53 protein-coding genes, 1 other RNA gene and 1 pseudogene (1 of these 55 running past the window's edge) are annotated in these 53968 nt (G+C 68.4%); 27 read left to right on the top strand and 28 right to left on the bottom strand.

Going from position 1 to position 53968, the window contains the following annotated elements; all coding sequences use genetic code 11:
• Window positions 1-646, bottom strand: the 5' portion of a protein-coding gene (gene gap / locus FZ033_RS04405; protein WP_149574929.1) for a type I glyceraldehyde-3-phosphate dehydrogenase. Its footprint begins 365 nt before the window's first position; 646 of the gene's 1011 nt are visible here — the first part of the coding sequence; it begins with the start codon at window positions 644-646; the stop codon falls past the left edge of the window.
• Between the two features lie 109 nt (window positions 647-755).
• Window positions 756-2747, bottom strand: a complete 1992-nt coding sequence (gene tkt / locus FZ033_RS04410) for a transketolase (protein ID WP_149574930.1) — start codon at window positions 2745-2747, stop codon at window positions 756-758.
• Between the two features lie 329 nt (window positions 2748-3076).
• Here tkt and FZ033_RS04415 point away from each other — a divergent pair, with 329 nt between their 5' ends.
• Together FZ033_RS04415 and FZ033_RS04420 are read left to right on the top strand one after the other, a co-directional pair.
• Window positions 3077-3382 (top strand): DUF4164 domain-containing protein, encoded by a 306-nt coding sequence (locus FZ033_RS04415; protein WP_149574931.1) that lies wholly within the window; start codon window positions 3077-3079, stop codon window positions 3380-3382.
• A 5-nt stretch (window positions 3383-3387) separates the two neighbouring features.
• Window positions 3388-3771 carry a cell division protein ZapA gene (locus tag FZ033_RS04420; RefSeq protein WP_149574932.1) on the top strand — a complete coding sequence of 128 codons (384 nt, stop codon included), beginning with the start codon at window positions 3388-3390 and terminating at the stop codon, window positions 3769-3771.
• A 34-nt stretch (window positions 3772-3805) separates the two neighbouring features.
• Here FZ033_RS04420 and ybgC read toward each other — a convergent pair whose 3' ends face one another.
• From ybgC to ruvB, 4 genes are all read right to left on the bottom strand, one after another.
• The gene (ybgC, locus tag FZ033_RS04425) at window positions 3806-4315 is read right to left on the bottom strand and encodes a tol-pal system-associated acyl-CoA thioesterase (RefSeq protein WP_149574933.1); all 510 of its coding nucleotides are present in this window, start codon (window positions 4313-4315) and stop codon (window positions 3806-3808) included.
• A gap of 99 nt (window positions 4316-4414) precedes the next feature.
• Window positions 4415-4828, bottom strand: coding sequence for a DUF2852 domain-containing protein (locus tag FZ033_RS04430; protein ID WP_149574934.1), 414 nt, complete (start codon window positions 4826-4828; stop codon window positions 4415-4417).
• 91 nt (window positions 4829-4919) lie between these two features.
• Window positions 4920-5555 (bottom strand): TetR/AcrR family transcriptional regulator, encoded by a 636-nt coding sequence (locus tag FZ033_RS04435; RefSeq protein ID WP_149574935.1) that lies wholly within the window; start codon window positions 5553-5555, stop codon window positions 4920-4922.
• Between the two features lie 52 nt (window positions 5556-5607).
• Window positions 5608-6639, bottom strand: a complete 1032-nt coding sequence (ruvB, locus tag FZ033_RS04440; RefSeq protein WP_149574936.1) for a Holliday junction branch migration DNA helicase RuvB — start codon at window positions 6637-6639, stop codon at window positions 5608-5610.
• 266 nt (window positions 6640-6905) lie between these two features.
• Between ruvB and FZ033_RS04445 the strand changes: the two genes are divergently transcribed.
• The gene (locus FZ033_RS04445) at window positions 6906-7436 is read left to right on the top strand and encodes a flavin reductase family protein (protein ID WP_149574937.1); all 531 of its coding nucleotides are present in this window, start codon (window positions 6906-6908) and stop codon (window positions 7434-7436) included.
• Between the two features lie 21 nt (window positions 7437-7457).
• Here the strand turns inward: FZ033_RS04445 and ruvA are convergent, their stop codons facing one another.
• From ruvA to FZ033_RS04465, 4 genes are all read right to left on the bottom strand, one after another.
• Window positions 7458-8075, bottom strand: a complete 618-nt coding sequence (ruvA, locus tag FZ033_RS04450) for a Holliday junction branch migration protein RuvA (RefSeq protein ID WP_149574938.1) — start codon at window positions 8073-8075, stop codon at window positions 7458-7460.
• Between the two features lie 27 nt (window positions 8076-8102).
• Window positions 8103-8528 (bottom strand): DUF1772 domain-containing protein, encoded by a 426-nt coding sequence (locus tag FZ033_RS04455; protein WP_149574939.1) that lies wholly within the window; start codon window positions 8526-8528, stop codon window positions 8103-8105.
• Between the two features lie 94 nt (window positions 8529-8622).
• Entirely contained in the window at window positions 8623-9132 is a 510-nt protein-coding gene (gene ruvC / locus FZ033_RS04460; protein ID WP_149574940.1) for a crossover junction endodeoxyribonuclease RuvC, read from the bottom strand.
• 82 nt (window positions 9133-9214) lie between these two features.
• Window positions 9215-11548 carry a tetratricopeptide repeat protein gene (locus tag FZ033_RS04465; RefSeq protein WP_149574941.1) on the bottom strand — a complete coding sequence of 778 codons (2334 nt, stop codon included), beginning with the start codon at window positions 11546-11548 and terminating at the stop codon, window positions 9215-9217.
• Window positions 11549-12029: 481 nt separating this feature from the next.
• Between FZ033_RS04465 and FZ033_RS04470 the strand changes: the two genes are divergently transcribed.
• A complete protein-coding gene (locus tag FZ033_RS04470; RefSeq protein WP_149574942.1) occupies window positions 12030-12458 on the top strand; it encodes a MerR family transcriptional regulator in 429 nt (142 codons plus the stop codon).
• 134 nt (window positions 12459-12592) lie between these two features.
• On the opposite strand, the gene FZ033_RS04475 is transcribed toward FZ033_RS04470, so the two are convergent.
• The 4 genes from FZ033_RS04475 to ssrS form a co-directional block, all read right to left on the bottom strand.
• Window positions 12593-13342, bottom strand: a complete 750-nt coding sequence (locus FZ033_RS04475; RefSeq protein ID WP_149574943.1) for a YebC/PmpR family DNA-binding transcriptional regulator — start codon at window positions 13340-13342, stop codon at window positions 12593-12595.
• Between the two features lie 166 nt (window positions 13343-13508).
• Window positions 13509-14330 carry a TIGR00282 family metallophosphoesterase gene (locus FZ033_RS04480; protein ID WP_149574944.1) on the bottom strand — a complete coding sequence of 274 codons (822 nt, stop codon included), beginning with the start codon at window positions 14328-14330 and terminating at the stop codon, window positions 13509-13511.
• A 50-nt stretch (window positions 14331-14380) separates the two neighbouring features.
• The gene (locus FZ033_RS04485; protein ID WP_149574945.1) at window positions 14381-14968 is read right to left on the bottom strand and encodes a 5-formyltetrahydrofolate cyclo-ligase; all 588 of its coding nucleotides are present in this window, start codon (window positions 14966-14968) and stop codon (window positions 14381-14383) included.
• 28 nt (window positions 14969-14996) lie between these two features.
• A non-coding RNA gene (gene ssrS / locus FZ033_RS04490) (6S RNA) lies at window positions 14997-15150 on the bottom strand.
• Between the two features lie 394 nt (window positions 15151-15544).
• Here ssrS and tolQ point away from each other — a divergent pair.
• The 5 genes from tolQ (at window position 15545) to FZ033_RS04515 (ending at window position 20414) form a co-directional block, all read left to right on the top strand.
• Window positions 15545-16360, top strand: coding sequence for a protein TolQ (tolQ, locus tag FZ033_RS04495; protein WP_232847325.1), 816 nt, complete (start codon window positions 15545-15547; stop codon window positions 16358-16360).
• Between the two features lie 3 nt (window positions 16361-16363).
• A complete protein-coding gene (gene tolR, locus FZ033_RS04500) occupies window positions 16364-16822 on the top strand; it encodes a protein TolR (protein WP_138399736.1) in 459 nt (152 codons plus the stop codon).
• Between the two features lie 7 nt (window positions 16823-16829).
• Window positions 16830-17783, top strand: coding sequence for a cell envelope biogenesis protein TolA (locus FZ033_RS04505; protein ID WP_149574946.1), 954 nt, complete (start codon window positions 16830-16832; stop codon window positions 17781-17783).
• A gap of 80 nt (window positions 17784-17863) precedes the next feature.
• A complete protein-coding gene (gene tolB / locus FZ033_RS04510) occupies window positions 17864-19216 on the top strand; it encodes a Tol-Pal system beta propeller repeat protein TolB (protein ID WP_149574947.1) in 1353 nt (450 codons plus the stop codon).
• A gap of 409 nt (window positions 19217-19625) precedes the next feature.
• Window positions 19626-20414, top strand: coding sequence for an inositol monophosphatase family protein (locus FZ033_RS04515; protein ID WP_149574948.1), 789 nt, complete (start codon window positions 19626-19628; stop codon window positions 20412-20414).
• Window positions 20415-20482: 68 nt separating this feature from the next.
• On the opposite strand, the gene mutL is transcribed toward FZ033_RS04515, so the two are convergent.
• A complete protein-coding gene (gene mutL, locus FZ033_RS04520) occupies window positions 20483-22342 on the bottom strand; it encodes a DNA mismatch repair endonuclease MutL (protein WP_149574949.1) in 1860 nt (619 codons plus the stop codon).
• 201 nt (window positions 22343-22543) lie between these two features.
• On the opposite strand from mutL, the gene map reads away from it, so the two are divergent.
• From map to FZ033_RS04540, 4 genes are all read left to right on the top strand, one after another.
• Window positions 22544-23371 carry a type I methionyl aminopeptidase gene (gene map / locus FZ033_RS04525; protein WP_149574950.1) on the top strand — a complete coding sequence of 276 codons (828 nt, stop codon included), beginning with the start codon at window positions 22544-22546 and terminating at the stop codon, window positions 23369-23371.
• A 19-nt stretch (window positions 23372-23390) separates the two neighbouring features.
• A complete protein-coding gene (gene radC / locus FZ033_RS04530) occupies window positions 23391-24095 on the top strand; it encodes a RadC family protein (protein ID WP_149574951.1) in 705 nt (234 codons plus the stop codon).
• 358 nt (window positions 24096-24453) lie between these two features.
• Complete coding sequence (locus tag FZ033_RS04535; RefSeq protein WP_149574952.1) at window positions 24454-25041, top strand: TetR/AcrR family transcriptional regulator; 588 nt, start codon at window positions 24454-24456, stop codon at window positions 25039-25041.
• Between the two features lie 42 nt (window positions 25042-25083).
• Complete coding sequence (locus tag FZ033_RS04540) at window positions 25084-26400, top strand: glycosyltransferase (RefSeq protein WP_149574953.1); 1317 nt, start codon at window positions 25084-25086, stop codon at window positions 26398-26400.
• A 289-nt stretch (window positions 26401-26689) separates the two neighbouring features.
• Here FZ033_RS04540 and FZ033_RS04545 read toward each other — a convergent pair whose 3' ends face one another.
• Window positions 26690-27436 (bottom strand): TetR/AcrR family transcriptional regulator, encoded by a 747-nt coding sequence (locus FZ033_RS04545; RefSeq protein ID WP_188079301.1) that lies wholly within the window; start codon window positions 27434-27436, stop codon window positions 26690-26692.
• A gap of 177 nt (window positions 27437-27613) precedes the next feature.
• Here FZ033_RS04545 and FZ033_RS04550 point away from each other — a divergent pair, with 177 nt between their 5' ends.
• The 4 genes from FZ033_RS04550 to FZ033_RS04565 are packed head-to-tail and all read left to right on the top strand — an operon-like array spanning window position 27614 to window position 31652.
• Window positions 27614-28387, top strand: a complete 774-nt coding sequence (locus FZ033_RS04550; RefSeq protein WP_232847326.1) for a cyclase family protein — start codon at window positions 27614-27616, stop codon at window positions 28385-28387.
• A 22-nt stretch (window positions 28388-28409) separates the two neighbouring features.
• Window positions 28410-29336 (top strand): BKACE family enzyme, encoded by a 927-nt coding sequence (locus FZ033_RS04555; protein WP_269149850.1) that lies wholly within the window; start codon window positions 28410-28412, stop codon window positions 29334-29336.
• A 26-nt stretch (window positions 29337-29362) separates the two neighbouring features.
• A complete protein-coding gene (locus FZ033_RS04560; RefSeq protein WP_149574957.1) occupies window positions 29363-30379 on the top strand; it encodes an SMP-30/gluconolactonase/LRE family protein in 1017 nt (338 codons plus the stop codon).
• Between the two features lie 37 nt (window positions 30380-30416).
• Window positions 30417-31652: an ABC transporter substrate-binding protein gene (locus FZ033_RS04565; RefSeq protein ID WP_149574958.1), complete on the top strand. Its 1236-nt coding sequence runs from the start codon at window positions 30417-30419 to the stop codon at window positions 31650-31652.
• A 418-nt stretch (window positions 31653-32070) separates the two neighbouring features.
• On the opposite strand, the gene FZ033_RS04570 is transcribed toward FZ033_RS04565, so the two are convergent.
• Window positions 32071-32634, bottom strand: a complete 564-nt coding sequence (locus FZ033_RS04570; RefSeq protein WP_149575067.1) for a TetR/AcrR family transcriptional regulator — start codon at window positions 32632-32634, stop codon at window positions 32071-32073.
• A 108-nt stretch (window positions 32635-32742) separates the two neighbouring features.
• Between FZ033_RS04570 and FZ033_RS04575 the strand changes: the two genes are divergently transcribed.
• On the top strand, window positions 32743-33531 hold the full coding sequence (locus FZ033_RS04575) for an SDR family NAD(P)-dependent oxidoreductase (RefSeq protein ID WP_149575066.1): 789 nt from the start codon (window positions 32743-32745) through the stop codon (window positions 33529-33531).
• 64 nt (window positions 33532-33595) lie between these two features.
• Window positions 33596-34597, top strand: a complete 1002-nt coding sequence (locus tag FZ033_RS04580) for an NADP-dependent oxidoreductase (protein WP_149574959.1) — start codon at window positions 33596-33598, stop codon at window positions 34595-34597.
• A 215-nt stretch (window positions 34598-34812) separates the two neighbouring features.
• On the opposite strand, the gene FZ033_RS04585 is transcribed toward FZ033_RS04580, so the two are convergent.
• From FZ033_RS04585 to petA, 4 genes are all read right to left on the bottom strand, one after another.
• Window positions 34813-35349 carry an adenine phosphoribosyltransferase gene (locus FZ033_RS04585; RefSeq protein ID WP_149574960.1) on the bottom strand — a complete coding sequence of 179 codons (537 nt, stop codon included), beginning with the start codon at window positions 35347-35349 and terminating at the stop codon, window positions 34813-34815.
• 241 nt (window positions 35350-35590) lie between these two features.
• A complete protein-coding gene (locus FZ033_RS04590; RefSeq protein WP_149574961.1) occupies window positions 35591-36442 on the bottom strand; it encodes a cytochrome c1 in 852 nt (283 codons plus the stop codon).
• Between the two features lie 21 nt (window positions 36443-36463).
• Window positions 36464-37738: a cytochrome b gene (locus tag FZ033_RS04595; RefSeq protein WP_149574962.1), complete on the bottom strand. Its 1275-nt coding sequence runs from the start codon at window positions 37736-37738 to the stop codon at window positions 36464-36466.
• A gap of 37 nt (window positions 37739-37775) precedes the next feature.
• Complete coding sequence (gene petA / locus FZ033_RS04600) at window positions 37776-38303, bottom strand: ubiquinol-cytochrome c reductase iron-sulfur subunit (protein ID WP_149574963.1); 528 nt, start codon at window positions 38301-38303, stop codon at window positions 37776-37778.
• 270 nt (window positions 38304-38573) lie between these two features.
• Between petA and FZ033_RS04605 the strand changes: the two genes are divergently transcribed.
• The 3 genes from FZ033_RS04605 (at window position 38574) to FZ033_RS04615 (ending at window position 40376) form a co-directional block, all read left to right on the top strand.
• Window positions 38574-39032 carry a tRNA (cytidine(34)-2'-O)-methyltransferase gene (locus FZ033_RS04605; protein WP_149574964.1) on the top strand — a complete coding sequence of 153 codons (459 nt, stop codon included), beginning with the start codon at window positions 38574-38576 and terminating at the stop codon, window positions 39030-39032.
• A gap of 101 nt (window positions 39033-39133) precedes the next feature.
• Window positions 39134-40081: an oxygen-dependent coproporphyrinogen oxidase gene (hemF, locus tag FZ033_RS04610; protein ID WP_232847327.1), complete on the top strand. Its 948-nt coding sequence runs from the start codon at window positions 39134-39136 to the stop codon at window positions 40079-40081.
• 73 nt (window positions 40082-40154) lie between these two features.
• The gene (locus FZ033_RS04615; RefSeq protein WP_149574965.1) at window positions 40155-40376 is read left to right on the top strand and encodes a DUF2158 domain-containing protein; all 222 of its coding nucleotides are present in this window, start codon (window positions 40155-40157) and stop codon (window positions 40374-40376) included.
• Window positions 40377-40380: 4 nt separating this feature from the next.
• Here the strand turns inward: FZ033_RS04615 and FZ033_RS04620 are convergent, their stop codons facing one another.
• Genes FZ033_RS04620 through FZ033_RS04635 form a run of 4 tightly spaced genes read right to left on the bottom strand, consistent with a single transcriptional unit; the run spans window position 40381 to window position 43185 of the window.
• On the bottom strand, window positions 40381-41601 hold the full coding sequence (locus FZ033_RS04620) for a CCA tRNA nucleotidyltransferase (RefSeq protein ID WP_149574966.1): 1221 nt from the start codon (window positions 41599-41601) through the stop codon (window positions 40381-40383).
• Entirely contained in the window at window positions 41598-41858 is a 261-nt protein-coding gene (locus FZ033_RS04625) for a DUF6111 family protein (RefSeq protein WP_149574967.1), read from the bottom strand. Before FZ033_RS04625 ends, FZ033_RS04620 begins: the two co-directional genes overlap by 4 nt.
• Entirely contained in the window at window positions 41858-42538 is a 681-nt protein-coding gene (locus tag FZ033_RS04630; protein ID WP_149574968.1) for a CoA pyrophosphatase, read from the bottom strand. The genes FZ033_RS04625 and FZ033_RS04630 overlap by 1 nt, the downstream gene beginning before the upstream one ends.
• Window positions 42535-43185 carry a DUF1285 domain-containing protein gene (locus FZ033_RS04635; protein WP_149574969.1) on the bottom strand — a complete coding sequence of 217 codons (651 nt, stop codon included), beginning with the start codon at window positions 43183-43185 and terminating at the stop codon, window positions 42535-42537. Before FZ033_RS04635 ends, FZ033_RS04630 begins: the two co-directional genes overlap by 4 nt.
• A 237-nt stretch (window positions 43186-43422) precedes the next feature.
• On the opposite strand from FZ033_RS04635, the gene FZ033_RS04640 reads away from it, so the two are divergent.
• The 5 genes from FZ033_RS04640 to FZ033_RS04660 are packed head-to-tail and all read left to right on the top strand — an operon-like array spanning window position 43423 to window position 50764.
• On the top strand, window positions 43423-44424 hold the full coding sequence (locus FZ033_RS04640; protein WP_149574970.1) for an AAA family ATPase: 1002 nt from the start codon (window positions 43423-43425) through the stop codon (window positions 44422-44424).
• Window positions 44421-45383, top strand: a complete 963-nt coding sequence (locus FZ033_RS04645; protein WP_149574971.1) for a DUF58 domain-containing protein — start codon at window positions 44421-44423, stop codon at window positions 45381-45383. Before FZ033_RS04640 ends, FZ033_RS04645 begins: the two co-directional genes overlap by 4 nt.
• Window positions 45383-48214 (top strand): DUF4159 domain-containing protein, encoded by a 2832-nt coding sequence (locus tag FZ033_RS04650; RefSeq protein WP_149574972.1) that lies wholly within the window; start codon window positions 45383-45385, stop codon window positions 48212-48214. Before FZ033_RS04645 ends, FZ033_RS04650 begins: the two co-directional genes overlap by 1 nt.
• Before the next feature lie 31 nt (window positions 48215-48245).
• Window positions 48246-50312: a hypothetical protein gene (locus FZ033_RS04655; protein WP_149574973.1), complete on the top strand. Its 2067-nt coding sequence runs from the start codon at window positions 48246-48248 to the stop codon at window positions 50310-50312.
• Complete coding sequence (locus FZ033_RS04660) at window positions 50312-50764, top strand: META domain-containing protein (RefSeq protein WP_232847328.1); 453 nt, start codon at window positions 50312-50314, stop codon at window positions 50762-50764. The genes FZ033_RS04655 and FZ033_RS04660 overlap by 1 nt, the downstream gene beginning before the upstream one ends.
• 88 nt (window positions 50765-50852) lie before the next feature.
• Here the strand turns inward: FZ033_RS04660 and FZ033_RS04665 are convergent.
• The 3 genes and pseudogenes from FZ033_RS04665 to FZ033_RS04675 all read right to left on the bottom strand — a co-directional run bounded on the left by FZ033_RS04665 (window position 50853) and on the right by FZ033_RS04675 (window position 53833).
• Window positions 50853-51670: pseudogene (locus FZ033_RS04665) on the bottom strand (ABC transporter permease).
• A complete protein-coding gene (locus tag FZ033_RS04670) occupies window positions 51667-52584 on the bottom strand; it encodes an ABC transporter permease subunit (protein ID WP_149574974.1) in 918 nt (305 codons plus the stop codon). The pseudogene FZ033_RS04665 and the gene FZ033_RS04670 overlap by 4 nt, the downstream one beginning before the upstream one ends.
• Window positions 52585-52666: 82 nt before the next feature.
• Window positions 52667-53833 (bottom strand): ABC transporter ATP-binding protein, encoded by a 1167-nt coding sequence (locus tag FZ033_RS04675; protein ID WP_149574975.1) that lies wholly within the window; start codon window positions 53831-53833, stop codon window positions 52667-52669.
• Between the last annotated feature and the right edge of the window lie 135 nt (window positions 53834-53968).

Raw genomic sequence — 53968 nt, forward strand, 5'->3', positions numbered from 1 at the left:
CCTTGGCGGCACCGGTGGACGTGGGGATCATGGACATGGCCGCCGCGCGGGCGCGGTAGAGGTCCTTGTGCATGGTATCCAGCGTCGGCTGGTCGCCCGTGTAGGAGTGGATCGTGGTCATGAAGCCCTTCTCGATGCCGACGGCATCATTCAGGACCTTCGCGACGGGGGCGAGACAGTTGGTGGTGCAGGAAGCGTTGGAGACCACGAGATGCTCGGAGGTGAGCTTGTCGTGGTTCACGCCGTAGACCACAGTCAGGTCGGCGCCCTCGGCCGGGGCGGAGACCAGCACGCGCCGGGCGCCGGCCGCGAGGTGAGCGGCCGCCTTGTCGCGGGCGGTGAAGATGCCGGTGCACTCGAGCGCGATATCGACTCCCAGCGCCGCGTGGGGCAGCTGGGCGGGATCGCGCACCGCAGTGACCTTGATGGGGCCGCGGCCCACGTCGATGGTATCGCCGGCAACCTTGACCTCGCCGGAGAAGCGGCCGTGCACGCTGTCGAAGCGGAAGAGGTGGGCGTTCGTCTCCACCGGGCCGAGGTCGTTGATCGCCACCACCTCGATGTCGGTCCGACCCGATTCGATGATGGCGCGCAGAACGTTACGCCCGATGCGACCGAAACCGTTGATGGCCACCTTGACGCTCATAATGGGTCCTCCTTGAGCCGGCTTGAAGCCCGGCCTCTGCGAAACTGCGTTGCGCTCCCGCGGAAGAGCCCGCGGTGCGGCCTGGTCGCGCCCGCCGTGCGCCGATGATCTAAGCCTGCCGGAGCTGGTCGAGGGCCTTGGCCGCGACCTTGTCCCGGGTCAGTCCGAAATGGGCGAAAAGGTCCTTTCCAGGCGCCGAGGCGCCGAACGAGGTCATTCCCACAAAGGCGGCATCCGAACCGACGATGGCGTCCCACCCCATGCGGATGGCGGCTTCCACCGCCACCTTGGCCGGAGCGTCCCCGATCACCTTGGCCCGCTCTGCGGCAGGCCTTTCGAGGAAGAGTTCGAACGAAGGGATGGAGACGACGCGGGTGGGTACACCCTGCGCCTCCAGAAGCTTGGCGGCTTCCACCGCAAGCGAAACCTCGGAGCCGGTTGCGAACAGGCTGGCCTGCGCCTTGGCCGAGGCCGCGACGATCTCGTAGGCGCCGCCGGCCGAGCGGTTCTCAGGCGTAGCGTCGGTGCGCAGGATCGGCAGGTTCTGGCGCGACAGGATGAGGGCGGAGGGCCGCCCTTCCGCCTCAAGCGCGATCTGCCAGCACTCGGCCGTCTCCACCGTGTCGGCGGGGCGCATCACCAGAAGGTTCGGTATGGCGCGCAGGGCCGCGAGGTGTTCCACCGGCTGGTGGGTAGGGCCGTCCTCGCCGAGGCCGATGGAATCGTGGGTGAGCACATGGATCACCCGCTCGCCCATAAGCGCGGCGAGGCGAATGGAGGGGCGGCAATAGTCCGAGAACACCAGGAAGCCGCCGGAGAAGGGAATGAGGCCCTTGTGCAGGGTGATCCCGTTCATGGCTGCCGCCATGCCGTGCTCGCGCACGCCCCAGTGCACGAAGGAGCCGGCGAAATCGTCCGGCGTGATGGCCTTCGCGCCCTTGGCCTTGGTGTTGTTGGAGCCGGTGAGGTCGGCCGAGCCGCCCAGCATCTCCGGCACCACGGGGGTAATGAAATCCAGTACCAGCTCGGACGACTTGCGGGTGGCCACCGCGCCGCCGTCCGCCACCGCCTTCTGCTTGACGGCGACGATGGCGCCTTCCAGCGCCTGCGGCAGCGTGCCGGCGATGCGGCGCTCGAACTCGGCCCGGTCGGCGGCGGGGGCAGCGGCGAGGCGCGCGTCCCAGGCCGCGCGGGCGGCGGATCCGGCGGCGCCGGCGGCGCGCCATCCGGCGAGCACGTCGGCGGGGATCTCGAAGGGCGCGGCCTCCCAGCCGAGGGCCGCGCGGGTGGCGGCGATCTCGTCGGCGCCGAGCGGGGAGCCGTGCACCTTTTCGGAGCCCGCCTTCTTGGGACTGCCGAAGCCGATGACGGTGCGGCAGGCGATCAGGGTCGGCCGGTCGGAGGCCTTGGCGGCCGTGAGCGCTGCGAGGATGGCCTCGGGATCGTGGCCGTCGATGCGGGTCGTCGCCCAACCGGAGGCAGCGAAGCGCGCCAGCTGGTCGGTGGAGCCGGAGATGGAGGTGGCGCCGTCGATGGAGATGCCGTTGTCATCCCACATGACGATGAGCTTGGAGAGCTTCAGGTGGCCGGCGAGGTCCGCCGCCTCCTGGCTGATGCCCTCCATCAGGTCGCCGTCGGAGCAGAGCACGAAGGTGTGGTGGTCCACCACATCCTTGCCGAAGCGGGCGGCGAGCGCGCGCTCCGCCATGGCCATGCCCACGGCGGTGGCGATGCCCTGCCCGAGCGGGCCGGTGGTGGTCTCGATGCCTTCGGTAACGAAGTTCTCGGGATGGCCGGGGGTGAGCGAGCCGAGCTTGCGGAAGCGCTTGATCTCCTCGATCGTCACCTTCTCGTAGCCGGCCAGATGCAGCACCGAATAGAGCAGCATGGAGCCGTGGCCGGCGGACAGCACGAAGCGGTCGCGATCGGGCCAGAAAGGACGCGTGGGATCGTACTTCAGGACCTTGGTGAACAGGACGGTGGCGATGTCCGCAGCACCCATGGGCAGGCCGGGATGACCGCTATTGGCAGCTTCCACCGCGTCCATGGCAAGGAAGCGGATGGCGTTGGCCATGCGGTCGTGACTCGTGCGGCTCAGCATGAATTCCGTTTCTCCCGCGCCGGGGTCCGGACGCGCCGCCCTGCCAGAGACAACCTCGAGCTGTGGCAGACCCATCAGGGTCATCCGGCCAGTGTTGGCCGCCTTGTACCAAGGCTCGCATGGCTGTCAAACCTGCCCGGTCCTCGAACGTCAAGCTGGGCGGTTCGCAGAGCCCCGCGCTGCATCGTCGCGCCTGCAGCAAAGCTTCCGCATTGCAGCATTCGCAAATGCGGAAAGTTGGAGGGGCCGGAGGCTCTCCTTTGACCCATTCATGTTGACAGGTGGGGAAAGTCTGGCGCCATGCGGTCCGACTCGGCTACACTTTGCCAATGTATGCGCTGAAGCATCGCCCGCCGCTCCAGGACGCCCCCATCGAGGCCGCGACCCGGCGCCTCCATGCGGCCCTCGACGCCCTGAACGACGCGCTGGATCGCCGCCGCGAGACCGACCGCCATCAGGAGGCGCTGGCGGCCCAGCTTCACGCCATGGGCAACGACCGGGCGCGCCTTGCCGCTGAGCTCGATTTGGCCAAGGCTGATGCCGGCCAGGTGGAGGAAGTGGGCCGGGAGATCATCCGCCGCCTGGACGTGGCCATGGGCACGATCCGCGACGTGCTCGCGACCCACGGCGGCTGACGGGCATGCCTCATGTCTCGGTCACCATCGCCGGTCGCCAGTACAGGATGGCCTGCGACGAGGGGCAGGAAGAGCACCTCATCCGGCTCGCCCACGACATTGACGGCCGCATCTCCCAGTTGCGCACCGCCTTCGGCGAGATCGGCGACCAGCGCCTCGTGGTCATGGCCGCCATCACCATCGCCGACGAACTGGCGGAAACGCGCCGGCGCGTGGCCGCGCTGGAAAGCGACATCGAGAGCCAGCGAGACGCCCGGGCCTCCGCCATTGCCCGCATCGAGGCGAGCGAGGAGGAGGTGGCGCGCACCATCGATCAGGTGGCCGAGCGCATCGAGCAGCTTGTCTCCCAGCTCGCCCCCAAGGAGCGCGGCTCGGTGGGCATGGGCTGAGGATCGGAATGAGCTGAAGGCGCGTTAAGGCACCTCAGCGCTGGGTTTCGCCGATGGCCTCGGCCGCGCGTGCATCCTGAAGCGTCGCTTGCCGCAGCGCATCGGGAATGCGCTTGGCCCGCCCTTCCGAGACGAAGGCTACCCGCACGGTGGCAGACACCAGCACCTCGCCATCCCGCTTCACCTGCTGCAACAGGGTGATGGACGCGCCGGCCACTTCCTTGGAGAGGGTCACAACCTCCAGCACGTCGTCGATACGGGCCGGCTTGCGGAAGTCGATCTGCATGGAGCGGACGACGAAGTGGAAGCCCGGCGCCTCGGCCGCCGCCTGCTCGAACAGCTCACCCTGGAACACGCCCAAGAGCCGCATGTAGTCGGAGCGGCCGCGCTCCATGAATCTCAGATAGTTGGCGTGGTAGACGATGCCGGAGAAATCCGTGTCCTCATAATACACGCGCACATGCAGCGCGTGGCCGCCGGGGATGAGCCGGCCGGCAAGGGTGAGGTGCGGATCGGACGGGGAGAAGTTGGGGCGCTCGACCATGTCGCCCTCATAAACGAGACCGCGCCCCTTGTGAACAAAGGGCGCGGCTCAAGATGGTCTGGAACCGTCCCACGGCGGCAACGCGCCGCAGGATTTGGATCAGTTGCCGGACGGAGCGTCCGGACCCGGCTCAGCGGGGCGGCTGCGACGGTCGGCCATGAACTGGTCGAACTCCGACTTGTCCTTGGCCTGGCGCAGGCGCTCGAGGAAGTCGCGGAAGTCCTTCTGCTCGTCCTCGAGGCGCCGCAGCGTCTCCTGGCGATACTCGTCGAAGGCGCGGTTGCCGCTGGACGGCATGGTCCGGCTCCAGCGCCCGAAGGCGCCGCGCAGGGCATCCCCACCCTCTTCCTGCCAGCGGCCAAAGCCGCGCTTGGCACCACATCCCATCCGTCCGCTCCCGATGGTGAAGGCCAGGATCGCGAGGCCCAGCGGCCACCAGGCCATGAAGCCCAGCACCGTCAGCGCGATCCACGCCGGTTTGCCGTAACTGTCGAGCTTGTAAGCGAGCTCCATAGCCGCGTTCCCGGTTAATGTTAATAACATTTACATAGATAGGCAAAGGCCCCCGTTTTGTCAATGGCCCGGCCCTTGACGGGCGCGGGACTCAGCTGCCGGAGGGGGCGCCGAGACCTTTCAGATAAATGAGGAATGCGGCCTCAAGTAGCTCATCCGGGCCCATGGGCAGTTTGCGCCGGGCGCTGTCGGCCCGACCGAACAGGGACGCCACCCCATGGGCCAGCGACCAGGTATGGAGCGCCACCATCAGGGCCGGCGGGCGCGCCGGGCCGGGAATGTGAGAGACCAAAACTTCCGCCGCCTCGCGCAGCACGCCGAACGCGCGATTGTTGGCCTGCTGCAAGCCCTCGTGGCCGTCCGCCGGCAAGCCGGATTCGAACATGGCCACATATTCCGCCGGCGCCCGCCGGGCGAAATCGAGATAGGCCCGCCCTACCCGCTCATAGGCGACGGCGGCGGAGGGCCGGCCGTTCTGCCACGCGGTGGTGAGGGCATCGGCCAGCCGCTCGAAACCGACGGCGGCCACCGCCGCCAGCAATTCGTCCCGGTCGCGGAAATGGCGGTAGGGCGCGGCGGCGCTCACACCGGCGCGGCGGGCCGCCTCGGCGAAGGTGACGCCCGCAACGCCCTTCTCCCCGATCAGGTCGAGGGTCGCCTGCATCAAGGCCTCCCGCAGGTTGCCGTGATGGTAGGACCGCGTTTCTCCGTTCCGGGACCAGCTCATGTGAATGTGATGTACATTGACGGCGGGGCCGCGTCGATGGGCATGGAGCCGCCTACTCGCCCTCGTCGAACAGGGGCATGGGCTTGACCACCACCGGCTCCGGCAGACCGAGGTGGCGGAAGGCGGTGGCGGTCAGCATCCGCCCGCGCGGCGTGCGCTGGATGAAGCCCTGCTGCACCAGGAAGGGCTCCACGATCTCCTCGATGGCATCGCGCGGCTCGGAGAGCGCAGCGGCGAGCGTATCCACACCCACCGGGCCACCGCCGTAATAATCGGCGATGACGGTGAGATAGCGCCGGTCCATTGCATCGAGCCCGGCGGCGTCCACCTCCAGCGCCAGCAGCGCCCGGTCGGCCACCTTGCGGTCGATGCGCTCGGCATCGGCCACCAGGGCGAAGTCACGCACCCGCCGCAACAGCCGGCCGGCGATGCGGGGCGTGCCGCGCGCACGCCGGGCGATCTCGGTGGCGCCGTCCGGGGCGATGGCGATGCCGAGCACCCGCGCCCCACGCACCACGATCTTCTCCAGTTCCTCCACCGTGTAGAACTGGAGCCGCACCGGAATGCCGAAGCGGTCGCGCAGCGGCGTGGTGAGCAGGCCCGAGCGCGTGGTGGCGCCCACCAGCGTGAATTTCGGCAGGGCGATCTTCACCGAGCGCGCCGCCGGACCCTCGCCGATGACGAGGTCCAGCTCGTAATCCTCCATGGCGGGATAGAGGATTTCCTCCACCGCCGGCGCGAGGCGGTGGATCTCGTCGATGAAGAGCACGTCGCGCTCTTCGAGATTGGTGAGGATGGCGGCGAGGTCCCCCGCCTTGGCGATCACCGGGCCGGAGGTGGAGCGGAAGCCCACCCCCATCTCCCGCGACATGATCTGGGCCAGCGTGGTTTTGCCGAGGCCGGGCGGACCCACGAACAGCACATGGTCCAGCGCCTCGCCGCGGGCGCGGGCCGCCTTGATGAACACTTCCAGATTGGCGCGCGCCTGCGCCTGCCCCACGAACTCCTTGAGGAGCTGGGGCCGCAGCGTCGAATCGGCGGCGTCTTCGCCGTGCTTCTCGCCCGAGAGGAGGCGGGTGTTCATGGAAGAGGTCTTGCTCCCCTGGGGGCCAGCGACTCGTGCGACTGTAGTGTGCGCCGGCCGGGTACGGAAGGGGAACGCAGGTTCGGCAGGTGGCTCCAACTCTGGCAGCGCGTTGACACACGTGACATGCCGCAACGCCGGCGCGCCGCGACAGGCCTATAATGCGACGTGCTGGCGCTCCGTGCGGGGAAGGCTCCCAACCCAGCCATAGAAAGCCCATGACCCCTAGGGCAAGCGGACCGGGCTTCGTTCCAGGAGGAGCGGCCATGAAGGACCTTCCCCTCGCCGACGTCTACCAGCTCATCGAGCCCGGCCCGGTGGTGCTGCTCACCACCAGCCATCGCGGGCACGCCAACGTCATGACCATGTCGTGGCACATGATGGTGGAATTCACCCCGCCCCTCATCGCCTGCATCGTCTCCCAGGGCGACTTCAGCTTCACCGCCCTGCGTACCACCAAGGAGTGCGTCATCGCCATTCCCGCCGTGGAGATTGCCGACAAGGTGGTGAAGGTGGGCAATTGCTCCGGCCGCGACGTGGACAAGTTCGCCACCATCGGGCTTACGCCCAAGCCCGCCGCCCTGGTGGCGGCGCCGCTCATCAAGGAGTGCTTCGCCAATCTGGAATGCCGGGTGGTGGAGACCCGCCTCGTCAACCGCTTCAACCTGTTCGTGCTGGAAGTGGTGAAGGCGTGGCGCGACCCGGCCCAGACGGCGCCGCGCACCATCCATCACCAGGGCTACGGCACCTTCGCGGTGGACGGGGACACCCTGAAGCTGCCCTCCCGGATGCCGTGAGGAGCCCGAAGGCATTCTCCCCTACTTCGCCAGTTCCTTCAGCCCCAGCCGGATCAGAACTTCGGTCTTGGCCCCCTCCCCCGCCCCACGCAGGGCGGCGGCGATGGCGGCGTTGGCCTGCGGCACGCCATAGCCGAGGTTGACGAGGGCGGAGACCGCATCGGCCGCCGCGCCCCCCTGCACCGGGGCGACACCGCCGCCGCCGAGCTGGGCCACCAGTGGTTCGGAGGCGGAAAAGCCCGGCATCTTGTCCTTCAGCTCGGTGATGATGCGCGTCGCCACCCGCGGCCCCACCCCCGGCGCCCGCGCCACCGTGGCCTTGTCGCCCAGCGCGATGGCTTGCGTCAGCTCCGATGCGCTCAGGGTAGAGAGCACAGCCAGAGCCGTCTTGGTGCCGATGCCCTGGATGCCCTGCAGCAGGCGGAACCAGTCGCGCTCCGCCGCCGAGGAGAAGCCGAACAGGCGGATCTGGTCCTCGCGCACATGGGTCTCGATGAACAGCGCCGTCGCCTCCCCCGCCCGCGGCAGGGCTGAGAGCGTGCGGCCGGAACAGTGCACGAGATAGCCCACGCCATGGACATCGAGGATCACATGGTCCTCCTCCAGCGTGTCCACGACGCCCTTCAGCTTTCCGATCATCACAAGCCTTTCAGGGCTGGAACGGCATCAGGTCACCGCCGCCCACAGGAAGACGAAAGTGGCCAGCGCCCCGAGCCCGGTGCGCACCATGTGCAGCTGGCCCCAATTGGTGATGAGGCGCCGCGTCTCGACGTCGGCCTCGGCCGTCGCCAGCAGGCGCCGGTTCGTGGGCATGATGCCGATGAGGGTATAGGGCCAGTTGGCCAGCATCAGCACCCCGCCGGCGAGCCAGTGCCAGTCCCCGTCGCGGCTGAAGGCGACCGCACCCAGCACCGCGCCGATCAGGGCGAGGGTCGCCTGCATGGCGAAGCCCCGCTTGTAGGAAGGCTTCCATTGCCTGAGCGCCGCCCCGTCGTCGAGCGCCAGCCGCGCCGGCTGCTCCACGGCATTGATATAGAAGGCGGCGCCGGTAAACAGCGCGGCCACGACCAGCGCCAAGTGTCCGATGATCATGCCCGCCCCCCGCGGTGAGAGACACCAGCATTTTCGAGCGAAGGAGATTCCGGTTCGCGTGAAGAAAATGCGGTGAACACAATGACCCGGGACTCTACAGCGCCGCGCGGGCGCGCGCAGCCGCGCCGCGATGATGGGCGTGGGTGACCGCCACCGCCAGCGCGTCGGAGGCGTCCTCGGTCTCGGGCGTGGCCTTGGGCAAAAGGATGCCGATCATCATGCGCACCTGCGCTTTTTCGGCACGGCCGGCGCCCACCACGCTCTTTTTCACCAGAAGCGCGGCGTATTCTGACACCGGCAGCCCCATCTGGGCCGGCGCCAGCAGCACTACGCCGCGGGCCTGCCCCAGCTTCAGGGTGGATGACGGGTTCATGTTGACGAACGTCTCCTCCACCGCCGCCTCCTGGGGGGAAAAGCGCTCGATCACGCCCAGCAGTTCGCGGTGCAGATGGGCGAGCCGCTCGCCCATGGGCGCCTGCTCCGGCGGCAGGATGGTGCCGCAGGCGACAAAGGCGAGGCGGGAGCCGGTGACGTCGATCACCCCCCAGCCGGTACGCCTCAGGCCCGGATCGAGGCCGAGGATGCGAATCGCGTTCAGGTCCATGGCCGCACCGTGGGGGAGGCGCGCCGGCAAGGAAAGGGCAACTCGAAATCCGACACGAGGGGCAACGCGGACGGGCGGCGGCTCACTTCACCGCCGCCGCGGTGCTGGCAAGGCGGGTCGCGCTCTTGGAACGGCCCGGAAGCGAGGCGACCGGCGTGCCTGCGCTCTCCTCCTGCCATTCCGGACGGATCTCGACGATGTTGGCGGCCACGTTCTGCGGCCCGGGAGCGAAGGCAGCCACCGCCTGCTGCGCCTTGGTGAGGGTGGCGCCATCGGCCTCGCGGGCGAGGATGTCGCGCTTGCGGCCGCTGTCGTCATCGCCCTGGACGGCGGCAAGGCTCAGCCACTTGAAGGCTTCGCCTGCATCGGCCGCGACCCCAAGCCCGCGGGCATAGACCACGCCCAGATTGTACTGGCTGTCGCGGAAGCCCAGCTCGGCGGCGGCGCGGAACCAGCGTACCGCGCCTTCCCAGTCCGGCGTCTGCCCGTTGCCGGAGCACAGCAGCATGGCGAGGGCGTGCATGGCCCGCACATTGCCCTGCCCGGCCGCCCATTCATAAAACCGCCGGGCCTCGCCCAGGTCGCGGCCGGCGGATTCGTAAAGTGCGCCGAGGCGGTGCGCGGCCGGGGCGGAGCCGCGCTGCATGGCGAACGCCAGCCATTTCACCGCGGCGTCGGGATCCGCTTCCACGCCCCGGCCCTCCGCATAGCGGCCGGCGACCAGGAAGGCGGCGGCCGGATCGCCGGCACGCGCGGCGGCCTGGAGCGCGGTCGGGCCGATGGCGGCGGGAAGGTCGCCCGCCGTTACGCCGGCCACGGCCGGAGCGGACAGCCGCCGCAGGGCCTGGGTCACGCCCGAGAGCAGGTCCGGCCCGTTGCGCCAGGCCAGGCCCACGGCGGTGCCGGCGAAGACGGTGGTGGCACCGGCGAGGAGCGCGACCATGGCCACCTGCCGCTTGCGGGCGAACAGCCCGGCGACGAACCCCTTTGGCGCGCGCTTGTCGCGCGTCCGGTCCCGGCGGGCACGGCGATCGACGCGAGGGCGCGAATCGACTCCTTCGGACGGGGCCGGGCCGGCCCGGTCGGCGCGGCGGGGGCTCCGGGGCCAGGGCGCGCCGGCAGCGGCATCCGCCGCGTCGGCAGAAAATGACGCTGCGTCGAAAAAGGGCTCGTCCACCTCGGCCTCTGACGAGGCGGCCGGGCGTTCGGCCGTCCGGGGCGCCGGGCGGGGCGCGAAGGTGCCCTCCCCGTCGCGGTCCAGGGCGACGGAGATATCGCGCAATTCATATTCCAGTTCGGCGGCCAGCATCTCGCCGGCGCGGCGCTCGATTTCGTCCTGCCGCGCCTCAAGCGCGGCAAGGCCGCGCTTCAGCCCCACCACGGCGGCGCCGTCGGGATCCTCGGAGACCTTGGCCGCCACTGCGGCCACCGCCTCGGCGGTCGCCACATGGGTGGTCTCCCGCACCTGACGCATCTCGGCGACCATGTGCTGGAGCTGGATCTCGATGTCGTCCAGCCGGTCGAGGCGCGCGTGAGTGTCCCTGAACTGGGCGCTCAGATCGGCAAGGGTGCGCTCCACCGCGTCGGCGAGGGGGGCGATGGCGGCCTTTCCGGCCTCCTCGGCCGCGGCGATGCGCTCGGACAGGTCCGACAGACGCTGCGTCATCTCGGCGCCGATGGTGGGCGACAGGCTGGTGACCTGGCCGGAAATGGTGCTCGACATGGCATCCAGGCGGCGGTGAACGCCTTCGAGCGCGCCCAAAAGCGAGCCTTGCAGGTCCTGCGCGGCCGCCGAATCACCGGCACGGGCGCGGGCTTCCACCTCGATCACGCGGCTGAGCAGGGCCTCGGCTTTGCGCTCGAAGGCGCCGGTGGCCTCGGCGACGCGCCGGACCGTCTCCTCGCCGGCGCCCGCGACAGCCTCGGCGCAGGCCTGAAGACGCTGGGTCAGGGCGTGAAGGGCAGTGGTGTCGTCATGACGCTCGGCGGCGCAAAGCACCAGATGGTGGATCTCCTCCATCTGCCCGGTCAGCCGGGCCACCTCCACCGGGTCCACCGCGCGGGCGGCCATGAGGTCGATCCGGCGCGCCAGGGCGTCGAGGCCGTCCTGAAGGGCGCGCACATGGGCCGGCTCGCGCAGAGCGGCGACCCCGACCCTGATGGCGGCGAGTTCCTCGGCGAAGGCGTGGTCTGCATCCTCGCGCACCGCCCCGGCGGCGCGGATGTCATCCACGCGCCGGCACAGAAGGGTGATGGCCTTGTCCATCTCCTGCACGGCGCGCTTGGGCGCGGCGTTGGACAGGCGATCGCGCAGGGCACTCACCTCGCCGCGCAGGGATTCGATGGTCGAGGCCTGGATGTCGAACACGTCCCAGGCCGGGACATCAGGCATCTCGCTGCGCGTGTCCGCCCACATGGGGGCAGATCCTGCCGCAGCACGCATCCGGGCCGTGCGTTCCGTCCGCTCCATTCGGGCCTCCCCGGGGCACGGGTTGAGAGGTTTCTTATTACCGTGCCCATTCGCGGTGATTCACTGAACAGAGGGTTTCAATTCTTGGTAAATCCGCGGTTAACGTCGCGTCGATTTGCCCCTCTCCGCCGCGCCATGTGGAGCCGGCCGCGCGCCAACGGGCTCCGAGCAGGCGTCCGAGGTGCCGTAACGTCACTGAAGAACCTTCCCGAGAGGGGCTTCAAGCCATTGAGAACGCTATGTTGTAACTGTTACTTTCCCCAACGGTAGCCCGCAAACCCTCCCCACGGCGCCGGCTGGACGGTAAGCCTTGTTTGCGTTGCGGCATGCCGCGACGACGCAATCACGACGCACACCGATGCACACCGATCCAATTTCCCGTGCCGAGCGCCCTGCGGCGGCCGGGGGTGCGAAGGGGACCAGACGTATGGACGCCAAGACCTTCGAGCAGGGGTTCGCGACCCCGGCGTTTCACACCGGCCCGGCGGTCGCGGAGGGCTCTCGCGAGAGCCCTCTCTTCACCATCGGTGACCTTGCCCGCGAGTTCGGCATCACGCTGCGGGCACTGCGCTTCTATGAGGACAAGGGCCTGCTCTCGCCGCGTCGCGACGGCATGACCCGCCTGTATTCGGAAGCCGACCGCCGCCGCCTGACGGTTATCCTGAAGGGCAAGCACCTTGGCTTCACCCTGGCCGAGATCCGCGCCCTGGTCGCCGCCCATGACGGCGAGGAAGCCAGCCTGTCGCTGACCCGCGATCGTTGCCTGACCCAGCTCGCCCAGTTGGAGCGCCAGCGCACCGAGATCGATGCCGCCATCGCCGAGTTGAAGACCATGGCGACCTCCCTCGCCGCCTGATCGAGATCCGGTCAGGTCGCAATGGCCTGACCGTTTCGACCCGACCAAACAAAAAGGCACGGACCGATCAGTCCGTGCCTTTTTGAGTCTGGATCTACCCGCAAGAGCCGCCCCTCACAGGTGGCGTTCCGCCCTCACTCCGCGTTCAATTTGGCGAGCAAGGCTTCGGACAGCTCGAAATTGGCGGTGACGTTCTGCACGTCGTCATTATCCTCGAGGTTCTCGACGAGGCGCAGCAGCTTTTCGCCGGTCTCGTCGTCCACCGCGACGGTGTTCTGCGGCCGCCAGACCAGCGAGGCCTTCTTCGGCTCGCCGAACTTGGCTTCCAGCGCCCGCTGCACTTCCGCAAGGTTATCCGCGGCGCAGATCACCTCGTGGCCGTGCTCGGAGGAGGTGACATCGTCGGCGCCAGCGTCGATGGCGGCTTCCATCATGGCATCCGCGTCGGCCTTCTCGGGGGCGAACTCGATGGCGCCCACCCGGTCGAACATGAAGGACACCGCGCCGGTCTCGGCGAGGTTGCCGCCGGACTTGGTGAAGAAGGACCGCACTTCAGAGGCGGTGCGGTTGCGGTTGTCGGTCAGCGCCTCGACGATGACGGCGACGCCACCGGGCCCGTAGCCCTCGTAGCGGATCTCGTCGTAATTCTCGCCATCGGCGCCCGCCGCCTTCTTGATGGCCCGCTCGATATTGTCCTTGGGCATGTTCTCGGCGCGGGCCGCGAGAATGGCGGCGCGCAGGCGCGCGTTCATGTTGGGATCGGGCAGGCCCATCTTGGCCGAGACGGTGATTTCGCGCGCCAGCTTGGAGAACAGCTTGGAGCGCATCGCATCCTGCCGCCCCTTGCGGTGCATGATGTTCTTGAATTGCGAATGCCCGGCCATGCCGCCACCATTCCTTGAATTTCAATCCCGCGCCCCGCCACTGCAGCGCTGCCCGGACCGATCTGTTGACTGGAGCCGGCCTTATAGGTCCGCGGCAGCCAAAAGCGCAAGAAAGCGGGTGCAGCATGACGCCGGCCCAAGACGCCGGCTCCCGCCTCCCCTTTCGTCAGGCCCAGAAGGCCGGCCGCGCCTCCTCAAGCCCGGCGCCGAGGCGCACGGCGGCAACCCGCACGGCAAGGCCGGTGCGGTCGTCGGTCTCCACCGCCACGCCGGAGAGGGTCCCCGGCCCCGTCGCCGGCTCGAAGCGGCCGGAGGCGAGCTTGCGGGTGAATCGGCGCAGGGGCTCTTCCTTGTCCATGCCGATGACGCCGTCATAGGCGCCGCACATGCCGGCATCTGTCATGTAGGCGGTGCCGCCGGAGAGGATACGGTAATCGGCTGTGGGCACATGGGTATGGGTGCCCACCACCAGGGAGGCGCGCCCGTCACAATGATGGCCAATGGCCTGCTTCTCGCTGGTCGTCTCGGCGTGCACGTCCACCACCACCGCGTCCACCATCTCGCCCAAGGCGGCGCCATCCAGCGCCCGGTCGAGGGCGGCGAAGGGATCGTCCAGCGGATCCATGAACACCCGGCCCATGACGTTCATCACCAGCACCCGCGCGCCGTTCTTGGCTTCCACGAGGGCAGCGCCGCGTCCGGGCGTGCCGGCGGGATAATTCATAGGCCGCACCAGAGCCGGCGCACGCTCGATGAAGACGAGGGCCTCGCGCTGGTCGAAGGCGTGGTTGCCGAGGGTGATGGCGTCGGCGCCGGCGGCGAGGATCTCGCCATAGATGGCCTCGGTGATGCCGAAGCCGCCGGCGGCGTTCTCCCCGTTCACCACCACGAGGTCGAGCTTCCAGTCGCTGACGAGGCCCGGCAGGCGGGAGACGACGCATTCCCGGCCGGGACGTCCGACCACATCACCAAGGAACAGGATACGCATTCAGAGGGGTCCAATGAGCAGCGGGGGCCTTGGCGGGGGCCGGGGCCGGATCAGGCGCGCGGGCCGACGGCCCAAGCTTCGATATCCGTTACCATCATGTCCACCGGCTCGTCATGGGTCTCGACGGGCACCTGATCCACTTCCTGGCACGCAAAGGCAAAGCCGAGGGCGCGCACCGGCCACTGCGCCCGCAGCAGGGCGAGGGTGCGATCGTAGAAGCCGGCCCCATAGCCGATGCGGAAGCCGCGCCGGTCGAAGGCGGCCAGCGGCACCAGAAGCAGCTCGGGGATGATCTCCGGTGCCTCCGGCCCCGGCTCGGGAATGCGGAAGGCGCCCGTGGGGACGAGCGGCGTGTCCTTGTCCCAGCGGCGGAACAGCAGCGGCCGGTCGCGGGCGATGATGACGGGAAGGGCGAGGACCGCGCCGGCGTCGCGCAGGGCACTGGCGAGCGGCGCGGTGTCGATCTCGTCCCGGAATGGCGCGAAAAGGGCGACAGTGCGCCCCTGGACAGCACCCGCGGCGGCGAGGGCTTGGTTTGCGGCCGCGCGGGAGGCCGCGGCGCGGCCCGCCTCGCCCATGGCCGCGCGACGACCGAGCGCGAGGGCGCGCAGGCGTTTCTTTTCGGCGGCGATGTCCATGGAGAGAAGTCGGCTTGTCCAGAAAATGTGCGGAGCCACAGAAGCCGTCGGAGTTCGATCCCGGGAACCTACAACGTAGGTGGGCGCCGTGTGTCCAAGTCCAGGGACGAGGTCAGGGACAGCTCCCTTAAGGATCGATAAGGCCCCGGGGAAATGTCTCCTAACGTGCCCCGCAGCCCCGCCTCACCAATGTAGGCACCCGGCTGCCCGAGCGCCAGCCCCAACAGCGTGATAGGCACTCGCAGACGCTTCGAGAGGCGTGGAAAGGCCCGCATCGGAGGAAACCGAAGGGATCCGCCACGTTCGGCCCCCGTGCTAACCCGCCATTAAGCCTGTTCGTGCACAGCTTCCTGCGTGCCGCGAAACTTTCGCACCGCAGCACGAACCGGCTGGCCCGTCAAAGTTTGGACAGACTCGCTCGCTCAAAGAGCCAGCGAACTTCGAACGGGTGTCCGGCCGAGACGTTTCCGAGCGGCAGCGCGCCGCCCCGGGAGCCTGAGGCTTTGGGCCAGGCGCATGCCTGGCACCCGAGCGCAGAAGCACCTCTTCCGTACGGGAGGGGCAGCGGAGCCGAGAATGACTGATTTGACACGCCGTCCCGGCATCGTGTCCCGCCTTCGCCCCGTGCCGCTGGCCGCGGCGGGCCTCGCCGTGGCGGTGGCTCTGCTGCCCGTGGCGGGCTTCGCGCAGGACCTCTCCCAGGCCCCGCTGGCGGCGCCCTCCACCGACATCTCCTTCCTCGGCCTGTTCCTGCAGGCCCATTTCGTCGTGAAGCTGGTGATGATCGGCCTCATCACCGCATCCATCTGGGTGTGGGCCATCATCATCGACAAGTCGATGCTGTTCTCCCGCAACAAGCGCGAGATGGACCGCTTCGAGCAGGTGTTCTGGTCCGGCCAGAGCCTGGAAGACCTTTACCGCACCCTGGCCGGGCGCTCGAACCAGGGCATGGCCGCCATCTTCGTCGCCGCCATGCGGGAGTGGAAGCGCACCTATGAGGGCAGCGCCCGCTCGTTCGCCGGCCTCAACCAGCGCCTCGACAAGGTGATGAACGTGACCATCGCCCGCGAGGTGGAGCGGCTCGAATCGCGCCTGCTGGTGCTGGCCACCGTGGGCTCGGCGGGGCCGTTCATCGGCCTGTTCGGCACGGTGTGGGGCATCATGACCTCGTTCCAGTCCATCGCCGCCTCCAAGAACACCTCGCTGGCGGTTGTGGCGCCGGGCATCGCCGAAGCCCTGTTCGCGACTGCGATGGGCCTCATTGCGGCCATCCCCGCGACGATTTTCTACAACAAGTTCATTTCCCAGACCGGGCGTCAGGCCCAGCGGCTGGAGGGATTCGCGGACGAGTTCTCCGCGATCCTCTCGCGCCAGATCGACGAGCGGGGCTGATCCATGGGCATGGCGGGAGGCGGAGCGGGAGGATGGCAGAGCCGGCGTTCGCGCCGTCGCGCGCCGCCCGTGATGGCCGAGATCAACGTGACGCCCATGGTGGACGTCATGCTGGTGCTGCTCATCATCTTCATGGTGGCGGCGCCGCTCCTGACCGTGGGCGTGCCCATCGACCTGCCGCAGACGCAGGCCAATGCGGTGAACCAGGACAACAAGGAACCCATCACCCTCTCGGTGAAGGAAAACGGCCAGATCTTCCTCGGCGACAGCGAGATCAAGTACGAGGATCTGGTCTCGAAGTTGCAGGCAGTGACCCAGGCCCGCGGCGGCTTTGACGAGCGCGTCTTTGTACGGGGCGACAAGAAGGCGAACTACGGGGCAATCATGCGGGTCATGGGGCGCCTGTCCGGCGCGGGCTTCAAGAAGGTGGCCCTGGTCACCGAAGTGGAACAGGGAGGCTGACGGGCCGATGCGCGCGGGGATTGCGGCATCGACGCTCCTGCATGCGGGCGTCCTCGTTCTGACCCTGGTGTCCTTCACCGGGGCGAAGCCGTTTGAGCCCGTGACGGAATCGCTGCCGGTGGATGTGGTCTCCATCTCCGAATACACCAAGCTCACCAAGGGCGCCCGCAACGCGCCGAAGTTGGACAAGCCCAAGCAGATTGCCGAGAAAGTGGGCGATCCCACCCCGGTCGAGGACGCCAAGCTGAAGGCGAGCGAAAAGGCGCCGGTGGAAGCCACCGCTCCGCCCCCTCCCCCGCCGCCGCCGCCCCCCAAGGTGGAGCCGTTGCCGAAGGACGCCGCGCCCGCGAAGGTGGAGCCCTCCCCGCCCAAGGAACAGGCGGAGCTGGCCCCCAAGCCCGAGCAGAAGAAGCAGGAGCAGCCCAAGGACGAGGCGAAGACCGAGGCCGCCGCCGCGCCTTTGCCCCCGCGCAAGCCGGCGCCGCCGAAGGAGCAGCCCAAGCCGGTGGAAGCCAACGCGGCGCCGAGCGAGTTCAACACCGACCAGATCAAGCAGTTGCTGGACAAGCGCGCCCCGTCCCGCCAGGTGGCGAGCGCGGAGCAGGTGTCCACCACCTCTTCGCTCGGCTCGCCGCGCGGTGAGGGCCAGCAATTGACCGCCAGCGAGATCGACGCCTTCCGGCGCCGGGTGATGGAGTGCTGGTCGACGGACGGCGGCAATCTCGACCGCAACATCCGGGTGGACGTGAACATCTACCTCAACAAGGACGGCACGGTCGCCGGCGCGCCCCAGATCGAGCCGGGCCAGCCGGGGTCCGGCCAGCCGGCGTTCCAGGCCTACGCCATGAACGGCATCCGGGCGATCATGGCCTGCCAGCCCTACAAGATGTTCCGGCCGGAAACCTACGCCAACTGGAAGACCCTTCCGATCACGCTCAACGACAAGCTGTTCAGCCGCTGATGCCGCGTCCGGACGGAGCACAGAGGCTCCCGATCGAGATGGCGGCGCGCGGCGCAGCGCATGGAAAACGAGGGATATAAATGAACGGGTTCGGACGGCCGGCCATGCTCGGGATGGGACGCCGGGCATTCATCAAGACCGGACTTGCCGCCGCGAGCCTCGCCGGCCTCGGCTCCGGACTGGGTGCGGGCACGGCGGGTGCCGCGCAGCCGCGCATCGACCTCACCCCCGGCGCCTTCAAGCCCATCCCCATCGCCATCACCGACCTGCTCGGCGAGCCAGAGATCGGCCGCAACATTTCCGGCGTCATCACCGCGGACCTGCGGCGCTCGGGCTTGTTCGCGCCCATCGACCCCAAGGCGTTCGTGGAGCAGATCACCAATCCCGATACGCCGCGCTTCCAGGACTGGCGCGTCATCAACGCCCAGGCGCTGCTCACCGGCCGCGTCACGAGGCAGGCGGACGGGCGCTTCCAGGTGGTGTTCCGGCTGTGGGACGTGTTCGCCGGCCAGCAGCTCGCCGCCCAGCAGTTCGTGGCCCAGCCCGACAACTGGCGCCGCATCGCCCACATCATCGCCGACGCCATCTATGAGAAGATGACCGGCGAGAAGGGCTATTTCGACACCCGCATCGTGTTCGTGGACGAGAGCGGGCCGAAGGAGCGGCGGGTGAAGCGCCTCGCCATCATGGACCAGGACGGCGCCAACGTGAGCTACCTCTCGCGCGGCGACGGCCTCGTGCTCACCCCGCGCTTCTCGCCCACCAGCCAGGAAATCACCTACATGTCCTACGGGGCGGGTGACCCCAAGGTGTTCCTGCTCAACATCGAGACCGGCCAGCGCGAGATCGTCGGCAACTTCCCGGGCATGAGCTTCTCGCCGCGCTTCGCCCCGGACGGACAGCGGGTGATCATGAGCCTGCAACAGGGCGGTAATTCCAACATCTTCGTCATGGACCTGCGCTCGCGCGCCACCACCCGCCTCACCGACACCGCCGCCATCGACACCGCCCCCTGCTATTCGCCGGACGGCCGGCAGATCTGCTTCGAGAGCGATCGCGGTGGCACCTCGCAGATCTATGTGATGAATGCCGACGGTTCCGGCGCGCGGCGCATTTCCTTCGGCAATGCGCGCTACTCGACGCCGGTGTGGTCGCCCAAGGGCGACTGGATCGCCTTCACCCGCCAGGGCGACGGGCGTTTCGCCATCGGCGTCATGCGCACCGACGGCTCGGGCGAGCGCGTGCTCACCGAGGGCTACCACAACGAGGGGCCGACGTTCGCGCCCAACGGCCGCGTCATCATGTTCTTCCGCGATCCGGGCGGCGCCTCCGGGCCGTCGCTCTATTCGGTGGACGTGACCGGCTACAACGAGCAGCGCGTCCCCACCCCGAGCTACGCCTCCGACCCCGCCTGGTCGCCGCTGCGCTCCTGAGGACGGCGGCGACCGTCCGCCGCTTCTCCCGCCTCGGAGAGTGGAGGGCATTGGGGACGAACGCCCGGCGGCGGGATTGCGGAACCATCCGCCCCCACCCTGCCCTCCCCCGCGTGCGGGGGAGGGTTCACCAGCATGCGGGAACCCGCAAGCGGCCTTTCCACCTGATGCAGCCTAGCCCCTCACCCGCGTGCGGGGGAGGGATGGGGAGGGGGCCAAACGGACGGGCAGCCGCCCCCGCCGGCGGGATGGCCGAAGCCGCCCGCACCCGTTGCCCGCGCAGCGCTGTCCTGCACCCCCGCCGCTTGACGGCCACGCCGCGGGCGGGCACACGCTCACCCAACCCTTTCCCCGGCCGCAGGCCCCGGCGACACGCGCGCCGGCCGCGGCCCGATTTTCAGGTTTCCTCATGATCCGCACGCCGCTCATCACCGTCATGGTCCAGGCCGTCCGCAAGGCGGGCCGGGCGCTCGCCCGCGACTTCGGCGAGGTAGAGCAGCTTCAGGTTTCCATGAAGGGGCCGGGCGATTTCGTCTCCGCCGCCGACCGCAAGTCGGAGGAGACGCTCCACGCCGAGCTGCTGCGGGTGCGGCCTACCTACAGCTTCCTCATGGAGGAAAGCGGCGCGGTGGAAGGCGCCGACACCTCCAACGTGTGGGTGGTGGACCCCCTCGACGGCACCACCAACTTCCTGCACGGCATCCCCATCTTCTCCATCTCGCTGGCGCTGGTGCGCAACGGGGTGCCGGTGGCGGGTGTCATCTTCAATCCGGTGATGGACGAGCTGTACGTGGCCGAGGCCGGCCAGGGCGCCTATCTCAACGACCGCCGCCTGCGGGTCGCTGGCCGCAAGAAGCTGGCCGACAGCGTGGTGTGCTGCGGCCTGCCCCATCTCGGCCGGGGCGACCATGCCAAGTTCAACCGCGAGCTGGAGAAGGTACAGGGCCAGGTCTCGGGCCTCCGCCGCACCGGATCTGCCGCCATCGACCTCGCCTGGGTGGCCTCGGGCCGCTTCGACGCCTTCTGGGAGCGCGACCTCTCGGCATGGGACATGGCGGCGGGCATCGTGATGGTGCGCGAGGCGGGCGGCATCGTCACCGACCTGTCGGACGGCGACAAGATGCTGGACAAGGGCTCCGTCATCGCCGGCAACGAGATCATCCGCTCCGACCTCATGCGCCTGCTGAAAAGCGCCTGAGCGCGACGCAGTCCCCGCTTCACGCAATGCCCGGCCCTGTGCCGGGCATTGTCGTTTGAAGCGCCCCCTCACCGCCGGGCGAACAGCTTCTCCACATCCTTCAGCGACAGGGTGACGAAGGTCGGCCGGCCGTGGTTGCACTCGCCGGCGTTGGGCGTCTCCTCCATCTCGCGCAGCAGGGCGTTCATCTCCTCCACCTTCAGGCGCCGACCCGCGCGGACGGAGCCGTGGCAGGCCATGGTGGCGGCCACGTGGAGCAGGCGCCGCTCCAGCGGCAAGGCGTCGTCCCATTCGGCGGCGTGCTCGGCGAGGTCGGTGACGAGACGGGTCACGTCCGCGTCCTTCAACAGCGCCGGTACCTCCCGTACCAGCACCGCGCCGGGACCGAAGCTCTCCAGCACCAGGCCCAGCGCGGCAAGGTCGGCGGCGCGCTCGGTGAGGCGGTCGGCATCGGCGGGGTCGAGGTCCACCACCGCCGGGATCAGCAGCCCCTGCCGGCCGACGCCGTCGCGCGCCAGCGCCGCCTTCAGCTTCTCATAGACCAGGCGCTCGTGGGCGGCATGCTGGTCCACCAGCACCAGGCCCTCGCGGGTCTGGGCGACGATATAGGTCTCGTGCAATTGCGCCCGCGCCGCGCCCAGCGGCCGGTCGAGGTCGACGGCGGAGAGGGGCGCGGCATCGGCACGCGCGTCCGCCGAGGGTTCGGCGATGTCGAGCCGTGCCTGCTCCTCCTCCCCCAGCCCGGATGGCATCGGCCGGGCCGGAGACTGGCGCCAGTCATAATCCAGGGCCGGCGCCGGCCGGAAGCCCGCGAAGGCCCCGCCGCCGGGGGCCGTGAACGGCGCGGCGGGTGGGAACGAAGGCCGCGCCGCCAGCTCCGGCGTGCGAGCCAGCGCCACCAGCCGGTCGGCCATGGTGCCGGCGGTGGAGGGGATGCGCGCGCCCAGCGCATCGGACAGGGTGCGCACGATGAGCGCGCGCACATTGCCGCCGTCGCGGAACCGCACCTCGGTCTTCGCCGGGTGCACGTTCACGTCCACGTCGCGCGGGTCGAGGCTGATGAACAGCGCCAGCACCGGATAGCGGTCCGACGGCAACAGGTCGGCATAGGCCGCGCGCACCGCGCCCATCAGCAGCTTGTCGCGCACCGGTCGGCCATTCACGAACAGATATTGGCTGAGCGAATTGGCCTTGGAGAAGGTGGGCAGGCCGGCGAGGCCCTCCAGCACCACGTCGTCGCGGATGCCATTGACCGCCACCACATTGCGCCCCGCCTCCGCCCCCAGCACGTCGGCGAGGCGCGCGGCGCGGCCCTCCTCGTCATCGGCACGGGCCGGGAAGGTCACCGCCGCGCGCTCGTCGGTGACGAGGGTGAAAGCCACGTCCGGCCGCGCCAGCGCCAGGCGGCGCACCACGTCCGCCGCCGCCGCGCCCTCGGCCCGGTCGGATTTCAGGAACTTCAGGCGGGCCGGCGTGGCATAGAACAGGTCCCGCACCTCCACCCGCGTACCACCGCCCAGCGCGGCCGGGCGTGGCGGCGTGACCACCCCGCCGTCCACCCGCACCTCGAAGGCGTGGGCCGCATCCCTAGGCCGGCTGGCAATGGAAAGGTGCGCCACCGACCCGATGGAGGGCAGCGCCTCCCCCCGGAAGCCCAGGGTGGAGATGGACAGGAGGTCTTCGCCAGCGAGCTTGGAGGTGGCGTGGCGCTCCACGCACAGGGCGAGGTCATCCGGCCCCATGCCGCTGCCGTCGTCGCTGACCCGCACCAGGCGTCGGCCGCCGCCCTGGATCACCACCTCGATGGCGTGGGCGCCGGCATCGAGCGCGTTCTCCACCAGTTCCTTCACCACGGCAGCCGGCCGCTCCACCACCTCGCCAGCGGCGATGCGGTCGATGAGCACGGGAGGCAGGCGGCGGATGAGCATGGCGGCTTGGGTTACGATTCGGGATCGGCGATCTTAAGGCCCCACGGCGGCCGCGCGAAGCCGGCGACGGATCCTCTCCCAATGGGCCACCGGAGCCAGAAACAGAGCGAAGCTTGCTTTGCCGGCCGCTTGGCCTAAATCTGTGGGAAGAGAAATTTCGTGAGCGGCGGCGCGAAAGGCGCAGCCTTGAAGGCGTGACCCATGAATTATGTTGAGGCGGCCAACGCGCCGCTGCGCAAGACCGGCCATATCAAGCTCTACGGGCCGGAAGGCTTCGAGGGCATGCGCAAGGCCGGGCAACTCACCGCGCAGGCGCTCGACGCCGTGGCCGACATGGTGGCGCCCGGCGTCACCACCGACGCCATCGACCGCCTGATCTACGAGTTCGCCCTGGATCACGGCGCCTATCCGGCGACCCTGATGTATCGCGGCTACCGCTTCAGCGTGTGCACCTCGGTGAACCACGTGGTGTGCCACGGCATGCCCAATGCCCGCCCCCTGCGCGAGGGCGACATCGTCAATGTGGACGTGACGCTGGTGCTCGACGGCTGGTATGGCGATTCGAGCCGCATGTATCCCGTTGGCGCCATCCCGCGCCGGGCCGAGCGTCTGCTGGAGGTCACCTACGACGCCATGATGCTCGGCATCGCGGCGATCCGCCCCGGCGGCCATGTGGGTGACATCGGCGCCGCCATCCAGGATTTCGTGGAGCCGCAGCACATGAGCGTGGTGCGCGACTTCTGCGGCCATGGCGTCGGCCAGGTGTTCCACGACGAGCCCAATATCGTGCACGTGGGCCGACGCGGCGAGGGGCCGAAGCTGGTGCCGGGCATGATCTTCACCGTGGAGCCCATGATCAATCTGGGCCGCCCTCACGTGAAGGTGCTGTCTGACGGCTGGACCGCCGTCACCCGCGACCGTTCCCTCTCGGCCCAGTTCGAGCACGCGGTGGGCGTGACCGAGACCGGCGTCGAGATCTTCACCCTGAGCCCCAAGGGCTACCACCAGCCGCCCTACATCTCCGCCTGAGGAAGAGCCGGACACGCTGATGGCCGAGGCGCCGGAAGACGGCCTGAACGAAGCGCCCCATTTTCATGGGCACCGCGACCGTCTTCGCGCGCGCTTCCGCGAGGCGGGGTCGCAGGCTCTCGCGGATTATGAGCTGCTGGAACTGGTGCTGTTCCGGGCCGTGCCGCGGCGGGACGTGAAGCCCTTGGCCAAGGCGCTGGTGGACCGCTTCGGCTCCTTCGCCGAGGTGGTGGCCGCGCCGGTGCCCCTGCTCGCCGAGGTTCCGGGGGTGAAGGACGCCATCATCACCGAGCTGAAGGTGGTGGAGGCGGCGGCCCAGCGCCTCGCGAAAGGACAGGTGAAGCGGCGGCCGGTGCTGTCGTCCTGGAGTTCGGTGATCGACTATTGTCGCACCGCCATGGCCTATGCCGACCGCGAGCAGGTGCGTGTGCTGTTCCTCGACAAGCGCAACCAGCTTATCGCCGACGAAGTGCTGCAGACCGGCACCGTCGACCACGCTCCGGTCTATCCCCGCGAGGTGGTGAAGCGGGCGCTGGAGGTCTCCGCCTCCGCCATCATCCTCTGCCATAACCACCCGTCAGGGGACCCGACGCCATCGCGCGCCGACATCGACATGACGCGCAAGATCATCGACGTGGCCAAGCCCCTGGGCATCGAGGTGCACGACCACATCATCGTCGGCAAGGACGGTCACGCCAGCCTGAAGGGGCTGCGGCTGATCTGACGCGGTCAGAACACACCACTTGCGGGATGAAGTGAAGCCGCTTCGGAGCGCGGGGGCGTTCTAGCGTAGAATAGCATGTACATCGGCGGGGCGGCTTCGCGCCCGCGATTGTCAGAATTCGCGCCAGAAGCAGGCATGGGCTTGGCCGCGGGATCCGGACGTTCAGCAGGCGCCCCCCTGAACGCGGACCCACACGGCGTTGCATCCCAGGGAGCCGCCCGCCGCTCCATCTCCTCGGCATTGGTGAGCACCAGTTGCGACAGGCCGAGTAGGGTCTGCGCCACCGGCAACACCATGCGGGTGCCATTGACAGGCTCATATTTCGTGTTACTTAATGTAACTCGAAATGGAGTTGATCATGGCGGCGAGGCCCTATCGGCAGGTGGCGCGGGAGAGCGCGGTGCGCGGCACCGAGCAGCAGATCGTCGAGGCCTTCGCGACGCTGATGGAGACGCGCTGGTTCGACGAGGTCACCCTGGACGAGATCGCCGCCGCAGCCGGCACCACGCGCCAGACGGTAATCCGCCGCTTCGGCAACAAGGCCGGGCTCTTGAGCGCGCTCGCGGCGCAGCAGGACAGCACGATCCGGACGCATCGCTGGCAGTACGCGCCAGCCGACCTCGCTGGCATCATCGCCGTCCTCATTGCCGACTACGAGCGCAGCGGCGATCTGGTGGTGCGCACGTTGAACCAGGAGGATCGCATTCCCGAGTTCGGCGCGGTTCTGGACCAGGGCCGCCGCGGCCACCGGGAATGGATCACGGACATGTTCCGCCCGTGGCTCGACAAGCGCGAAGGCGAACGGCGGGACGACCTGCTCGCCGAGCTTCTGGCGGTGACGGACGTGTGGGTCTGGCACCTCATGCGTCGTCGGCAGGGCCACGATGCCGAGCGGACGCAGCGCCTGATGACGCAGATCGTGGAGCGGCTGCTCCGCGAGGAGTGAAGGGCGCCGGCGCCCGAACGCCGGCATATAAGGAGGATGGAGATGGAACCCACACTGGCCCCCACGGGCCGGCTGCGCATCGTCGTGGCCGGATGGGAGGGCGGCGGCAACGTGCCGCCGACAATTGCCGCCGTCGAGGCGCTCTGCGCCCGCGGCCACGACGTGACCCTCGTCGCCGACGATTCCATCGCCAGCGACGCACGGGCGACGGGCGCGCATTTCGTGGGCTGGAAGCGGGCGCCGAACCGGCCCGACCGCTTGGCTGCGAGTGCTCCGGTACGTGACGACGAGTGGCCCGATCCGTTCGCCGTCATGGCGGCCTGGTCCGAGCGGATCTTCCTCGGCCCCTCCGAGGCCTATGCGCGCGACCTCATCGATGTGATGACAGTGCGCCCGGCCGACGTGCTGGTCGCCAGCGACCTGCTGTTCGGCAGTGTGCTGGCGGGGGAGGTGGCGCAGATCCCCACCGCGGTCCTTGCGCCCAACGTCTCCCTTTCCCCGCTGCCGGGACATCCCCCGTTCGGTCCCGGCTTCCTTCCGGCCGCGAGCACCGCCGACCATGAGCGCGACCGTGGGGTCGCCGGGGCGGTGGAGGCGTTGTGGAACGGCTTCCTTCCGCACCTCAACGCCGCGCGCATGTCGCTGGGACTGAAGCCGCTCGCCCGCGTGTTCGACCAGATGCGCGCGGCCGATCTCCAGTTGCTGGCGACGAGCCCGGCCTTCGATTTTCCCGTCGCCGGGCTTCCCGAGGGCGTGCGCTACATCGGGCCGCTGCTGCGTGAACCGAGCTGGGCCGCGGGGAGCGGGGAGGATTTCGAGGGGGCGGCGGGGCCGCGCGTGCTGGTCTCGTTCGGCACCACGGAACAGGGACAGGGTGCCGTGCTGGCCCGCCTCGTGGAGGTGCTCGGCGCCCTGCCGGTGGAGGCGATCGTAACGCTCGGCGACATGCTCGAAGCCTCCGACCTTCCGGCCCGTCCCAATGTGCGGATCGTCGCGTCCGCCTCCCATGAGGCGATCCTGCCGCGGGCGACCCTGGCCATCACCCACGGCGGGCACGGCACCACCCTGCGCGCGCTCCGGCACGGCGTGCCGCTGCTGGTCCTGCCCATGGGCCGCGACCAGAACGAGAATGCCGCGCGCGTCGAATATCGCGGCGCAGGCCTGAGGCTAGACCCGGCGAGCGACGCCGGCACCATCGCCGCAACCATCTGCCGGCTGATCGATCAGCCCGCATTCGCGCAGAATGCGCGCAGGATCGCAGATGCCCTGCGTACCGAGACGCCGGCGCGCGAGCGCTTCGTTGCGGAGATCGAAGGCCTCGCGGCCCGACGTCAGGCGCGTCCGATCTGCGCGGCCTGACGCAGCCGCCTCCTACGTTTCCCATTTCTTGTGGTCGTGACCTCCGCATTCCCCCGCGGCGGAGGAACGAGGAGCCGTGCCCCGGCGTGGACGTGATCCGCGCCGGGGCACGCTCACCAGCCGCGGTTCTATTCCGGCCCGGGGGAAGAGTTGGCCGTGGAGAGCGTTGTCGCTGCGAAGGAGGCCACCAGAGGGGGCTCGGTCATTGACCCGTGGCACGCCGCTCGGCTTGTTCGGCGGCATCAGCTTGATGGAGGTTACTCATAGTCGGTCCGGCGAAGCTTGGCCTCTATGCCCGACATTCCATTGACCGAGGTGGCGCGCAGCCGCACATGGCATTGAGGCCGGCGGTGACGAACCGCACGAAATCATCGAACAGCCCCGGGTCGCCCGCCGTCGCCCTGCCCTCGGACAGGCGTTCGATGCGCTTGTCAGCGACATACATCAGCAGGGCGCCGACGGCATATTCGTAGGCCCAGAGCAGCCGGTCCTGTGGGCAGTCCGGCAACGCCACGGCCATGGCTTCCAGGAAGGCGCGGACCAGCGGATCGTAGAATCTCTCGATGATCTCGGTCGCTTCAGGCCCAGGGTCCCAGGCCGTGCGGGCCACCAGCAAGGAGAAGCTGTCGCCACTCGCCGAGCCGTGAAGCCGCACGACCGGCTCCGCCCAGGCGGCGACGATCTCCTCGACACGCCCCGCCCCAGGGCCCCGCGCCCCAATCTCGCGGATGCGGGATATGCGCTCGTCAAGATTGGCCTGGCGGTGGGCGAAGACGGTGGCGAGCAGCTCCGGCTTGCGGCCGAAATAATACCCCACCAGCGCCACCGGCACGCCGGCGCGGGCGGCGATGTCGCGCACCGAGACGGCGGCATAGCCCCGCTCGGCGAAGAGAAATTCCGCGCTGGCGAGAATGTCCTGCCGGCGGTCGGGCCGCTGCGGGTCACCGGGCGCAACTGCCGAGCGGCGCGCGCCTTTCCCCTGTCCGGAAGGCGAGGCGGAGCGCATGGCTGAAGATGTCTTCTTGGTCGTCTTCATGGCCCCTTCTAGCGTTGCCGCTGCACCCGCACCAGACGCAGTGTCACGCTCAGCGGCCATGGCCGCAGCAGCCGTCGCGCAGCATCTTGTACAGTCGTACAATAACATGTACGACTGTACAAAATGAAGCCCGCAAGAACGACGCTGGCAAGACGGGCAGGGGAGGACAAGGACGCCGTGCCAAGATTCGTCGACATCTCCATTCCGCTGGAAAACGACGTGCCTGCGGACCCGCCGTTCCAGCGGGTCCGCATCGACTATTCCGTCCACACAGAAACCGCGGCGACCCTGTGCGCCGCCTTTCCGGGCCTGACGCCCGAGCAGTTGCCCGAGGGCATGGGATGGGCTGTTGAAACTGCCCACATCTCCACCCACAACGGCACCCATGTGGATGCGCCCTGGCATTATCACCCCACCATGGATGGTGGCGCGCGGGCGATCACCATCGACGAAATCCCGCTCGACTGGTGCTTCCGCCCCGGCGTGAAGCTGGACTTCCGCCACCTGCCGGATGGCCATGTGGTGACCCCCGCCGAGATCGATGCGGAACTCGCCCGCATCGGCCATACGCTGAGCCCGCTCGACATCGTGGTGGCAAACACCGCCGCCGGCGCCGCCTATGGCCGGGCCGACTACGTCGACAAAGGCTGCGGCTTCGGCCGCGACGCCACGCTGCACCTCGTGAACCAGGGTATCCGCGTGGTCGGCACGGACGGCTGGAGCTGGGACGCACCCTTTTCCTTCACCGCCCGCCGCTTTGCCGAGACCGGCGATGCCTCCCTCATCTGGGAAGGCCACAAGGCCGGGCGCGAGAAGGGCTACTGCCAGATCGAGAAGCTCCACAATCTCGAAGCGCTGCCCTCCACCGGCTTCACCATCAGCTGCTTCCCGGTGAAGGTGCGCGCCGCCTCCGCCGGCTGGACGCGGGCCGTCGCCATCCTTCCCGATTGAACGCATTTCGCGGAGACATGTCTTGAGCAAGGTCATCATCACCTGCGCGGTGACGGGCGGCATTCACACGCCCACCATGTCCGACGCGTTGCCCATCACGCCCAACGAGATCGCCGAGCAGGCCATCGCCGCGGCGGAAGCCGGCGCCGCCATCCTGCACCTGCACGCCCGCGATCCGAACGACGGCCGGCCTACGCCCGATCCTGCCGTCTTCATGGAGTTCCTGCCGCGCATCAAGCAGGCGACCGATGCGGTGATCAACATCACCACCGGCGGCGGCCTGAACATGACGGTCGAGGACCGCCTCGCCGCGCCGCTCAAGGCCGCACCGGAGATGTGTTCGCTGAACATGGGCTCCATGAATTTCGCCCTGCACCCGCTGGCGAAGCGCTATTCCAACTGGAAGCACGACTGGGAGGAGCCCTACCTCACCGGCACGAAGGACTTCATTTTCCGCAATACGTTCGGCGACATCGAGCGCATCTACAGGATGCTGGGCGAGGAGCACGGCACCAAGTTCGAGCATGAATGCTACGACGTGGGCCACCTCTATAACCTCGCACACTGCCTCGACCAGGGCTGGTTCCGGCCGCCCGTGTTCCTGCAGCTGATCTTCGGCATTCTCGGCGGCATCGGGCCGGACATGGACAATCTGATGTTCATGAAGCGCACGGCCGACAAGCTGTTCGGCAAGGACTATCACTGGTCCGTGCTCGCCGCGGGCCGCCACCAGATACCGTTCGCGACGCAGGCGGCGATGATGGGCGGCAATGTGCGGGTGGGGCTGGAGGACAGCCTCTTCATTGGCCGCGGCAAGCTCGCCTCCAGTAATGCGGAGCAGGTGACGAAGATCCGCCGCATCCTCGAAGAACTCGGCCACGAGATCGCCACCCCGGACGAGGCCCGCGCCACACTCGGCCTCAAGGGCGCCGACAAGGTGAGCTTCTGAGGAGAAGGACATGTGAGGAGAAGGACATGGCCCGCCCCAATCCCATCGACGGCTTCGAGGTGGATCCCGCGACCATCGCCTATGTGGGCGAAGGCCTCCAGCGCCCCGAATGCATCCTCGCCGAGCGCGACGGCTCGCTGTGGAGCGCGGATGCGCGCGGCGGGGTCGTCCACATCCAGCCGGACGGCACCCAGAAGCTGATCGCGCAGAGCGAGGCGACGCATTTCGCCTCCGCCACGGACGAGGAGACGCGCTTCGTCTCCGGCACATTGCCCAACGGCCTCGCCTTCGCCCGCAACGGCGACATCCTCATCTCCAATTTCGGCACGGACCGGCTGGAGATCATGACGCGCGCCGGCGAGTCCCGCGTGCTCGCGGACACCATCGACGGCGCGCCTATCGGCAAGGTCAATTTCGTGCTGCGCGACAGCCGCGACCGCATCTGGCTCACCATCTCCACCCGCATCAGGAACTGGATGCAGGCCATGAGCCCGAACGTCTCCGACGGCTACGTGGCCCTCTATGAGAACGGCCATCTGCGCATCGTCGCGGACGGCTTCTGCTTCACCAACGAGATCCGCTTCGATGCCAAGGAGGAATGGCTCTATGTGGTGGAGACCGGCGGCAAGCGCGTGACGCGCCTGCGGGCCTTGCCCAATGGCGACCTCGTGGACCGCGAGACCTTCGGCCCCTCCGACCACGGCGCCTTCATCGACGGCATCGCATTCGACGCTCATGGCAACCTCTGGGGCACCCATGTGATGACGGACCGCATCTTCGCCATCACGCCCGCGGGTGACCTGCGTATCATCCTCGACGACGATCACGACAGTGACCCCGGCAAGGCGCTGATGGCCGCGCTCGAAAAGGATCAGGTGACGCCGGAGATGATGCTCGCCTGCGGTGGCACCATCGCGCCCTGGTTCGCCAGCGTCACCTTCGGCGGCCCGGACCTTCGGACCGTCTATGTGGGCAGCCTCCGGGGCAACCGCATTCCCTTCTTCCGTTCGCCGGTGGCGGGCCTGCCCATGGTCCACTGGTGACGGCCGACCAATGAAAAGAATGAACGGGAGGACATCCATGACAGCGAAATTCGGCCCCCTCGCCTTGGCCCTGGCGGCGGGCCTTGCCGCAGCCCCGGCAGCGGCGGAAATCTCAGGCGGCACGGTGAAGGTGGGCGTGCTCACCGACATGTCGGGAGTCTACTCCGACATTACCGGCAAAGGCTCGCTGATCGCCGCCCAAATGGCCATCGACGACTGCCTGAAGGCCGAGTGCGCCGGCATGAAGATCGAGATGGTCTCCGCCGACCACCAGAACAAGGCGGACATCGCCTCCGCCACGGCGCGCAAGTGGATCGACCAGGAAGGCGTGGATGTCCTTGCCGACATGTCCAACGCCTCCATCCAGCTCGCCATCGCGCCGCTGGTGAAGGAGAAGAACCGCGTCGCCCTCTTCCCCGGCGGCACCGCCCGTCTCACCGGCGACGCCTGCCAGCCCGGTCATGTGGTTCAGTGGATGTGGGACACCTATGTGCAGGTGGCCGGCATCGCCAATCGCCTCACCCAGCCGGGCACGTCCTGGTATCTCGTAACGGCGGATTACGCCCTCGGCCAGCAGTTGGAGGCGGACGCCAAGACCGTGGTGGGCAAAAAGGGCGGCAAGGTGCTCGGCTCGGTGCGCCATCCGTTCCCGGCCGTGGACCTCTCCTCGCCGCTGCTGACGGCGCAGGGCTCGGGCGCCGACATCATCGCGCTCGCCAATGCCGGCAACGACACGGTGACCGGCATCAAGACCGCGCGCGAGTTCGGCATCACCACGTCCAAGCAGAAGCTCGTCGCCTTCTTCCTCACCGCGCTGGACGTGAAGAGCGTCGGCCTGCCGGTGGCGCAGGGCACGCTTCTGTCCGAAGGCTTCTACTGGGACCTCGACGACGGCACCCGCGCCTTTTCCGAGCGTTTCAAGGCGCAGAACGGCAAGATCCCGTCCGCCATCCATGCTGGCGTCTATTCCTCCGTTCTGCATTATCTGAAGTCGGTGGCGGCGGCGAAGAGCGATGATGCCGAGACTGTGGTGAAGAAGATGGGCGAACTGCCCATCAAGGACGACGTGGTGCGCAACGCCAGGCTCCGGGAGGACGGACGCATGGTGCATGATTTCTACGTCTTCGAGGTCAAGGCTCCCGCGGCCTCCAAGGGCGAGTGGGACCTCTACAATCTGGTCGCCACCTTGCCCGGGGACGAGGCCTTCCGCCCCCTTTCCGAAAGCGCCTGCCCGGCCATCGTCGCCGCGCGCGGAGAGAAGAAGGCGAACTGAATGACAGGCCGCGCCCCGGCGCGGCCCTGTTCCCGCACCATCTGTGGCGGCGGCCTGAAAACATCTCAAAGCGCCCCGAGCTAAAGCTCAGTGCTGGCCAGCGCGAACGTCCATTTCTGGGTTGATTGTCAAAGACCGCTCCTGGCGCGTGGCGACTGGGCGCGCAGATTCCGCGCTTTCGACCGGGTAGCGCCAGTTTGACCATGGTGGCGAGGAGGCCCCCGGCCATCTTGTTGAAGGTCTCGGCCTCGCGCTCTGCGGTGAGCCTATCGGAACAGACCGAGATCTGAGGCTTGGCGCCGACAGATCAAAGATCCGGTGCGGCTTACCCATAGCAGTCGTTCCGAAGGCTTGGTTTTAGGACGGCCAGGGGAGACAAGGCTGAGGCCCGGGTAAACGGCACTGGAAGTCATTACAATTATGCGACGGACTCTTGGTTGATCCCCGCATCGATCCACGCACGTGTCTGCTCCAGGATCTCATCCGAAAGAACGGAATCATCAATCGCGCGGGCGAGGATGACGGCCCCCACCATCGCTGCCCAGCTTCCGATTGCCGCCCGGCGTCTGTCTGCCGGATCGGACTCCGGGAGTGCTTTCTCGATGCGGCCGATCTGCGACCGGAGACCTTCCGTCATAGCGGAACGCGCAGCCGGGGTCTGATGACGGATGGCCGCGACAAGCCCCGCCGTCGGGCAACCACCGGCGGGGCTGTCGCGATGACGAGGCGAAAGATAGGTATCTAAATAACGGCGGAAGTCGCCGCCTTCGCCTGAGTCCGCAGCGAGGACATGGGCAAGGGTCTGCGCGACCAGATCGTCCTTGGAGCTGAAATGCCCATAGAAGCCGCCGTGCGTGAGCCCGGCGGCCTTCATCACTTCAGACACGCTGACGGCGTCGAACCCCTTCTCGCGGAACAGCCTGCTGGCGGCATCAAGGATCCGACGGCGGTTCTCCGCCATCTGCTCTCGGCTGACCTTCATTTCAAATTTCTCCACCGGCTGCATTGACACAATCATGATAACCGTCATATTTAAGCAATCATGACGATCGTCATGAATATAGGTTTCAACAGAGCGCAGAGCAATCCCATGGCCGCCAATCCCTCAGTCCTTGTTACCGGAGCCTCCACCGGCATCGGCGCCACCTATGCGGATCGCTTCGCGCGGCGCGGCCATGACCTGGTGCTGGTCGCGCGGGACCGGACGCGCATGGAGGCACTTGCCACGCGCTTGAGGCAGGAAACCGGTGTGGCGATCGACATCATCCAGGCCGATCTGACGCAGGCCGCCGAACTTGCTGTGGTAGAGGCGCGGCTGCGCGACGATGCGCGCATCGGCATCCTCATCAATAACGCCGGAACGGCCCTTGGCGGCAGCTTCATCGAGCAGTCCACGGACGACATCACACGGCTCGTCGCCCTCAACACCACGGCCTTGCTGCGGCTCGCCAGCGCCGTCGCGCCTCGCTTCGCCCAGGCTGGCGAAGGGGCGATCATCAATATCGGCTCCGTGGTCGGACTGGCGCCCGAATTCGCCATGACCGTCTATGGTGCGACCAAGGCGTTCGCGCTGTTCCTGTCGCAGGGGCTCAGCCTCGAACTCGGCCCGAAGGGCGTCTACGTCCAGGCGGTGCTTCCCGCCGCCACGCGCACCGAAATCTGGCAGCACGCCGGTGCCGACGTCAGCACCATGAGCGGGGTGATGGAAGTCGATGAACTCGTTGATGCGGCGCTGGTCGGTTTCGACCGCCGCGAGGCTGTCACGATCCCGCCGCTGCCCGATGTGGAGCAGTGGAACGCCTATCAGGCCGCCCGTCAGGCCATGCTCCCGAACACGCGCCAGAAACACGCCGCAGCGCGCTATCGGACGGCAGTCTGAGCATTCCAGCAGCCAATCTCCCGCCGGAGGCGGGCGTCAGCAGTTACCTTGAAAGCAGACCATCATGAAGGCCTTCATCGTCGACAAATACAAAAAGGGTGGCACCCTCCGCTTCGGCGACATGCCGGAGCCAGTGTTGCGGGATGACGATGTCCTGGTCACGATCCACGCTGCCGGGCTCAACCCTCTGGATTCCAAAATCCGCGATGGGGCCTTCAAGCCCCTCCTTCCGTATCGCCCGCCCTTCGTGCTGGGCCACGACATGGCCGGCGTGGTCGCCCGGGTGGGCTCCAAAGTCCGTCGATTCAAGGTGGGTGACGAGGTCTATGCCCGACCGCGCGATGGCCGCGTCGGGACCTTCGCCGAAGCGATTTCCATCAATGAGGCCGATCTTGCGCTGAAGCCGAAGAACCTGACCATGGCGGAAGCGGCTGCCATTCCCCTGGTGGGACTGACCGCCTGGCAGGCATTGGTCGAGCGAGCCGGTCTGCGAAAAGGGCAGAAGGTCCTCATACACGCGGGCTCGGGAGGCGTTGGGACGTTCGCTATTCAGTTGGCCAAGCATCTCGGAGCGACGGTCGCTACGACGACGAGTACAGCCAATGTCGAGCTCGTCAGAAGCCTCGGCGCCGATGTCGTTATCGACTACAAGAAGCAGGACTTCGAAAAGGTCCTGACTGGTTACGACGTCGTATTGAACAGCCTGGACGGCGACACACTCCAAAAATCCCTCAGCGTGCTGAAGCCGGGCGGAAAACTGATTTCCATCTCCGGCCCACCGGACCCCGATTTCGCCCGGCAACAAGGGCTGAACTGGTTCCTGCGTCCGCTTATGCGTCTTCTCAGCTTCGGCATACGAAGGAAGGCCAAGGTCCGGGGGATTGGCTATTCATTCCTGTTCATGCGGGCGGACGGCGGGCAGTTGAGCCAGATCACATCGCTGATCGAAGCCGGGATCATTCGCCCGATCATGGATCGGATTTTCCCGTTCGAAGCGACCAATGAAGCGTTGGTCTACATCGAAACCGGACGGTCAAAAGGCAAGGTCGTCGTCGAGCTTAGGTGACGGCGGGTTCCCTCCAGCTGAAGCACGGGCGCCGCTGAAGCGTGTGTCCTTTGCCAATATGCGAGGAAGCCATCGTGAATCCGACCCGCAAGCACGCACGGAACGGCATGCTGTCGCCCGTCGAGTTCGAACGGCTGCACAAAAAGCCAGCCGAGGGCGTCTGGAAAACTCGGGGCGGCTCAGTCTGATGGGAGCCCGGCACCGCCGGGCGGCCCTCAATGGCCGGAGAAGGACACCAGGGTGCGCACTGACACGCCCGCCCGCCTCAGCTTGTCGGCGCCGCCGAGGTCCGGCAGGTCGACGATGAAGCAGGCCGCTTCCACCGCCGCGCCGCAGGTCTGAAGCAGCTTCACCGCGCCGGTGGCGGTGCCGCCCGTGGCGACGAGATCGTCCACCAGCAGCACGCGCTCGCCGGGCATCACGGCATCCACATGCATTTCGATCTCGTCCTCGCCGTATTCGAGGGCGTAGGCCATGCGCACGGTCTGGTGGGGCAGCTTGCCCTTCTTGCGGATGGGCACGAAGCCGGCCGAGAGCTGGTGCGCCACCGCCCCGCCAAGGATGAAGCCGCGCGCCTCGATGCCGGCCACCTTGTCGATCTTGGCACCCGCCCAGGGCTGCACCAGTTCATCCACCGCGCGGCGGAAGGCGCGGGCGTCGCCGAGCAGGGTGGTGATGTCGCGGAACAGGATGCCCGGCTTGGGATAGTCCGGGATGGTGCGGATGCTGGCGGCAAAATCCGCGGGTGACATCGGGCGCTCCGGGAATAGCTGCGCTTCCTTACGGCCGGAAACGGCGAAGGAAAAGCACGTTGACGCGGCACCGCCTCACGAATGGGCGAGACGCATAACCGATGTCGGCCGCGCCGTGCCGTGTCGCGCTCACGCACGGGATGCCCCCGTGATGCGGGGCGGGGTCGCGGCAATTCCTGGCGGCACCTGCAAAAGAAAAAGGGCCCCGAAGGGCCCTTGATCGTCGGGGAAGGGACGCGGCTCAGTGCGCCACGTGCTGCCACACCTTCTTCTTGGTGAAGTAGAGCAGGCCGGACAGGACGATCAGGAAGATCATCACCTGGAAGCCGATGCGCTTGCGCTCCTCGAGCTTGGGCTCGGCCACCCACATCATGAAGGCGGCGACATCGCTGGAATACTGGTCCACCGTCTGCGGCGCGCCGTCCGGATATTCCACCTGGCCGTCGCTGATGGGCTTCGGCATGGCGATCTGGTGGCCCGGGAAATACGCGTTGTAGTTCAGGCCCGGCTGGAGATGCACGCCGGTCGGCGCATCCTCGTAACCGGTGAGCAGCGCGTGGATATAGTCCACGCCATGCTCCTGGTACTGGATGAAGGCGTCGGTGATGAAGCCGGGGAAGCCCACGTGGTAGGAGCGGGCCTTGGCGAGCACGGAGAAGTCCGGCGGCAGCGCACCGCCGTTGGCGGCGCGGGCGGCGTTGTCGTTCGGGAACGGCGCGGGCCAGTGGTCCGACAGGCGGCCGGGGCGCTGGAACATGTCGCCCGCGTCGTTCGGCCCGTCGGTGATCTGGTACTCGCCAGCCACCTGCTTGGCCTGGGCTTCGGTGAAGCCGGGGCCACCCGGCTGGGCGAGGTTGCGGAAGGAGAGGTAGTTCGCCGAGTGGCAGGCGCTGCACACTTCCTTGAACACCTTGAAGCCGCGCTGGAGCTGGCCGCGGTCGTAGGTGCCAAACGGACCCGCGAACGACCAGGACAGGCGGGGCGGGCGGCCGTCGTGACCGCCGCCGCCTTCGGACGCGAGCGCGCCGGCCGTGCCCGAGGCCAGGAGGAGCGCCGCCGCGACGGCACCGAAGAGACTGCTACGAATGGTCATTGCTGTTCTCTCCGCGCCGGCTCACTTGGTCTCGGGGCCGGCCGCACCGGCGACCACCACCGCTCCACCCTTGCTCTTGGCAAGGACGGCGTCCGCGATGGAGGCCGGCACAGGCTTCGGACGTTCGAACAGGCCGAGCAGCGGCAGGATGACGAGGAAGTGGGCAAAGTAATAGACAGTGAAGATGCGCGAGGCGATGACGTAGCCGCCATCGGCCGGCTGCGAGCCGAGATAGCCGAGGCCGACGCACACCGCCGCGAAGATCCAGAAGAACTGCCGGTACAGCGGGCGATACTTGGCCGAGCGCACCTTGGAGGTGTCGAGCCAAGGCAGAAACGCCAGCACCGCAATGGCCGCGAACATGGCCAGCACGCCACCGAGCTTATCCGGAACCGAGCGCAGGATCGCGTAGAACGGCAGGTAATACCATTCCGGTACGATGTGGGCCGGGGTCGCGAGCGGGTTGGCCGGGATGTAGTTGTCCGAATGGCCGAGATAGTTCGGGATGTAGAAGATGAACCAGGAGAAGAAGATCAGGAACACCACCATGGCGAAGGTGTCCTTGATGGTGGCGTAGGGGGTGAAGGGCACCGTGTCCTTCTCGACATTCTTGATGTCGACGCCGTCCGGGTTGTTCTGGCCCACGTGGTGGAGCGCCCAGATGTGCAGTCCCACGACGCCGGCGATCATGAACGGCAGCAGGTAGTGGAGCGAGAAGAAGCGGTTCAGCGTGGGCGCGCCCACCGAATAGCCGCCCCACAGCCACTGCACGATGGTCTCACCCACCAGCGGGATGGCCGAGAACAGGTTGGTGATCACGGTGGCGCCCCAGAAGGACATCTGGCCCCAGGGCAGCACATAGCCCATGAAGCCGGTGGCCATCATGAGCAGATAGATGATCACGCCGAGGATCCACAACACCTCGCGCGGGGCCTTGTAGGACCCGTAATACATGCCGCGGAACATGTGGATGTACACCGCGATGAAGAACATCGAGGCGCCGTTAGCGTGGATGTAGCGGATCAGCCAGCCATAGCTCACGTCGCGCATGATGTGCTCGACGCGCTCAAACGCCACCGGCGCATACGCCACGTAGTGCATGGCGAGCACCACGCCGGAGATGATCTGGCAAACCAGCATCAGGCTCAGGATGGCACCGAAGGTCCACATGTAATTGAGATTCTTCGGCACCGGATAGGCGATGGCCGAGGAATGAATCAGCCCGACGATCGGCAAGCGGCTTTCGAACCACTGCGCGACCTTCCCCTTGGGCTGGTAGGTGGAATGTCCTTCCATGGGTCCAACCTTTTTGATAGCGGCGACGATGCGCGCGTCAGCCGATCACGATCTTGGTGTCGGAGGTGAAAGCGTAGGGCGGGAGCGCCAGGTTGAGCGGCGCCGGTCCCTGCCGGATGCGGCCCGACGTGTCGTAGACCGAGCCGTGGCAGGGGCAGAACCAGCCGTTGTACTGGCCCTGATGGCCGAGCGGCACGCAGCCGAGGTGGGTGCAGATGCCGATCACCACCAGCCACTGGTCCTTGCCCGCCTTCACGCGGTCCTGGTCGGGCTGCGGATCGGGCAGCGCGGAGAGGGGCACGTCCTGCGCCGCCTTGATCTCCTCCGCCGTGCGGTGGGAGATGAAGATGGGCTTGCCGCGCCACTGCACGGTGACGATCTGCCCCACGGCGATGGGGGAAATGTCCACTTCGGTCGTGGAGAGCGCGAGCACCGAGGCATCGGGCTGCAGCTGGGAGATGAACGGCCACACCATCGCGGCGGCCCCGACGGCACCCACCGCACCCGTGGCGATGTAGAGGAAATCCCGACGCGTCGTCGTGTCCGACGTCTCCGTATGTGCCACGGCGCAGTCCCCGATCTGTTGTCGTCTCGGCGCGCGCCCGCAATCCAGCGGATTGCAAGCCACACGCGATGTGGCGTCGCACGAGCCCATGCGGCGCCACTTTCAAGGGCCTCTAATTGCACCCCCGCCTCATCTTGTCCAGATCGTGGCCGTGCGGCACGCGGTCCTGCCATAATGCGCCCCGCCCGATCGATCTTGCGGCCCCTGCGCAAATGGTGTCCATCCTCTCGCCCGCCGTTGCCGGCAAACGCGCGAAAGGCCCGGCCTCGCATGATTCTCGCCCTCTATTGTCCTGATATTGCCCAAAATGCAGGCACCTGCCTGCGCACCGGGGCGTGCCTCGGCGTCGAGGTGCACCTCATCGAGCCTGCAGGCTTTCCCGTGGGTGATGCGGGCTTCCGTCGCGCCGGGATGGATTATATCGATCAGGTCACATGGCGGCGGCACGCCTCCTTCGACGCCTTCGACAGCGCCCGCCGGGCCGCGAACCGGCGCCTGGTGCTGTTCACCACCCACGGCGCCGAGCCCCTGTTCGGCTTCCGCTTCCAGCCCGACGACGTGCTGCTGTTCGGCCGGGAATCGGCGGGCGTGCCCGAGAGCGTCCATACCGTCGCGGACGCCCGCCTGCGCATTCCCATGCGGGCCGGGGCGCGGTCCCTCAACGTGGCGGTGAGCGCGGGGATCGCGGTGGCCGAGGCCCTGCGCCAGACCGGCGGCCTGCCGGATTGAGCCCAGTGCACCTGCCTTGCTTTCTTCCGCCACGCCAAAGCGATAAAAGCCCGAACCAAGAAGACCTGATCCCGAAGCGATCAAGACAGGCGGAGCGCCCCATGTGCCCCTCGACCTTCGCGCCCGATACGGCATCCGCACCCGAAACCGCCGGTGATGGGATCCTGGAGGAGCGCCGCAGCCGCGCCCGATCCTGGTTCGAGGAGTTGCAGGGCCGCATCATCGCCGCCTTCGAAACGCTGGAAGATGAGGCCGACGGCGCCCTCTATGCCGGCGCGCACGGCCGATTCGCCCGCACTCCCTGGTCGCGCACCGACCATACCGGCACGCCCGGCGGCGGCGGCACCATGGCGCTCATGCGCGGGCGCCTGTTCGAGAAAGTGGGGGTGCACACCTCCACCGTGTTCGGTGAATTCGCACCGGAATTCCGCAGCCAGATCCCCGGTGCGGCCGAGGACCCGCGCTTCTGGGCGTCGGGCATCTCCCTCATCGCCCACATGGCGAACCCGCACGTGCCGGCAGTGCACATGAACACGCGCTTCGTGGTCACCACCAAGGCGTGGTTTGGTGGCGGCGCCGACCTCACCCCCGTGCTCGACCGCCGCCGCACCCAGGACGACCCGGACACGGTGGCCTTCCACGCCGCTTTGGCAGGCGCCTGCGCGACCCACACGGTGGCCGACTACGAGCGCTACAAGACGTGGTGCGACGACTATTTCTTCCTGAAGCACAGGAATGAGATGCGCGGCATCGGCGGCATCTTCTACGACTATCTCGACAGCGCGTCGTCCGGCACCGGCACGTGGGAGGAGGATTTCGCCTTCACTCGCGACGTGGGGCTCGCCTTCCTCGACATCTACCCGACGTTGGTGCGAGCCAACATGGGTCAGCCCTGGAGCGAGGCGGACCGCGAGGAACAGCTGGTGCGGCGCGGGCGCTATGTGGAATTCAACCTGCTTTACGATCGCGGCACCATCTTCGGCCTGAAGACCGGCGGCAATGTGGATTCGATCCTCTCCTCCATGCCGCCGGTGGTGAAGTGGCCGTGATCGGGCCGTCATGAACGCCGGCTAAGGCTGGCCCGGCGGCGTCGCGCATCGACGACAGCGGGAGACTGAAGCCATGGCGTTCGCGCCCGGAGATATCGTTCAGCTCAAGTCCGGCAGCCCGGCCCTCACCGTGGTGACGGCCTCGGAAACCGAAGTGTCGGTGGTCTGGTACGCGGAGGAGGACGACGCCTTCCGCACCCATACCCTTCCGGTCATCGCCCTCGAGAAGCTCGAAGTCGCCGACTTCGAGGAAGAGGACGAGGAAGAAGACGAAGAGGAAGAAGACGAGGACTGACGCCTCAGGCGCCGGACGACGTCCTGGCCGCTTCCGCGAGGAGGCTGGAGACGACCGCGGGGTCCGTCGGAAAATCGGCGGCGATCCATCGGGCCTCGGCCCGGGCCAGTGCCGCGCCGAGCGCGCGGCCGGGGGTGAGCCCCAGCGCCATCAGGTCGGCAGCGGCGAACGGCAGGCGCGGCGGCATCCAGGATGCCGCCATGGCCGCCACCGCCTCCATGCCGCCCCGGCCATGGGCGGCGGCGAGCAACGCGAGGTCCAGCGCCGCATCCACGCCGTTCCGGTACAAAAACGCCCGCACCGCCCGGGCGTCGGGCAGGTCCGGCACGGTCGCCGACAGGGCGGCGAGCCGGCGGGCCTCCGCATTGGATAGCCGCAGCCGTTCGCGCAGGCGCACCGCATCATCACTGACGCGCACGGCGAGAGCCGCGAGCCGGCGAATCGGGTCGGGCTTCGCCTGCCACGCCCGCTCCAGCGTCGCGAGCCGCGTGAACGCCCCCACGTCGGCGATGCCGGCAATCAGCGGCTGGAGCAGGCCGGCATCGCTCATGACGGCGAGAGTCGCTGCGGCGCCGGGCGCCACCAGCAGCTTCAGCATCTCCGCCCGCACCCGCTCCCGCGACAGGGTGAGAAGGCCGGCCCGCAGGCGCACGCTGGCGATGAAGGCTTCCCTGTCCACGGGACCTGCGCCATAGGCGGCATGGAAGCGGAACAGGCGCAGGATGCGCAGGTAATCCTCGCGGATGCGCGCCTGCGGGTCGCCAATGAAGCGGATGCGCCGGGCGGTGAGATCCGACAGACCCCCCACCAGGTCCACCACCGCCCCATCCGCCGTCGCATAGAGGGCGTTGAGGGTGAAGTCGCGCCGCTCGGCATCATGCAGCCAGTTGCGCCCAAAGCGGACCACCGCGCGGCGGCCGTCGGTCTCCATATCCTCGCGCAGGGTGGTGACCTCGAAGGCATGGTGGTCCGCCACCACGGTCACGGTGCCATGCTCGACGCCGGTGGGCACCGGCTTCAGGCCCGCCTTGCGCGCCCGCTCGGCCACCACCTCGGGAACGGCGGTGGTGGCGATGTCCACGTCCGAGACCGGAAGGCCGAGCAGGGTGTTGCGCACCGCGCCGCCCACCACGCGCGCCTCTTCCCCGTCCGCATTGAGCGCGGCCAGCACGGCCATGAGGCCCGGCGTGCGCCAGAACGGCGCGCCGACGATGGACAGGCTCATTCGAAACGCCCCGGCACGAATACGCCATCCTTCATCTGGGCGGGCACGTAGCGGCTGCCGGGCGGGGCCACATTGCCGTGCTCGAACAGGAACAGGCCCGCGACCACCAGCGCCACGGCCGTCGCCGCCACCAGCGCGAGGGCGCGCGGCGACCAGTGCTCCGGCACCACCGAACCCTTGGTGGCAAGCAGCAGCGCGCCGTAGAGCACGAACGGCGTAAGGAAAAGCGCGAACTCGACCAGGAAGCTGCGCAGCATCAGGCGTAGACCTTTTCGTAGAGGTTGCGCAGCATGCCTGCGGTCGCCCCCCAGATATTCCGCCCTTCATAGGGCATAACGTAGAAATGGCGCAGCGTGCCCTTCCAGTCGCGCGACTGGCGCTCGTGGTTGCGCGGGCTCATGAGGAAGCTGAGCGGCACCTCGAACGCCTCGTCCACCTCCGCCGGATTGAGGGCCAGGACGTAAGCGGGATCCACAAGTCCCACCACCGGCGCGATCCAGAAGCCGGTACCGGAGAGATATCCGTCCAGATAGCCGAGCGGCCGCACGAGGCGCTGATCGAGCCCCACTTCCTCCCACGCCTCGCGCAAGGCGGCATCCAGCTCATCCCGGTCGCCGGGATCGACCCGCCCGCCGGGAAAGGCGATCTGCCCGGCATGATTGGAGAGGCTCGACGACCTCAAAGTGAGGAGAATGGTGGGCTCGGGCCGGGCCACCACGGGAACCAGCACCGCCGCATGGCGGGGCGTCGCCGCCGGCGCGAGGCTCGCCTTCTCCGGCTGGAGGGCGTGGTCGCCATTGAGGCCGAGGAAGGCAGCCTGCGAATAAAAAGGCGGCGGCGCGGGGGACAGCCGCGCGGCGGCGCGGGCGAGGAAATCGGCGAGGGCGTCGGCTGTTCCAGTCGCGGCGGGAGCCTCCGCGTGGGTTTGGTGCGTCATTCGGAAAAATCCACATCGGCCCCAGTTTCGAGCCCCAGATCGGCCGCCGGCAGGATGGGGAAGAACACGCCCGCCGAGGCAACCCCGAACATGGGGACGCCGCCCTCCTCGCGCACCTCTCCCTCGGCCATGAGGTCGAGATGGACCGCGCGGGTCAGCCGCGCATCGAGGCCCCGCCGCACGTGAACATAGGGCACCACCGCGCCGGGGGCGCCGCCGGGGACAAAGCGCAGGGCGTGGCCGGGGCCGCAGCGCACGAGATCATCAAGATTGGTGCGAAACACCAGGGTGCGGCCGTCCGCCGCATCCTCCACCGCCATCTCCACCGCGAGGAAGGGAGCGTCCTCGACTTGGATACCCACCTTTTCCACCGGCGTCTTCAGCACATAGCGTTCGCCTTCCCGCGCAAGGACCGAGGCGAACAGGCGCACCAGGGCCGGCCGACCGATGGGTGTTCCCATATAGTGCCAGCTGCCGTCCGCCTTGATGACGAGGTCCATCTCGCCGCAATCGGGCGGGTCCCACTTCTCCACCGGCGCCGGGCCGCGCCCGCCGGCCTCGCGCACGGCTGCCATCAGCGCCTCGAGCCGGCCGGAGGCCAGGGGAGCGACGGCGGCGGTTGTAACCTTCGGGTCTTCACCCGGCATGAATTCTCCCTCCCGCACGGCCAAAGCCCCTTTCGGGGAACGGCCTCGCGACGACGTGAGTGCGCTGCACCCCGGAGCACCGGGAGCGGGGTTCGATGTCCGCCGATCTTATCGTAAGCTCTGTGTCCGGGTGGCGCGACCTTTGCTACGTCGATCCGGGATAGGGTCGGGGCGTTATATTGCCGCTTTTGGCGGCAAGCCTGTCCCGCAGGCGCGTTGCGTTATGGAGAAGCTGAGATGTCGGCTGCCGGCGAGACCTTCGACCTCGACCAGATGATCATCCGCAACGCGGAGGCCGCGGCGGCCCATGTGAAAGCGGCGCGAACCGCCATCTCCTCGGTCATCTTCGGCCAGGAGGCCGTGGTAGACCGGGCGCTCATCACCATCCTCGCCGGCGGCCATGCGCTGCTGGTGGGTGTGCCGGGCCTGGCCAAGACCAAATTGGTGGAAACCATGGGCACGGTACTGGGCCTCGACGCCCGCCGCGTCCAGTTCACGCCGGACCTGATGCCCTCCGACATCCTCGGCGCCGAGGTGCTGGAGGAGAGCGCCGGCGGGCGTCGGGCGTTCCGCTTCATCAAGGGCCCCATCTTCGCCCAGCTGCTGATGGCCGACGAGATCAACCGCGCCTCGCCCCGCACCCAGTCGGCCCTGCTGCAGGCCATGCAGGAATACCATGTGACCGTGGCCGGCGAGCGCCATGACCTACCCAAGCCCTTCCACGTGCTCGCGACCCAGAACCCGCTGGAGCAGGAAGGCACCTATCCCCTGCCCGAGGCGCAGCTCGACCGCTTCCTGATGGAAATCGACGTGGATTACCCGGACCGCGATGCGGAACGGCGAATCCTGTTCGAGACCACCTCCGCCGAGGAGCAGAAGGCCCGCGCCGCCATGAGCGTGGACGACCTCATCGCCGCCCAGCGCCTGGTACGCCGGCTGCCCGTGGGCGAATCGGTGGTCGAAGCCATCCTCACCCTCGTGCGCTCCGCCCGTCCGGGGGCCGAGGGGCCGGAACAGCGCTTCATCGCCTGGGGCCCCGGCCCCCGCGCCAGCCAGGCGCTGATGCTGGCCGTGCGCGCCCGCGCCTTGCTGGACGGGCGCTACGCCCCCTCCCTCGACGACGTGGTGGCGCTGGCCGAGCCGGTGCTGAAGCACCGCATGGCCCTCACCTTCGCCGCCCGCGCCGAAGGCGAGAGCATCGCCCACATCATCCGTCGCCTCACCGAGCGCCTCGGGTGACGGCGGACCGGACCGACAAGGTGGCGCAGGACGCCCACCGCTCCGTCGAAACCGCCGCCCTCGCCGCAGCGGGCCTTGCGGCAGCCATGCCGCGGCTGGTGCTGGAAGCCCGCCGCATCGCCATGAGCGTGCAGCATGGCTTGCACGGCCGTCGCCGCTCGGGGTCCGGCGAGAACTTCTGGCAGTACCGCCGCTTCGTGGACGGCGAGCCGGCGAACCGCGTGGACTGGCGCCGCTCCGCCCGCGACGACGTGCTTTATGTGCGCGAGCGCGAGTGGGAGGCCGCCCACACCGTGTGGATCTGGCCCGACCTCTCCCCCTCCATGCTCTATGCCTCCAGGGGCCAGGCGCCGAAGCGCGATCGCGCCCTCATCGTCGCCTTTGCCCTCGCCGAGCTGCTGGTGAAGGGCGGGGAGCGGGTGGGCATTCCCGAGCTGATGCGCCCCTCCGCGACCCGGCGCATCGTGGAGCGCATGGCCGAGTCGGTGGTGCTCGCCCCGGTGCTGCCGGCAAGCCTTCCCGTGGCCTTCTCCCCCTCCCCGCTCTCGGAAGTCGTGCTGCTGGGCGACTTCTGGAGCCCGGCGGACGAGGTCGCCGCGACCCTTCATGCGCTGGCTGCCAGCGGCGCCCACGGCCATGTGGTGCAGATCGTCGATCCGGCGGAGGAGACCTTCCCCTTCTCCGGCCGCATCGAGTTCCGCGAGCCGGAGGGCGGCGCGCGGCTCACCGTGGGCCGGGCCGAGAGCTGGCGCACCGATTATGACCTGAAGCTGGTGGAGCATCGCGCCCGCATCCGCGCCGCCGCCGAGCGGCTGGGCTGGAGCTTCGCCGTCCACCGCACCGACCGGCCAGCGAGCGAGCTTCTGCTCGCCCTGCACGCCCGCATGGGTGCGGGTGGCGGCCCGGCCATGACGCCAAAAGGCGGCGGCCATCCCTTCGTCTCGGGAGGCCCCGCCTGATGTTCGGCCTGCCCCTCGCCTTCTCCGCGCCGCTGCTGCTGACCGCGTTCGTGGCCCTGCCGCTGCTGTGGTTCCTGCTACGCGTGGTGCCGCCCAAGCCGCGGGAAGTGGCCTTTCCGCCCATGCGGCTGCTGCTCGGCATCACCCCCAAGGAGGAGAGCGCGGCCCGCACCCCGTGGTGGCTGACGGCGCTGCGGCTGCTGCTCGCGGCGCTCATCATCCTGGCCGCCGCAGGTCCCATCCTGAACCCGCCCGCCGCGGGGCCGTCCGCTGGCGGGCCCCTGGTGCTGATCATCGACCAGGGCTGGCCGGCCGCCGCGAGCTGGGAGGCGCGCCGCGCCGCAGCCGCCGCCCTCATCGACGAGGCGGAAACCAACGGGCGGGGCGTCGCCCTGATCCCCACCGGCGACGTGCCCCGCGAGGCCACCTTGCTCAGCCCCTCCGCCGCCCGCGACCGCCTGCGCTCGCTGGAGCCCGTGCCCTATGGCCCGGCCCGCAAGGACGCGCTGGCGCTGGCCCAGCGCCTGCTCGGCAACGAGCCGCAGGCCGGCATCGTCTTCCTCACCGATGCGGTGGATCTGGGTGCCGACCCCGACCTTGCCCAGGGCTTTGCCGCCCTCAACGGCGCCGGCCGGCTACTGGTGGTGGGCGGCGGCGTCGCCGCGCCCCTTGCCCTCGCCGGTGCCGAGAACGGCGCCGAGGCCCTCACGGTGAAGGTGCTGCGCCCCGAAGGCTCCGGCCCCCGCGCCGGTCGGGTCACGGCCCACGACATGCGCGGCCTCGCGCTGGGCGAAGCCCTTTTCACCCTGCCCGAGGGCGCCACCGAGGCCGAAGCCCGCTTCGACATGCCGGTGGAGATCCGCAACGAAATCGCGCGGCTGGAGATCGCCGGCGAGCGCTCGGCGGGCGTGGTGCAACTGCTCGACAAAAGGTGGCGGCGCCGGGCTGTGGGCCTCGTCTCCGGCACCAGCACTGATACCGGCCAGCCCCTGCTTGCCCCCACCTATTATCTCTCCCGGGCCCTTGGCCCCTATGCGGACCTGCGCGTGGCCGAGACCGGATCGGCCACCGAGAACATCAACCGCTTCCTGGAACAGCGCCTGCCGGTGCTGGTGCTCACCGATGTGGGCACCATCCCGCCCGCCACCCGCGCCCGCCTCAATCGCTTCGTGGAAGAGGGCGGCGTGCTGGTGCGCTTCGCCGGCCCCCGCCTCGCCAATGCGCAGGACGACCTGTTGCCGGTGAAGCTGCGGCGGGGCGGCCGCGTGCTCGGCGGCTCGCTGTCGTGGGAGACGCCGCAGAAGCTCGGCGCCCTTTCGGCCGATGGCCCGTTCCGCGACCTGCACCTGCCGGACGACGTGACCGTGACGCGGCAGGTTCTGGCCGAGCCGGACGGCCTGCTGGGCGAACGGGCCTGGGCGACGCTGGCCGATGGCACCCCCCTCGTCACCGGCGTGCGCCGGGGCAAGGGCGCGCTGGTGCTGTTCCATGTGACCGGCGACACCTCCTGGTCCAACCTGCCCCTCTCCGGCACCTTTGTGGAAATGCTGCGCCGCGTGATCGCCTTGTCCGATGCCCCGCCCCCCGCCGAGACGGCGCCGGCGGAAACACCTGTCCACGCCTCAAGCCGGCCGGATGTGGCCGTGTTGCCCCCGGCCCGCGTGCTGGACGGCTTCGGCGCCTTCCGGCCCGCCGGTCCCACCGCGCGTGCCCTCCCGGCCGACTATGCGGGCCGCGCCACCGCCGACCATCCCCCCGGCTTCTACGGCCCGCCGGACGGGCTGGTGGCGGTGAACACGCTGCTGCCCGCCGACCGGCCGAAGGCGCTGGACCTCTCCGCCCTCGGCGGACGGGTGGAACCCTTGCAGGAAAGCGCGCCGCGCGACCTGCGCGGGCCGGTGCTGGTGGCCGCCATGGGGCTGCTGCTGCTCGATGCGCTGGCCGTGCTCTTCCTGGCCGGCGGCTTCAGCCGCATGGGCGGACCGAAAGTGCGGCGCGGTGCGGCCGCGGCGCTGTTGGCCGCGCTGGCGCTTGTCGCGGCCGGCCTTGCCGGCGCGCCGGCCCCCGCCCGCGCCGACGATGCCTTCGCCCTGAAAGCCACGCTCCAGACCCGCTTCGCCTATGTGGTGACCGGCGACAGCGAGGTGGACGAGATTTCCCGCGCCGGACTCGACGGGCTCGCCACCTTCCTCGGCCAGCGCACCGCCCTGCAGGCCGGCGAGGCTATGGGCGTGGACATCGCCAAGGACGAGCTCGCCTTCTTCCCCCTGCTCTACTGGCCCATCCTGCCCGACATGAACCCGCCGCCCCCGGCCGTGCTGGCGCGCATCGACGCCTATATGAAGCAGGGCGGCACGGTGATCTTCGATACTCGCGACGCCATCGAAGCCTCCGGCGCCCCCGGCGCGCCGCTCTCGGCCGCCGGGGCGCGGCTGAAAGACATCCTGTCGCGCCTCGACATTCCGGAGCTGGAGCCGGTGCCGCGCGACCACGTGCTCACCAAGGCCTTCTACCTGCTGAAAGATTTCCCCGGCCGCTTCACCGGCGGCACCACCTGGGTGGAGGCCCTGCCCGCCGCCGGCGCCGATGCGGACCGGCCCGCGCGGGCGGGCGACGGCGTCTCCCCTGTGATCATCTCGTCCAACGATCTCGCCGGCGCCTGGGCGGTGACCAAGAACGGCGAGCCGCTCTTGCCCCTGACGCCGGGCGAGCCGCGCCAGCGCGAGATCGCCTTCCGCGCCGGCGCCAACATGGTGATGTATGTGCTGACCGGAAACTACAAGGCAGACCAGGTGCACGTTCCGGCCCTGCTGGAAAGGCTGGGGCAATGAGCACTGACGCACGCGCAGCGGACGCCGGCGCATGAACTACGGCATCACCTTCTCCCCCTTCCTGTCGCTGCCGCTGCTGCTCGCGGTGGGGGTGATCGCGCTGGTGCTCGCGGGGCTGCTCCTGGCCTCGCGCACGCGGGGCGCCGTGTTCCGCGCGCTGGCGCTGGCGGTGGGGCTGCTCGCCCTCGCCAATCCCTCCTTCACGCGGGAGGAGCGCGAGCCGCTCACTTCCGTGGTGGCGGTGGTGGTGGACAAGAGCGCCAGCCAGTCCTTCGGCGAGCGCACCCAGCAGACGGACGCCGCCCGCACGGCCCTCGCCGAGCGGCTGGGCAAGCTTTCCGGCGTGGAGGTGCGCACCATCGAGGCCGATGCGGGCGATGGCTCCGCCGACGGCACGCGCCTGTTTTCCGCCTTGTCCGCCGGCCTTGCCGACGTGCCGCCGGAGCGGGTGGCAGGCGCTATCATGATCACCGACGGGCGCGTGCATGACGTGCCCGAGAACCCGCAGGCGCTGGGCTTCTCCGCGCCCGTTCATGCCCTCATCACCGGCCACGCCGGCGAGCGCGACCGCCGCGTGGCGCTGGAGAAGACCCCGCGCTTCGGCATCGTCGGCCAGAAGCAGTCCGTGACCTTCAAGGTGACCGACGAGGGCGCCCCCGCCGGCGCCCGCGTGGTGGTCACCATCCGGCGCGACGGCGAGGTCATCGCCCGGCCCACCGTCACCGCAGGGCGCAGCACGTCCGTGGACGTGGACATCACCCATGCCGGGCCCAACATCGTCGAGTTCGAGGTGCCCGCGCTCGACGGCGAGCTGACGCTGGTGAACAACCGCACCGCCGTCGCCATCGACGGCGTGCGCGACAAGCTGCGCGTGCTGCTCGTCTCCGGCGAGCCGAACGTGGGCGAGCGCACCTGGCGCAACCTGCTGAAGAGCGACGCCAATGTGGACCTCGTCCACTTCACCATCCTACGCCCGCCGGAGAAGCAGGACGGCACGCCCATCAACGAACTCTCGCTCATCGCCTTCCCCACGCGCGAACTGTTCCAGACCAAGATCAAGGATTTCGACCTGATCATCTTCGACCGCTACGCCCAGCAGGGCGTGCTGCCGCAGGTCTATTTCGACAACATCGTGCGCTATGTGCGCGCCGGCGGCGCGGTGCTGGTGGCGGCGGGCACGGACTTCATCGACACCGGCTCGCTCTACAACACGCCGCTGGAGGAGATCCTGCCCGGCGTGCCGCGGGGCGAGGCCACCGACGCGCCCTATCACGCCCGCCTGACCGATCCCGGCAAGCGTCATCCGGTGACCCGCGCCCTGCCCGGCTCGGAGACCGAGCCGCCCCACTGGAGCCGCTTCTTCCGCATCATCGATGCCCAAGTGCGCTCCGGCACCAGCCTCATGTCCGCCCCCGGCGACAAGCCGGTGCTGCTGGTGGACCGGGTGGGCGAGGGCCGCGTCGCACTGCTGCTGTCCGATCACATCTGGCTCTGGGCCCGCGGCTATGAGGGCGGCGGCCCGCACATTGATCTGTTGCGCCGCCTCTCCCACTGGCTCATGAAGGAACCCGACCTGGAGGAAGAGCGCCTGAAGCTCACCGTCTCCGGGCGCGATCTTGTGGTGGAGCGCCAGACCATGGCCGACAGCGTTCCCACCGCCACCATCACCACGCCATCGGGTGCGCTGCGCACCCTCACCCTCACCCAGGCCGAGCCCGGCTTGTGGCGAGCGGCAACCCCGGCCGACGAGCTGGGCCTGTGGCGCGCCGCCAATGGCACGCTCACGGCGCTCGCCAACATCGGACCGCTGAACCCGAAGGAATTTGCCGAGGTGACAAGCACCCGTGATGTTCTCGCGCCCGTGGCGGCGGCCACCAGCGGCGGCGTGTGGCGGCTCGCGGACCTCGGCGGCGCGGTGCCACGCCTGGTGCAGGTCTCCGCGTCAGACCGCCTCGCCGGCGAGGACTGGATGGGCCTGCGCACCCGCGACGTCTCGGTGGTGCGGGGCATCGGCCTGTTCCCGCTGTTCGCCGGCCTGTCCGGCCTCCTGCTGCTGCTCGGCGCGCTGACCGCCGCCTGGGTGCGGGAGGGGCGGTGATGGCCATGGGCACGTCCAAGGGCACACCTGCCCTTCTCACGCGCCGCCGCATGCTCGGCGCCGGCCTGCTGCTCACCGCCCTTTGGGGCGGACCGGCGATGGCGCAGGACATGCCGCTCACGCCAGTCAGTGCATGGCTGGCGGAGGATATCGGCGGCGGCGGAGTGCTGGATCGGGTCCAGACAACGCTCGTCCTCGGCGCGGATGGCGCGGTTTCCGGCTCCGGCGGCTGCAACACCTATAGCGGCAAGGCCAAGCTTTCTGGTGCTGCCCTGCTGTTCGGCGGCCTTTCCGCCAGCCGCATGGCCTGCGCGCCGGCGGTGATGGCGCAGGAGCAGAAATTCCTGCTGGCGCTGGAACGGACGCGTGCATGGCGGATCGATCCGCTGAAGCGCAAGCTGATCCTCATTGACCTCACCGGCACCGAGCTGGTTCGCTTTTCCACGAAGTAGGCGCACCCGGGAGACTGGAGCGCGGCGCCGATCACGCTCGGCGCTCGCACGGTCGCATCAGGATGCCAAAGCCGGTAGCCGGCGGCACCTACCCCGTCATGGCCGCACGCTCTTCCGCCTGGCGCTGGCTCTCCGCCCGCTTGGTCATGACCGACGCGATGATCACCACCACCGTCACGATGGCGATGAGGATGGTGCAGACGGCATTGATCTCCGGCGTCACCCCCAGGCGCACCTGCGAATAGATGCGCATGGGCAGCGTGGTCGCCCCGGCCCGGTGGTGAAGCTGGCGATGACCAGGTCATCCAGCGACAGGGTGAAGGCCAGCATAAAGCCGGACACCACCGCCGGCAGGATCAGCGGCAACGTGATCTTGAAGAAGGTCTTGAACGGCGGGCAGCCGAGGTCCAGGGCCGCCTCCTCCAGCGCGCGGTCGAAGGTGACGAGGCGCGACTGCACCACCACCGCCACGAAGCACATGGTGAAGGTGATGTGGGCCAAAAGCACGGTCCAGAAGCCGCGATCGAAATTCACCGCCACGAACAGCAGCAGCAGGGACAGGCCGGTGATCACCTCGGGCATGACGAGCGGCGCGTAGATCATGCCGGAGAACAGGGTGCGCCCGGGAAAGCGGCCATAGCGGGTGAGTGTCAGCGCCGCCATGGTGCCGAGCACCGTGGCCACCAGCGACGAGAAGAAAGCGATGCGCAGGGTGACCCAGGCCGCATCCATGAGTTGCTCGTTCTGCAGCAGCGACCAGTACCACCGTGTGGAAAAGCCGCCCCACACGGTGACGAGCCGTGAATCATTGAATGAGTAGATCACCAGCAGAAGGATGGGGATGTAGAGAAAGGCAAAGCCCAGCACGATGGAGGTGATGTTGAACCAGGTGAGGCCCTTTTTCATTTCCCCGCCTCCAGCTCGCGCTGCTGGATGTTCTGGTAGATCACGATGGGGATCACCAAGACGAGCAACAGCAACACCGCCACCGCGGACGAAACCGTCCAGGACCGGTTCACGGTAAACTCAGTCCACAGCGACTTACCGATCATGAGCGTGTCCGAGCCACCCAACAGGTCGGGAATAACGAACTCGCCCACCGCCGGGATGAAGCACAGCAGCGCTCCCGCGGCCACGCCCGGTAGCGAGAGCGGAAACGTGATGGTCCAGAATGCCTTCGCCGGCGGGCAGCCGAGATCGGCAGCGGCTTCGAGCAGCGTCAGGTCAAGCTTTTCCAGCGCCGCGTAGAGCGGCAGCACCATGAAGGGCAGGTAGGAATAGACGATGCCGATATAGACCGCGAGGTTGGTGTTGAGGATCTCCAGCGGCGTGTGGATCACCCCCAGCGCCATAAGAGCCTGATTGAGCAGCCCTTCCTGCGAGAGGATGCCGATCCACGCATAGACGCGGATGAGGAAGGAGGTCCAGAACGGCAGGATCACCAGCATCAGCAGCGTCGGCTGGATGGAGCGCGGCGCCCGCGCCATGGCGTAGGCGATGGGGTAGCCCGCCAGCAGCAGAAGCACGGTGGAGATCGAGGCGATGATCAGGCTGGAGCCGTAGGCCTCCAGAAATTCATTCGAAAAATCCAGCACATAGGCATAATTCGCGAAGGACAGGCCCGACAGGAATTCCCTGAAGCCTGCCCACCCCTGCGCCAGGTCGAGGGTCGGCGCATAGGGCGGCTGGGCCACCACGTCCTGCGACAGCGAGATCTTGAACACGATGAGGAAAGGCGCGAGGAACAGCGCGAGGAGCCACAGATAGGGCACCGCGATCACGAACCAGCGGCCCCGTCCCTTCTCCCCGGCCATCGCCATGGTTGCCTCCCGGCGCTTCCGCCCGATGAAACGGGTCAGAATAATAGATTTAAGTCCCTCACATCCGAGGCGCGAGCCCGCCCTAGCCGGTCAGCACCACGCCGGCATGGGGCGCGAAGGTCACCCAGACCTTGTCGTCCCACGAGATCGGCCGCGCCACCATGCGCGACAGGTTGGGCTGCGAGACCTTGATGCGCTGCCCGCAGGCCAGTTCCACATGATAGATGGAGAGATCACCCAGATAGCCGATGTCCCAGATTTCGCCCTCGAAGACATTCTCGGTGAGGTCGGCCGGCGGCTCCAGCGCGATGCGCAGCTTCTCGGGGCGGATGGCGAGGCAGGCGGTGTCCCCGACCTTGCGGTCCACGGTCTGCGTCACCACCAGCGGAAACGGCGTCACCGGCGAGGAGAGGCGGGTCTCGTCATGTTCGGCCTTGGTGATCGTGCCCTCGATGAGGTTCACCTCGCCGATGAAGTCGGCCACGTAGCGGGACGCCGGCTGCTCGTAGATCACCGAGGGCGGCGCCACCTGCACCAGCACGCCGTTGTTCATCACCGCGATTCGGTCGGCCACCGTCATGGCCTCCTCCTGGTCGTGGGTCACGATCAGGAAGGTCATGCCGAGGTCCATCTGCAGGTCCATCAGCTCGAACTGGGTTTCCTCGCGCAGCTTCTTGTCGAGGGCGCCCAGCGGCTCGTCCAGGAGCAGCACCTTGGGGCGCTTGGCCAGCGACCGGGCGAGGGCCACGCGCTGGCGCTGGCCGCCGGAAAGCTGGTGCGGCTTACGCTTCGCGAACTTCTCCAGCTTCACCAGCTTCAACATCTCCTCGACGCGGGCGTCGATCTCGCCCTTGCCCATCTTGTCCTGCTTGAGGCCGAAGGCGATGTTGTCCTGCACGTTCATGTGCGGGAACAGGGCGTAGGACTGGAACATCATGTTCACCGGCCGCCGGTAGGGCGGCACGCCGGCCAGGTCCTCCCCCGCCAGGGTGAGGCGGCCCTCGGAAGGCTCCTCGAAGCCGGCGAGCATGCGCATGAGTGTCGTCTTGCCGCAGCCGGAGGGGCCGAGCAGGGCGAAGAACTCGCGCTCGTAGATGTCGAGGCTCACATGATCCACCGCGGTGAAGTCGCCGAAGCGCTTCACCACATTCTCGAAGCGAATGAGCGGCGTCTTGGTGGGATCGGTCCACGGGGCGAACGAGCGCCGGACAGCGCCGATGGTTTCCTTCCGCGCCTTATCCGCAGCCATCACGTCCCCCGAACTGGCCTCGTGACATGGAGGCTAGCCGGGGAAACGGAAACGCTCAAGCCGTGTGCACGCGCAAAAATGCATCGCCGCAGTTGCTCAGACGTGCAACCGGTCTGCATCTGGGGAGAAGTCACA

It is taken from the genome of Xanthobacter oligotrophicus (assembly GCF_008364685.1).
GTDB classification, from domain to species: Bacteria; Pseudomonadota; Alphaproteobacteria; order Rhizobiales; family Xanthobacteraceae; genus Xanthobacter; species Xanthobacter oligotrophicus.

Excerpts from the sequence above, each read along its gene's own strand:
- tkt (WP_149574930.1), bottom strand. The coding sequence starts at position 2,747 with ATGCTGAGCCGCACGAGTCACGACCGCATGGCCAACGCCATCCGCTTC.
- FZ033_RS04415 (WP_149574931.1), top strand. The coding sequence starts at position 3,077 with ATGTATGCGCTGAAGCATCGCCCGCCGCTCCAGGACGCCCCCATCGAG.
- FZ033_RS04420 (WP_149574932.1), top strand. The coding sequence starts at position 3,388 with ATGCCTCATGTCTCGGTCACCATCGCCGGTCGCCAGTACAGGATGGCC.
- ybgC (WP_149574933.1), bottom strand. The coding sequence starts at position 4,315 with ATGGTCGAGCGCCCCAACTTCTCCCCGTCCGATCCGCACCTCACCCTT.
- FZ033_RS04430 (WP_149574934.1), bottom strand. The coding sequence starts at position 4,828 with ATGGAGCTCGCTTACAAGCTCGACAGTTACGGCAAACCGGCGTGGATC.
- FZ033_RS04435 (WP_149574935.1), bottom strand. The coding sequence starts at position 5,555 with ATGAGCTGGTCCCGGAACGGAGAAACGCGGTCCTACCATCACGGCAAC.
- ruvB (WP_149574936.1), bottom strand. The coding sequence starts at position 6,639 with ATGAACACCCGCCTCCTCTCGGGCGAGAAGCACGGCGAAGACGCCGCC.
- FZ033_RS04445 (WP_149574937.1), top strand. The coding sequence starts at position 6,906 with ATGAAGGACCTTCCCCTCGCCGACGTCTACCAGCTCATCGAGCCCGGC.
- ruvA (WP_149574938.1), bottom strand. The coding sequence starts at position 8,075 with ATGATCGGAAAGCTGAAGGGCGTCGTGGACACGCTGGAGGAGGACCAT.
- FZ033_RS04455 (WP_149574939.1), bottom strand. The coding sequence starts at position 8,528 with ATGATCATCGGACACTTGGCGCTGGTCGTGGCCGCGCTGTTTACCGGC.
- ruvC (WP_149574940.1), bottom strand. The coding sequence starts at position 9,132 with ATGGACCTGAACGCGATTCGCATCCTCGGCCTCGATCCGGGCCTGAGG.
- FZ033_RS04465 (WP_149574941.1), bottom strand. The coding sequence starts at position 11,548 with ATGTGGGCGGACACGCGCAGCGAGATGCCTGATGTCCCGGCCTGGGAC.
- FZ033_RS04470 (WP_149574942.1), top strand. The coding sequence starts at position 12,030 with ATGGACGCCAAGACCTTCGAGCAGGGGTTCGCGACCCCGGCGTTTCAC.
- FZ033_RS04475 (WP_149574943.1), bottom strand. The coding sequence starts at position 13,342 with ATGGCCGGGCATTCGCAATTCAAGAACATCATGCACCGCAAGGGGCGG.
- FZ033_RS04480 (WP_149574944.1), bottom strand. The coding sequence starts at position 14,330 with ATGCGTATCCTGTTCCTTGGTGATGTGGTCGGACGTCCCGGCCGGGAA.
- FZ033_RS04485 (WP_149574945.1), bottom strand. The coding sequence starts at position 14,968 with ATGGACATCGCCGCCGAAAAGAAACGCCTGCGCGCCCTCGCGCTCGGT.
- tolQ (WP_232847325.1), top strand. The coding sequence starts at position 15,545 with ATGACTGATTTGACACGCCGTCCCGGCATCGTGTCCCGCCTTCGCCCC.
- tolR (WP_138399736.1), top strand. The coding sequence starts at position 16,364 with ATGGGCATGGCGGGAGGCGGAGCGGGAGGATGGCAGAGCCGGCGTTCG.
- FZ033_RS04505 (WP_149574946.1), top strand. The coding sequence starts at position 16,830 with ATGCGCGCGGGGATTGCGGCATCGACGCTCCTGCATGCGGGCGTCCTC.
- tolB (WP_149574947.1), top strand. The coding sequence starts at position 17,864 with ATGAACGGGTTCGGACGGCCGGCCATGCTCGGGATGGGACGCCGGGCA.
- FZ033_RS04515 (WP_149574948.1), top strand. The coding sequence starts at position 19,626 with ATGATCCGCACGCCGCTCATCACCGTCATGGTCCAGGCCGTCCGCAAG.
- mutL (WP_149574949.1), bottom strand. The coding sequence starts at position 22,342 with ATGCTCATCCGCCGCCTGCCTCCCGTGCTCATCGACCGCATCGCCGCT.
- map (WP_149574950.1), top strand. The coding sequence starts at position 22,544 with ATGAATTATGTTGAGGCGGCCAACGCGCCGCTGCGCAAGACCGGCCAT.
- radC (WP_149574951.1), top strand. The coding sequence starts at position 23,391 with ATGGCCGAGGCGCCGGAAGACGGCCTGAACGAAGCGCCCCATTTTCAT.
- FZ033_RS04535 (WP_149574952.1), top strand. The coding sequence starts at position 24,454 with ATGGCGGCGAGGCCCTATCGGCAGGTGGCGCGGGAGAGCGCGGTGCGC.
- FZ033_RS04540 (WP_149574953.1), top strand. The coding sequence starts at position 25,084 with ATGGAACCCACACTGGCCCCCACGGGCCGGCTGCGCATCGTCGTGGCC.
- FZ033_RS04545 (WP_188079301.1), bottom strand. The coding sequence starts at position 27,436 with ATGAAGACGACCAAGAAGACATCTTCAGCCATGCGCTCCGCCTCGCCT.
- FZ033_RS04560 (WP_149574957.1), top strand. The coding sequence starts at position 29,363 with ATGGCCCGCCCCAATCCCATCGACGGCTTCGAGGTGGATCCCGCGACC.
- FZ033_RS04565 (WP_149574958.1), top strand. The coding sequence starts at position 30,417 with ATGACAGCGAAATTCGGCCCCCTCGCCTTGGCCCTGGCGGCGGGCCTT.
- FZ033_RS04570 (WP_149575067.1), bottom strand. The coding sequence starts at position 32,634 with ATGAAGGTCAGCCGAGAGCAGATGGCGGAGAACCGCCGTCGGATCCTT.
- FZ033_RS04575 (WP_149575066.1), top strand. The coding sequence starts at position 32,743 with ATGGCCGCCAATCCCTCAGTCCTTGTTACCGGAGCCTCCACCGGCATC.
- FZ033_RS04580 (WP_149574959.1), top strand. The coding sequence starts at position 33,596 with ATGAAGGCCTTCATCGTCGACAAATACAAAAAGGGTGGCACCCTCCGC.
- FZ033_RS04585 (WP_149574960.1), bottom strand. The coding sequence starts at position 35,349 with ATGTCACCCGCGGATTTTGCCGCCAGCATCCGCACCATCCCGGACTAT.
- FZ033_RS04590 (WP_149574961.1), bottom strand. The coding sequence starts at position 36,442 with ATGACCATTCGTAGCAGTCTCTTCGGTGCCGTCGCGGCGGCGCTCCTC.
- FZ033_RS04595 (WP_149574962.1), bottom strand. The coding sequence starts at position 37,738 with ATGGAAGGACATTCCACCTACCAGCCCAAGGGGAAGGTCGCGCAGTGG.
- FZ033_RS04605 (WP_149574964.1), top strand. The coding sequence starts at position 38,574 with ATGATTCTCGCCCTCTATTGTCCTGATATTGCCCAAAATGCAGGCACC.
- hemF (WP_232847327.1), top strand. The coding sequence starts at position 39,134 with ATGTGCCCCTCGACCTTCGCGCCCGATACGGCATCCGCACCCGAAACC.
- FZ033_RS04615 (WP_149574965.1), top strand. The coding sequence starts at position 40,155 with ATGGCGTTCGCGCCCGGAGATATCGTTCAGCTCAAGTCCGGCAGCCCG.
- FZ033_RS04620 (WP_149574966.1), bottom strand. The coding sequence starts at position 41,601 with ATGAGCCTGTCCATCGTCGGCGCGCCGTTCTGGCGCACGCCGGGCCTC.
- FZ033_RS04625 (WP_149574967.1), bottom strand. The coding sequence starts at position 41,858 with ATGCTGCGCAGCTTCCTGGTCGAGTTCGCGCTTTTCCTTACGCCGTTC.
- FZ033_RS04630 (WP_149574968.1), bottom strand. The coding sequence starts at position 42,538 with ATGACGCACCAAACCCACGCGGAGGCTCCCGCCGCGACTGGAACAGCC.
- FZ033_RS04635 (WP_149574969.1), bottom strand. The coding sequence starts at position 43,185 with ATGCCGGGTGAAGACCCGAAGGTTACAACCGCCGCCGTCGCTCCCCTG.
- FZ033_RS04640 (WP_149574970.1), top strand. The coding sequence starts at position 43,423 with ATGTCGGCTGCCGGCGAGACCTTCGACCTCGACCAGATGATCATCCGC.
- FZ033_RS04650 (WP_149574972.1), top strand. The coding sequence starts at position 45,383 with ATGTTCGGCCTGCCCCTCGCCTTCTCCGCGCCGCTGCTGCTGACCGCG.
- FZ033_RS04655 (WP_149574973.1), top strand. The coding sequence starts at position 48,246 with ATGAACTACGGCATCACCTTCTCCCCCTTCCTGTCGCTGCCGCTGCTG.
- FZ033_RS04660 (WP_232847328.1), top strand. The coding sequence starts at position 50,312 with ATGGCCATGGGCACGTCCAAGGGCACACCTGCCCTTCTCACGCGCCGC.
- FZ033_RS04670 (WP_149574974.1), bottom strand. The coding sequence starts at position 52,584 with ATGGCGATGGCCGGGGAGAAGGGACGGGGCCGCTGGTTCGTGATCGCG.
- FZ033_RS04675 (WP_149574975.1), bottom strand. The coding sequence starts at position 53,833 with ATGGCTGCGGATAAGGCGCGGAAGGAAACCATCGGCGCTGTCCGGCGC.